Annotated in this window: 55 protein-coding genes and 1 tRNA gene (2 of these 56 running past the window's edge); 24 read left to right on the forward strand and 32 right to left on the reverse strand. The window is 65.0% G+C overall.

Going from position 1 to position 56621, the window contains the following annotated elements; genetic code table 11:
• The 21 genes from ASC45_RS07755 to ASC45_RS07855 all read right to left on the reverse strand — a co-directional run.
• Positions 1–99: the start of an adenylosuccinate synthase gene (locus ASC45_RS07755; protein WP_055450472.1), read on the reverse strand. Its footprint begins 1224 nt before the window's first position; only the first 99 of its 1323 coding nucleotides appear in the window; it begins with the start codon at positions 97–99; its stop codon lies beyond the left edge, outside the window.
• Positions 100–129: 30 nt separating this feature from the next.
• Positions 130–1296 (reverse strand): ATP phosphoribosyltransferase regulatory subunit, encoded by a 1167-nt coding sequence (locus tag ASC45_RS07760; protein ID WP_055450473.1) that lies wholly within the window; start codon positions 1294–1296, stop codon positions 130–132.
• A gap of 49 nt (positions 1297–1345) precedes the next feature.
• Positions 1346–1531 (reverse strand): DUF2065 domain-containing protein, encoded by a 186-nt coding sequence (locus tag ASC45_RS07765; RefSeq protein ID WP_055450474.1) that lies wholly within the window; start codon positions 1529–1531, stop codon positions 1346–1348.
• Positions 1532–1583: 52 nt separating this feature from the next.
• On the reverse strand, positions 1584–2474 hold the full coding sequence (hflC, locus tag ASC45_RS07770; protein WP_055450475.1) for a protease modulator HflC: 891 nt from the start codon (positions 2472–2474) through the stop codon (positions 1584–1586).
• A gap of 10 nt (positions 2475–2484) precedes the next feature.
• Entirely contained in the window at positions 2485–3804 is a 1320-nt protein-coding gene (hflK, locus tag ASC45_RS07775) for an FtsH protease activity modulator HflK (RefSeq protein WP_055450659.1), read from the reverse strand.
• 107 nt (positions 3805–3911) lie between these two features.
• A complete protein-coding gene (hflX, locus tag ASC45_RS07780) occupies positions 3912–5102 on the reverse strand; it encodes a GTPase HflX (protein WP_055450476.1) in 1191 nt (396 codons plus the stop codon).
• Positions 5077–5322: an RNA chaperone Hfq gene (gene hfq / locus ASC45_RS07785; protein WP_013123378.1), complete on the reverse strand. Its 246-nt coding sequence runs from the start codon at positions 5320–5322 to the stop codon at positions 5077–5079. Before hfq ends, hflX begins: the two co-directional genes overlap by 26 nt.
• 106 nt (positions 5323–5428) lie before the next feature.
• Positions 5429–6823 (reverse strand): ribosome biogenesis GTPase Der, encoded by a 1395-nt coding sequence (gene der, locus ASC45_RS07790; RefSeq protein ID WP_055450477.1) that lies wholly within the window; start codon positions 6821–6823, stop codon positions 5429–5431.
• Positions 6824–6994: 171 nt separating this feature from the next.
• Positions 6995–8167 carry an outer membrane protein assembly factor BamB gene (gene bamB / locus ASC45_RS07795; protein ID WP_055450478.1) on the reverse strand — a complete coding sequence of 391 codons (1173 nt, stop codon included), beginning with the start codon at positions 8165–8167 and terminating at the stop codon, positions 6995–6997.
• Positions 8164–8802, reverse strand: a complete 639-nt coding sequence (locus ASC45_RS07800) for a YfgM family protein (protein ID WP_055450479.1) — start codon at positions 8800–8802, stop codon at positions 8164–8166. Before ASC45_RS07800 ends, bamB begins: the two co-directional genes overlap by 4 nt.
• Positions 8803–8844: 42 nt before the next feature.
• Complete coding sequence (gene hisS / locus ASC45_RS07805; RefSeq protein ID WP_055450660.1) at positions 8845–10125, reverse strand: histidine--tRNA ligase; 1281 nt, start codon at positions 10123–10125, stop codon at positions 8845–8847.
• A gap of 5 nt (positions 10126–10130) precedes the next feature.
• The gene (ispG, locus tag ASC45_RS07810; protein ID WP_055450480.1) at positions 10131–11414 is read right to left on the reverse strand and encodes a flavodoxin-dependent (E)-4-hydroxy-3-methylbut-2-enyl-diphosphate synthase; all 1284 of its coding nucleotides are present in this window, start codon (positions 11412–11414) and stop codon (positions 10131–10133) included.
• A gap of 10 nt (positions 11415–11424) precedes the next feature.
• Complete coding sequence (locus tag ASC45_RS07815) at positions 11425–12345, reverse strand: RodZ domain-containing protein (RefSeq protein WP_055450481.1); 921 nt, start codon at positions 12343–12345, stop codon at positions 11425–11427.
• Positions 12346–12351: 6 nt separating this feature from the next.
• Positions 12352–13203 carry a type IV pilus biogenesis/stability protein PilW gene (pilW, locus tag ASC45_RS07820; RefSeq protein WP_055450482.1) on the reverse strand — a complete coding sequence of 284 codons (852 nt, stop codon included), beginning with the start codon at positions 13201–13203 and terminating at the stop codon, positions 12352–12354.
• A 14-nt stretch (positions 13204–13217) separates the two neighbouring features.
• Positions 13218–14357 (reverse strand): dual-specificity RNA methyltransferase RlmN, encoded by a 1140-nt coding sequence (rlmN, locus tag ASC45_RS07825; protein ID WP_055450483.1) that lies wholly within the window; start codon positions 14355–14357, stop codon positions 13218–13220.
• Positions 14358–14383: 26 nt separating this feature from the next.
• Positions 14384–14809: a nucleoside-diphosphate kinase gene (gene ndk / locus ASC45_RS07830; RefSeq protein ID WP_055450484.1), complete on the reverse strand. Its 426-nt coding sequence runs from the start codon at positions 14807–14809 to the stop codon at positions 14384–14386.
• Positions 14810–14896: 87 nt separating this feature from the next.
• Entirely contained in the window at positions 14897–16555 is a 1659-nt protein-coding gene (rluB, locus tag ASC45_RS07835) for a 23S rRNA pseudouridine(2605) synthase RluB (RefSeq protein ID WP_055450485.1), read from the reverse strand.
• Positions 16552–17274, reverse strand: coding sequence for an SMC-Scp complex subunit ScpB (scpB, locus tag ASC45_RS07840; protein ID WP_055450486.1), 723 nt, complete (start codon positions 17272–17274; stop codon positions 16552–16554). Before scpB ends, rluB begins: the two co-directional genes overlap by 4 nt.
• A 148-nt stretch (positions 17275–17422) precedes the next feature.
• Positions 17423–18484, reverse strand: a complete 1062-nt coding sequence (locus ASC45_RS07845; protein ID WP_055450487.1) for a 2Fe-2S iron-sulfur cluster binding domain-containing protein — start codon at positions 18482–18484, stop codon at positions 17423–17425.
• A 30-nt stretch (positions 18485–18514) separates the two neighbouring features.
• A complete protein-coding gene (locus tag ASC45_RS07850) occupies positions 18515–18853 on the reverse strand; it encodes a P-II family nitrogen regulator (RefSeq protein WP_055450488.1) in 339 nt (112 codons plus the stop codon).
• A 64-nt stretch (positions 18854–18917) separates the two neighbouring features.
• The gene (locus tag ASC45_RS07855) at positions 18918–20600 is read right to left on the reverse strand and encodes an NAD+ synthase (protein WP_055450489.1); all 1683 of its coding nucleotides are present in this window, start codon (positions 20598–20600) and stop codon (positions 18918–18920) included.
• Here ASC45_RS07855 and ASC45_RS07860 point away from each other — a divergent pair.
• Positions 20599–21771 carry a GNAT family N-acetyltransferase gene (locus ASC45_RS07860; protein ID WP_055450490.1) on the forward strand — a complete coding sequence of 391 codons (1173 nt, stop codon included), beginning with the start codon at positions 20599–20601 and terminating at the stop codon, positions 21769–21771. The two genes, ASC45_RS07855 and ASC45_RS07860, sit on opposite strands and share 2 nt — an antisense overlap.
• Positions 21772–21778: 7 nt before the next feature.
• Here the strand turns inward: ASC45_RS07860 and ASC45_RS07865 are convergent, their stop codons facing one another.
• A complete protein-coding gene (locus tag ASC45_RS07865) occupies positions 21779–22267 on the reverse strand; it encodes a low molecular weight protein-tyrosine-phosphatase (protein WP_055450491.1) in 489 nt (162 codons plus the stop codon).
• Positions 22268–22293: 26 nt separating this feature from the next.
• Here ASC45_RS07865 and ASC45_RS16055 point away from each other — a divergent pair, with 26 nt between their 5' ends.
• The 8 genes from ASC45_RS16055 to ASC45_RS07905 all read left to right on the forward strand — a co-directional run bounded on the left by ASC45_RS16055 (position 22294) and on the right by ASC45_RS07905 (position 31884).
• Positions 22294–22635 carry a hypothetical protein gene (locus ASC45_RS16055; RefSeq protein WP_245610003.1) on the forward strand — a complete coding sequence of 114 codons (342 nt, stop codon included), beginning with the start codon at positions 22294–22296 and terminating at the stop codon, positions 22633–22635.
• A 211-nt stretch (positions 22636–22846) separates the two neighbouring features.
• Positions 22847–23404 (forward strand): nucleotide exchange factor GrpE, encoded by a 558-nt coding sequence (gene grpE, locus ASC45_RS07875; RefSeq protein ID WP_055450493.1) that lies wholly within the window; start codon positions 22847–22849, stop codon positions 23402–23404.
• Positions 23405–23503: 99 nt separating this feature from the next.
• A complete protein-coding gene (gene dnaK / locus ASC45_RS07880) occupies positions 23504–25450 on the forward strand; it encodes a molecular chaperone DnaK (RefSeq protein WP_055450494.1) in 1947 nt (648 codons plus the stop codon).
• A 96-nt stretch (positions 25451–25546) separates the two neighbouring features.
• Positions 25547–26677, forward strand: a complete 1131-nt coding sequence (dnaJ, locus tag ASC45_RS07885; protein ID WP_055450495.1) for a molecular chaperone DnaJ — start codon at positions 25547–25549, stop codon at positions 26675–26677.
• A gap of 221 nt (positions 26678–26898) precedes the next feature.
• A protein-coding gene (gene prfB / locus ASC45_RS07890) for a peptide chain release factor 2 (protein WP_141655758.1) occupies positions 26899–28003 on the forward strand; the annotation gives its coding sequence in 2 pieces (ribosomal slippage) (positions 26899–26979 and positions 26981–28003; 1104 coding nt in all).
• Positions 28004–28034: 31 nt separating this feature from the next.
• Entirely contained in the window at positions 28035–30707 is a 2673-nt protein-coding gene (gene pepN / locus ASC45_RS07895; protein ID WP_055450497.1) for an aminopeptidase N, read from the forward strand.
• A 35-nt stretch (positions 30708–30742) separates the two neighbouring features.
• Positions 30743–31765 carry a class 1 fructose-bisphosphatase gene (locus ASC45_RS07900; protein WP_055450498.1) on the forward strand — a complete coding sequence of 341 codons (1023 nt, stop codon included), beginning with the start codon at positions 30743–30745 and terminating at the stop codon, positions 31763–31765.
• Positions 31766–31808: 43 nt separating this feature from the next.
• A tRNA-Thr gene (locus ASC45_RS07905) sits at positions 31809–31884 on the forward strand.
• Positions 31885–31950: 66 nt separating this feature from the next.
• Here the strand turns inward: ASC45_RS07905 and ASC45_RS07910 are convergent.
• Positions 31951–34266 carry a UvrD-helicase domain-containing protein gene (locus tag ASC45_RS07910; RefSeq protein ID WP_055450499.1) on the reverse strand — a complete coding sequence of 772 codons (2316 nt, stop codon included), beginning with the start codon at positions 34264–34266 and terminating at the stop codon, positions 31951–31953.
• 311 nt (positions 34267–34577) lie between these two features.
• Between ASC45_RS07910 and ASC45_RS07915 the strand changes: the two genes are divergently transcribed.
• The 3 genes from ASC45_RS07915 to ASC45_RS07925 all read left to right on the forward strand — a co-directional run bounded on the left by ASC45_RS07915 (position 34578) and on the right by ASC45_RS07925 (position 38064).
• Positions 34578–35555 (forward strand): GMP reductase, encoded by a 978-nt coding sequence (locus ASC45_RS07915; protein WP_055450500.1) that lies wholly within the window; start codon positions 34578–34580, stop codon positions 35553–35555.
• A 49-nt stretch (positions 35556–35604) separates the two neighbouring features.
• Positions 35605–36807: a YbfB/YjiJ family MFS transporter gene (locus ASC45_RS07920; protein WP_055450501.1), complete on the forward strand. Its 1203-nt coding sequence runs from the start codon at positions 35605–35607 to the stop codon at positions 36805–36807.
• A gap of 108 nt (positions 36808–36915) precedes the next feature.
• Positions 36916–38064 (forward strand): sigma factor-like helix-turn-helix DNA-binding protein, encoded by a 1149-nt coding sequence (locus ASC45_RS07925; RefSeq protein WP_055450502.1) that lies wholly within the window; start codon positions 36916–36918, stop codon positions 38062–38064.
• Here ASC45_RS07925 and rfaD read toward each other — a convergent pair.
• The 4 genes from rfaD to ASC45_RS07945 are packed head-to-tail and all read right to left on the reverse strand — an operon-like array spanning position 38039 to position 41475.
• Positions 38039–39070: an ADP-glyceromanno-heptose 6-epimerase gene (rfaD, locus tag ASC45_RS07930; protein WP_055450503.1), complete on the reverse strand. Its 1032-nt coding sequence runs from the start codon at positions 39068–39070 to the stop codon at positions 38039–38041. The two genes, ASC45_RS07925 and rfaD, sit on opposite strands and share 26 nt — an antisense overlap.
• Positions 39067–39996 (reverse strand): D-glycero-beta-D-manno-heptose-7-phosphate kinase, encoded by a 930-nt coding sequence (gene rfaE1, locus ASC45_RS07935; RefSeq protein ID WP_055450504.1) that lies wholly within the window; start codon positions 39994–39996, stop codon positions 39067–39069. The genes rfaD and rfaE1 overlap by 4 nt, the downstream gene beginning before the upstream one ends.
• Positions 39993–41165 carry a lipopolysaccharide assembly protein LapB gene (gene lapB / locus ASC45_RS07940; RefSeq protein ID WP_055450505.1) on the reverse strand — a complete coding sequence of 391 codons (1173 nt, stop codon included), beginning with the start codon at positions 41163–41165 and terminating at the stop codon, positions 39993–39995. The genes rfaE1 and lapB overlap by 4 nt, the downstream gene beginning before the upstream one ends.
• Positions 41155–41475, reverse strand: coding sequence for a LapA family protein (locus tag ASC45_RS07945; RefSeq protein WP_055450506.1), 321 nt, complete (start codon positions 41473–41475; stop codon positions 41155–41157). Before ASC45_RS07945 ends, lapB begins: the two co-directional genes overlap by 11 nt.
• A gap of 119 nt (positions 41476–41594) precedes the next feature.
• Between ASC45_RS07945 and ASC45_RS07950 the strand changes: the two genes are divergently transcribed.
• Positions 41595–43112, forward strand: a complete 1518-nt coding sequence (locus tag ASC45_RS07950) for an AMP nucleosidase (RefSeq protein WP_055450507.1) — start codon at positions 41595–41597, stop codon at positions 43110–43112.
• A 13-nt stretch (positions 43113–43125) separates the two neighbouring features.
• Here the strand turns inward: ASC45_RS07950 and purM are convergent, their stop codons facing one another.
• Positions 43126–44169: a phosphoribosylformylglycinamidine cyclo-ligase gene (gene purM, locus ASC45_RS07955; protein ID WP_055450661.1), complete on the reverse strand. Its 1044-nt coding sequence runs from the start codon at positions 44167–44169 to the stop codon at positions 43126–43128.
• A 223-nt stretch (positions 44170–44392) separates the two neighbouring features.
• Between purM and ASC45_RS07960 the strand changes: the two genes are divergently transcribed.
• Genes ASC45_RS07960 through folK form a run of 5 tightly spaced genes read left to right on the forward strand, consistent with a single transcriptional unit; the run spans position 44393 to position 48895 of the window.
• Positions 44393–45451: an AI-2E family transporter gene (locus ASC45_RS07960; RefSeq protein WP_055450508.1), complete on the forward strand. Its 1059-nt coding sequence runs from the start codon at positions 44393–44395 to the stop codon at positions 45449–45451.
• Between the two features lie 3 nt (positions 45452–45454).
• Positions 45455–46243: a DnaA regulatory inactivator Hda gene (gene hda, locus ASC45_RS07965; protein WP_055450509.1), complete on the forward strand. Its 789-nt coding sequence runs from the start codon at positions 45455–45457 to the stop codon at positions 46241–46243.
• Between the two features lie 28 nt (positions 46244–46271).
• On the forward strand, positions 46272–46943 hold the full coding sequence (locus ASC45_RS07970) for a histidinol-phosphatase (protein WP_055450510.1): 672 nt from the start codon (positions 46272–46274) through the stop codon (positions 46941–46943).
• Positions 46940–48382: a polynucleotide adenylyltransferase PcnB gene (gene pcnB, locus ASC45_RS07975; protein WP_055450511.1), complete on the forward strand. Its 1443-nt coding sequence runs from the start codon at positions 46940–46942 to the stop codon at positions 48380–48382. Before ASC45_RS07970 ends, pcnB begins: the two co-directional genes overlap by 4 nt.
• 6 nt (positions 48383–48388) lie before the next feature.
• The gene (gene folK / locus ASC45_RS07980; protein ID WP_055450512.1) at positions 48389–48895 is read left to right on the forward strand and encodes a 2-amino-4-hydroxy-6-hydroxymethyldihydropteridine diphosphokinase; all 507 of its coding nucleotides are present in this window, start codon (positions 48389–48391) and stop codon (positions 48893–48895) included.
• Between the two features lie 6 nt (positions 48896–48901).
• Here folK and ASC45_RS07985 read toward each other — a convergent pair whose 3' ends face one another.
• Positions 48902–49330: a TM2 domain-containing protein gene (locus tag ASC45_RS07985; protein WP_055450662.1), complete on the reverse strand. Its 429-nt coding sequence runs from the start codon at positions 49328–49330 to the stop codon at positions 48902–48904.
• Between the two features lie 9 nt (positions 49331–49339).
• Positions 49340–49867, reverse strand: a complete 528-nt coding sequence (locus tag ASC45_RS07990) for a GNAT family N-acetyltransferase (RefSeq protein WP_055450513.1) — start codon at positions 49865–49867, stop codon at positions 49340–49342.
• Positions 49868–50115: 248 nt separating this feature from the next.
• Between ASC45_RS07990 and rpsP the strand changes: the two genes are divergently transcribed.
• From rpsP to ASC45_RS08020, 6 genes are all read left to right on the forward strand, one after another.
• Positions 50116–50376, forward strand: a complete 261-nt coding sequence (rpsP, locus tag ASC45_RS07995) for a 30S ribosomal protein S16 (RefSeq protein ID WP_055450514.1) — start codon at positions 50116–50118, stop codon at positions 50374–50376.
• A gap of 100 nt (positions 50377–50476) precedes the next feature.
• Positions 50477–51016 (forward strand): ribosome maturation factor RimM, encoded by a 540-nt coding sequence (gene rimM / locus ASC45_RS08000; protein WP_055450515.1) that lies wholly within the window; start codon positions 50477–50479, stop codon positions 51014–51016.
• Between the two features lie 5 nt (positions 51017–51021).
• The gene (trmD, locus tag ASC45_RS08005) at positions 51022–51789 is read left to right on the forward strand and encodes a tRNA (guanosine(37)-N1)-methyltransferase TrmD (RefSeq protein ID WP_174514710.1); all 768 of its coding nucleotides are present in this window, start codon (positions 51022–51024) and stop codon (positions 51787–51789) included.
• A 103-nt stretch (positions 51790–51892) separates the two neighbouring features.
• Complete coding sequence (gene rplS, locus ASC45_RS08010) at positions 51893–52297, forward strand: 50S ribosomal protein L19 (RefSeq protein WP_055450516.1); 405 nt, start codon at positions 51893–51895, stop codon at positions 52295–52297.
• Positions 52298–52384: 87 nt separating this feature from the next.
• A complete protein-coding gene (locus ASC45_RS08015) occupies positions 52385–53107 on the forward strand; it encodes an NUDIX hydrolase (protein WP_055450517.1) in 723 nt (240 codons plus the stop codon).
• 9 nt (positions 53108–53116) lie between these two features.
• The gene (locus tag ASC45_RS08020) at positions 53117–54082 is read left to right on the forward strand and encodes a CobD/CbiB family protein (protein ID WP_055450518.1); all 966 of its coding nucleotides are present in this window, start codon (positions 53117–53119) and stop codon (positions 54080–54082) included.
• A gap of 24 nt (positions 54083–54106) precedes the next feature.
• Here ASC45_RS08020 and htpG read toward each other — a convergent pair whose 3' ends face one another.
• On the reverse strand, positions 54107–56068 hold the full coding sequence (htpG, locus tag ASC45_RS08025) for a molecular chaperone HtpG (RefSeq protein WP_055450519.1): 1962 nt from the start codon (positions 56066–56068) through the stop codon (positions 54107–54109).
• Between the two features lie 58 nt (positions 56069–56126).
• Positions 56127–56621, reverse strand: the 3' portion of a protein-coding gene (locus ASC45_RS08030; RefSeq protein WP_055450664.1) for a TatD family hydrolase. It continues 369 nt past the right edge of the window; only the last 495 of its 864 coding nucleotides appear in the window; its start codon lies off the right edge, out of view — the gene reads right to left on this strand; the stop codon is at positions 56127–56129.

The raw sequence follows: 56621 nt of genomic DNA on the forward strand, positions 1-56621 counted from the left end.
CACGCCCTGGGCATGGTCGGTCAGCCAGTCGACGACCTTGCCCTTGCCCTCGTCACCCCATTGGGTGCCCACTACGACCACATGACGACCAGTATTCACGCGTGTGTTCTTTCAGAAATCAGTCCGTACTTAAACCTGTGAAGATCCGCTGCGGTCTTCCACCTGCCACCTACCTGCCCGCAGAACCAGTTGCCGCGGGAACGTCCGCACATCGTGGGCTTGACCCGATGGCAATTGCACCACGGTTTCACCACGCTGCCGCAAATCGGCAACGGCGTCGGCCAGACCCGGCGCCGTCGTCCACTCGGCCACGATGGGCGAACCGGGCTGAGGCGCCGTGGCAAAACCCGCCACCTCGCGCAGATCCATCGAAAAACCCGTCGCCGCGCGAGGTCTGCCAAAGCTGGCGCCGACCTCGTCATAGCGCCCGCCTCGCGCGACGGCGTTCGCGTAGCCTCGGGCATAGACGCTGAAAATCACGCCGCTGTGATAGCGGTAGCCGCGCATGTCCGCGAGGTCGATCTGCACCTGCGAACCTTGTTGCCGGTGATGGGCGGCCAGCGCCGAAAGATCATCCAGGGCCTGGAGGATGAGGGCGTGCTGAGGCAATGTGCGCCGAGCTTCATGGAGCACGTCGGCATCGCCGTAGAGTTCGGGCAGCGCGAGGATGGCGGCGCGCTGCGCGGCGGTACAGTCGCGCGTCAGAAGGCGCAACTCGCCTGCATCCTTGTTGGCCAGCGCATCCAGAATGGCCACCATGTCCTCCGGGCCGAGGAGCATACCGGAGAGCACGCCCCGCACGATGCGATTGTCGGCCAGATCGAGCGCGGCCTGCTGCACACCGGCCAATCGCAGGCAATCCAGCGCCAGGCATTGCACTTCGAGATCGGCCTCGAGACCGGCATGGCCGTACAGCTCCGCGCCGAACTGCTGGATCTCCCGGCTGGCGTGCACGCCTTCCGGGTGGGTGCGAACCGCGCTGCCGCAGTAACACACCCGGGTCACGCCTTCCTGGTTCAGCAAATGCGAATCGATGCGTGCTGCCTGAGGCGTCATGTCGGCACGCAGCCCCAGCGTGCGTCCCGAGAGTTGATCGACCAGCTTGAAGGTCTGCAAGTCGAGATCCTGCCCGGTGCCCGACAGCAGTGAGTCGACGAACTCAAGAAGCGGCGGCATGACCAGCGCGTAGCCGTAGCCCTTGGCTGTGTCGAGGCAGGCTCGGCGCAGGTGTTCGATGACGGCCGCCTCGCGCGGCAGCACATCGGAAAAATACTCAGGAAGACGCCAATTGCTCATGAAACATGCTGGAAAGTTGGGGCACGATCACGCGTGCCAACCCATCAGCTTACTTGAGGACGGCCACCAGGAGAAGGCCGACGACGACCGAGAGCAGTCCGATGAAGCGCAGTTGACCATCGGTCAGCAGCATGATCTGCTGAAACAACTGACGCCATTGCCTTGGAAACAGCAAAGGCATCAGCCCCTCGATGATCAAAACCAGAGCGAGAGCGAGAAACAAAGTGCCTTGCACGCTGTCTCCTGCGCGAGACAGCCTCGGGCGAGGGCTGTCTCACGCAAGCCGATCATTTCGCAGGTTTTGCCGAACTGCCACCCGGCCCGCGGAAGAACTGGAAGAACTGGCTGCTCGGATCGAGCACCACCACATCGGACTTGTTGTTGAAGCTGGCGCGATAAGCCTCCAGACTGCGATAGAACTCGGCGAACTGCGGGTTCTGTCCGAACGACTTGGCGTAGATCGACGACGCTTCGGCATCGCCCTGGCCCTTGATGGTCTGGGCCTTGCTGTAGGCTTGGGAGATCACGATCTCGCGCTGCTTGTCCGCTTCGGCGCGTATGGTCTCGGCCTCGGCATAGCCCGTCGAGCGCAGTTCGTTGGCGACGCGCTGCCGCTCCGCTTCCATGCGCCGGTAGACCGACTGGGTAATGGAAGCGACGAAATCCACCCGGGTCAGGCGCATGTCGACGATCTGGATCCCCGTGCCCTGAATGTCCTTGGCGATGTTCGATTGCACATCTTTCATGACCTGATCACGTTGCGAGGCCAGCACCTGCCGCACCGTGCGCTTGGTGATCTGCTCGTTCAGCGCCGCCTTGACGATCTGCGACAGCCTGTCGCCGGCACGACGCTGGTCGCCGCCATAGCTGCGGATGAATTCGGTGGGATTGGTGATGCGCCACTTCAGATACCAGTCCACCACCACATTTTTTTTCTCGGCGGTGATGAAGCGGTCGATATCGGGACTCTGCAGAGTCAGGATGCGCTTGTCGAGAAACACCACGTTCTCGAACGGCGCCGGAATCTTGAAGTACAGACCCGGCGTGCTGATGACCCGTTTGATCTGACCCAAACCGAACACCGCTGCGAACTGCCGCTGATCGACGACGAAAAGACTGGAAGACAGCACCAGAATGGCCACGACCACGGCCACGAGAGCAAGAATGACTTTGTTCATCGTTCAGCCCTCACTGGAAGTTGCGCTCGCGCAGGGTGTCACGCGAGGTTCTTGAGCTGGAGGATGACGACACGCCGGACGCGGAAGCCGAGCTGTCCGGTGCCGCGGGCGCGGCCCCCGTCGATGCGGCGGGCAGCGCGGGCACGGCAGTGGGCGCGGCGGGCGCAACGGTGGCCGACGGGGTCTTGGCGGCCGACTGCTGCAGCAGCTTGTCTAGCGGCAGATAGAGCAGGTTATTGTTGTTGCGCGAATCCACCATGACCTTGGAAACGTTGGAAAGGATGTCTTGCATGGTTTGGAGATACATGCGCTCGCGGGTGACCTGCGGCGCCTTTTCGTACTGTTGCAGGATCAGATCAAAGCGCGAGGTATCACCCTGCGCCTGCGCCACCACCTGGGCCTTGTAGGCTTCGGCATCCTGGATCAGGCGCGAGGCCGTGCCTTGCGCACGCGGAATCACGTTGTTGGCATACGCCTGCGCTTCATTTTTCAGACGCTCGCGATCCTGGCCGGCCTTGATGGCGTCGTCGAAAGCCGCCTGAACCTGCTCGGGTGGCTGCACGTTCTGCAGCGTGACCGTGGTGATGACGATGCCGGTCTTGTAGCGGTCGAGGATTTTCTGCGTCAGCGCCTGCACGTCGCTGGCGACCTGTTCGCGTCCTTCGTAAAGCACATAGTCGAGGGTCTTGTTGCCCACGACTTCGCGCACAGCGGTTTCCGCGGCCTGGGAGACGGCGTCATCCGGGCTGCGGTTGTTGTAGAGGTAGTCCACCACATTGTCGATGCGGTACTGAACGGCGAACCGGACATCGACGATGTTTTCGTCCTCGGTCAGCATGGCCGACTCGGGCAGACCCGTCGCCCTGACCTCACCTCCGCGCCCGACCTCGACCGAGCGCACCTGAGACACGTTGACGATCTCGTCAGCCTCGAAGGGATAGGGAAGCCGCCAGTGAAAACCGGCATCCGTGATGTAGGCCAGCTTGCCGAAGCGCGTAACCGCCGCCTGCTGACCTTCCTGCACGATGAAAAAGCCAGATCCAAGCCAGCCCAGAACGCCGATTAGGATGAGAACGATGAAACCCACGCCCATGCCCTTGGCCGAAGGGTACAGATCGGGGCGCTGCGGTGGCATGCCACCTCCGTTTCCGCCGCCGCGCTTCTTGCCGAACAAACCGTTGAGCTTGCGGTTGAAATCGCGCCAGAGTTCGTCGAGATCGGGCGGGCCGCCTTGGTTGCCCGGGCGACGGTTGGGGTCGGGATTGTTGTTGCTTTGCTGGCCACCGGCGCCTTCATCCTTGCCCCAACGCGGATCGTTGAGATTGAACAGGCGCGAAGGGCGCCAGCCGAGAGACCGTACACGCTGCCACGAGAGACGAAGAAGACGAGCACGCGGAGCCTGTGTGGAAGGCGAGGCACGCAAGAAACGTGAGGGAGTCATGCGGAAATGTGAGTAGGGTCCGACAAGGCTGAAGCAGAAGACTGAAAGCGCGGATCGGCCAAGACCGCTTCCAGCAACGCACTTTTGAGGGAGGCCACACCGGCGCCGGTCAAGGCGCTGACGGCAAACCGAGGCATGCTAGCACGCACCTCGATGCCCTCGACTTCATTGTGTCCATTTGTAACCGATAGGTTCATGGGCAGCAGGTCAGACTTGTTGTAGATCAAGAATTGCGGAATGTCATCCGCACCGATCTCACGCAGCACAGCGCGCACTTCGTCCATTTGTTCGCCCAGATGCGGTGAACTCGCGTCCACCACGTGCAGAAGCAGATCGGCCTGCAAGGTATCTTCGAGCGTGGCCTTGAACGCCTCGATCAGCGTGTGCGGCAGATCGCGGATGAAACCCACCGTGTCCGACAGGGTGACATTCACCTGCGGGGCCAGATAGAGTTTGCGCGTCGTGGTGTCGAGCGTGGCGAAAAGCTGGTCGGCCGCATAGATTTTCGACTTGGTCAGCGCGTTGAACAGGGTGCTCTTGCCTGCGTTGGTGTAGCCGACCAGGGCCACGCGAAAAGCCCCGGTGCGCCCGCGCGCACGGCGCTGGGTCATGCGCTGGCGACCGAGTTTGCCCAAACGGGTGCGGAGCATCTTGATCTTGTCGTCGAGCATGCGGCGATCGAGTTCGATCTGCTTTTCACCTGGGCCACCTCGCACCCCGATGCCGCCGGTCTGCCGTTCGAGGTGAGTCCAGCCTCGCACGAGTCGGGTGGCCAGATGTTCGAGCCGGGCGAGCTCGACCTGCATCTTGCCCTCGGCACTCTGCGCGCGGCGGGCGAAGATTTCGAGAATCAGGCCGGTGCGGTCGATCACGGGCTTGCCCAGCGCCTTCTCGAGATTGCGCTGCTGGATCGGACTGAGCGCGTTGTCGAAAATGATGGTGTCCGCAGACGTGGCACTGACCAGCTCGTTCAGTTCATCCACCTTGCCAGAGCCGATATAGGTCGCGGCGTCCGGGCGGGCCCGCACGCACGACAACTCGCCCGCCAGGGCATAGCCTGCGGATGAGCTGAGCAGCTCGAGCTCAGCCAGGGCGTCATCGGACGAAGGGCGGCGCTGTTGCACGCTGACCAGGGCAGCGCGTTCAGGTCCTTTGGGCCCCTCAGGCTGCGGGTGCTTCTTGCTCACCGATTTGGAACGAGACCGGACGGGCGGGAACGACGGTGGAAATGGCGTGCTTGTAGACCATCTGGGTCACGGTATTGCGCAACAGCACGACGTATTGATCGAACGATTCGATATGTCCTTGCAACTTGATGCCATTGACCAGGTAAATCGACACCTGAACGTGCTCCTTGCGCAGCAGGTTCAGGAAGGGGTCTTGTAGCAACTGCCCTTTGTTACTCATCTTATTCTCCATTGTCGTGAGGAAAGCTTAAATGGCATTCATGGTCTGGAATGCAAGAGGCTGCAAAATAACATAGTGGCGAGAGCCGCCGCAGCGGAGCCGGGTTTCAGGCGTCTTTGGCGTAAGGATTCGCGCTGCTGCGGTATTCCACCCGCAAAGGCGTGCCCGTAAGGTCGAATTTTTCACGCAACTGCCCCTCCAGATAGCGGGTGTAGGTTGCGGGCACGCGATCAAGCGCGCTGCCGTGAATGACGATGATGGGCGGATTGGTGCCACCCTGGTGGGCGTAGCGCAGCTTGGGGCGCACCGGGCCCGAGCGCGGCGGCTGCTGCTGCGCCACGGCCTCGATGATGGCGCGGGTGAGCTTGGGCGTGGGCAGCTTGCGGTAGGCGGCGGCGTGGGCGGCGATGACCGATTTCATCAGCCCGTTCAGCCCCGCGCCGGTACGCGCGGAAATACTGTGAAACTTCGCAAAGCCGACGAAGGGAAGGCGCTGGCGGATCGCCACCATCAGCCGCTCGCGACCATAGGCATCCACCGCATCCCACTTGTTGGCCGCCAGCACCAGCGCTCTGCCCGCCTCGACGGCAAAGCTGGCGATATGCGCGTCCTGGTCGGAAACGCCCTCGGTGGCGTCGAGCAGAAGCACGACGACATTGGCCTGCTCGATCGCCTGCAGTGTCTTGATGACCGAGAACTTCTCCACCGCCTCGAAAACCTTGCCCTTGCGGCGCAGACCTGCGGTATCGATGAGGGTGAACTTGCGACCATCGCGCTCGAACGGCACCTCGATCGCATCGCGCGTCGTGCCCGGCATGTCGAACGCAATCACCCGCTCCTCGCCGACCAGAGCATTGACCAGCGTGGATTTACCCACATTCGGCCGCCCGGCAATGGCCAGTCGCAGGCTGTGAACGCGAGGCGCAGCACCTGCCGCTGCCGCGTCAGTCGCCGCGTCGGGCAGGCTCTTCGCTTCCTGACTCTCCGGCAAGTCCGCCGACGGGTCGGTCGGCAAAGCCTTCAATATGCGTTCCAGCAGATCGGGCACCGAGTCGCCATGGGCGGCGCTGATGGAGAAGGGCTCGCCCAGGCCCAGTTCGTGGAATTCGGCCAGCGCCGGGTGGCCGTGGCGCCCTTCGGCCTTGTTCACCGCCAGGAGAATGGGCTTGCCGGTCTTGCGCAGTTCGGCGGCGATGTGCAGGTCTTGCGGGCTCAACCCGGTGCGAAGGTCCACCAGAAACACCACCAAGTCGGACTCGGCGATGGCCTGCCGGGTCTGCCGTGCCATTTGATGCACGATGCCCGTATCGACCACGGGCTCGAAGCCGCCGGTATCGACCACGATGACCGGCCGCTGCGCCATGCGCAACATGCCGTAATGGCGGTCGCGGGTGAGGCCGGGCATGTCGGCGACGATGGCATCGCGCGACCGGGTCAGCCGGTTGAACAGGGTGGACTTGCCGACGTTCGGTCGGCCCACCAGGGAAACGATGGGGGTCATGCCAGCCGATCAGAGCTTGTGAATTTTTCGGCCGTGGCCGAAAGGCGCGTCAAAACGCCCCCGGTCGAGGCGCAAAGCACAGCCATAGCCCGAGCTATGGCGAGTATTTGCAACGAAGAACGGGGGCGTTTTGGCGTGCAAGGCGGACATGGCTGAAAGGTTCACAAGCTCTCAGTCAGGCACGAAGGCGTAGATGCCGCCCTTGGCCGTGACGACCACCATGGTCTTGCCCACCACCACGGGCGTGGCCTGAATGGCGCTGCCGTCGGTGGCGACGCGGCCGACGATGCTGCCGTCCTTGGCCGAGAGAAAGCTGATGTAGCCCTGGTAATCGCCCACCGCCACCGTGCGTCCGACCAGCAGGGGTGCGCTGAGGTCACGGTATTTCAGCTGCGAGTTGGTCCAGCTGGGCACACCGTCGGTGGCCGAGTAGGCCTGCACGTCGCCATTGGCCTGCGTGCCGACGACCTCCTGATCGTTCATGCTCAAGGCCGTATAGCCGTTGGCATCTCGGAACCAGAGCATGCGGCCGGTGTCGGCGTCCACGCAGCCCACGGCGGATTGGTAGGCGCGCGCGCAGACCGTGGAGCCCAGAATCGCCGGCTGGCCGGTGATGCCCACCACGCGCTCGACTTCGGTGACGCCGCGGGGGCGCGCCAGCGTGACCTGCCAGCGCGGCAGGCCGTCGCTGAGGGCATAGGCGTCGACACGACCGAGCGCGGTGCCGATCATCACCACACCGTCGCGCGACACGATGCCTCCGGCCTGCTGCACCAGCAGCGAGGCCGCGCGGCTGTCGGCTTGCCACAGTCGCTTGCCACTGGCGGCATCAAAGGCGAAAACGCGCTGATCCGCCGCCTGCACGATGATGCGGCCACCGATCACATACGGCGGGGTGAGCACCGTGGCGGGCAACTGATAGCGCCACAGCAGTTGTCCCTTCGGACCGATCGAGACGAGGCCGTTGTTCTTGTCCACCACGGCGGTGAACGTGCCGTCGCTGCCTGTGCCTGCGCTGATGCCCGCAGCCACCTTGGCCGACCACACGATTTGCCCGGTGGCACTGTTCAGGCGCTCGACATGGCCATCCGCCGAGGCGACGACGACCCCATCGGGCAGCACTGCCGTCTGGAACCAGGCGGGAACCTCGCCGATGCGCTGCGTCCAGACCTGCTTGACGGTGAGGATGTTGGCCACCGGCGTCAGCGGCGTCGGCTCGGGCGGCTTGGAGCCCGAGGCGCAACCGGCCAGCAGAGCCACCAGCATGAGCGGCAGGGCTACGCGGCCTCGGCTCAAGAGGAGTCGACGCTTCCTGCTTGCGGTGTGTTGTTGCATCGCGCTCATGCTGCGCTCCCTCCAACCGATTGGAGCCGCCGTTGAATGGCATCTCGCTCCGGGGCGTCTGCGGGAAGTGCCTTGAGCGCGGCCTCATAGGCGGAACGGGCCGCGTCGCGCTGGCCCTGCAGCATCGCCAGGTCGCCGCGGCGCATGTCAAACAATGCGGCGAAGGACGCCTCGGGCACGTCGGCCAGGGTCTTGCTCGCTTCGGCGTACTGCTTGGCGTCGATCTGCAGGGCCGACAGATTCAGGCGGGCCACGGCGCGCTCGCTCGGACCCGATGCATGTTCGGCGGCCCACTTGAGCGCGTCGATCGCCTGGGCGTTCTTGCCCGAATCGTGCAGCGATTTGGCCACGGCCAGCGCCGCCATGCCTGCGTAAGCGCTACCCGGCGCCTTGCTCTGCATCACGGCCCAAGCCTGCTCGATCTTGTCGGGGCTGTTGCTCTGAATCGCAGCCTGCACCTGCTCGAACACCACCGCAGCCTTGGCGCCTTCGCTGCGCTGCCACCACTGCCAGCCATAATACCCGGCAAAGCCCAGTGCAACCGCCAGCACCGCAGCCGAGATCAGGGTGCCCCAACGCTCCCAGAAATGGCGCATCTGGGCAATCTGTTCTTGTTCTTCGAAGTTGTAGCTCATGGGAGGATCGGTGAGGGAAAGCGGCTATGTTAGTTGGACCGCTCAGAGCAGAGCGGAGACCAGACCCTCGATCGGCACCAGCGGAACCAGGCGCTGCTGCTGCTGCCCGTCCTGCACCCCGCGCAGATCCTTGATGCCGACCTGCCCCGACAGCATTTCTTGCTCGCCGAACACAAGGGCCCAGCGGGCGCCGCTGGCGTCGGCCTTTTTCATCTGCGATTTCATGCTGCCGCCGCCCATGTGCAACTGCACCCGCACCCCGGCCGCACGCAGCGCTTCGCACAGCGGCATGGCGCGGGACATCAGTTCGGGCTGGGTGAGCACGGCATAGGCATGCGGAGCGCTGACAGGGGGCTGCTGACCCGCCTCGCCCAGCAGTTCGAGCACCCGCTCCATGCCCAGCCCCCAGCCACAGGCCGGCGTGGGCTTGCCGCCGATCTGTTCGATCAGGCCGTCGTAGCGGCCACCGGCGCAGACCGTGGCCTGCGCGCCCAGACGATCGGTCACCCATTCGAACACGGTGAGGTTGTAGTAATCGAGGCCGCGCACCAGCCGCAGGTTGAGGGTGAACGACTGACCTGCGGCGCGCAGCAAGGCCTGCACACCCTCGAAATGGGCCAGAGACGCTTCGCCGAGATAGTCGATGAGTTTGGGCGCGCCCTCGACCAGCGCCTGCATCGCCGGGTTCTTGGTGTCGAGCACGCGCAATGGATTGCTGTGCATGCGCCGCTTCGCATCCTCGTCGAGTTGATCGACATGGGCTTCGAGATACTCGATCAGCGCCACGCGATGACGCGCCCGCTCGTCGGCCTGGCCAAGGCAGTTGATTTCGAGGCTGACCAACTCGCTCAGACCAAGACGCTTCCAGAGCTGGCGCGCCATCAGGATGAGCTCGGCATCGACGTCCGGCCCGGCAAAGCCCAGCGCCTCAGCACCGACTTGATGGAACTGGCGATAACGTCCGCGCTGCGGCCGCTCATGGCGGAACATCGGCCCGGTGTACCAGAGCCGCTTGCCGCCGTCGTACAGCAGGGAATGCTCGATGCACGCGCGCACCACGGCGGCAGTGCCTTCGGGCCGCAGGGTGAGCGGCTCGCCGTTGAGGGCGTCGATGAAGCTGTACATCTCCTTCTCGACGATGTCGGTCACTTCGCCGATGCCGCGCACGAACAGCGGTGTGTATTCCAGGATGGGGGTACGCAGGTTCTGATAGCCGTAGCTGCCCATGAGCGCGCGCACCTGCTCCTCGAACCATTCCCAGGCCGCCGATTTGGGCGGCACGATGTCATTCATGCCTTTGACGGCACTGAGTTTGTCTGCCATGAAATTCAAGCCGCCTGTTCAGGCTGGCGATGAGACGCGCCGTAGCGCTGTTGAACGTACTGTTCGACGATGGTCTGGAATTCGGCAGCGATGTTGTCGCCACGCAGGGTCATGCGCTTTTCGCCGTCGATGAACACCGGCGCCGCGGGTGCTTCGCCGGTACCCGGCAGGCTGATGCCGATGTCGGCATGTTTGCTCTCGCCCGGGCCGTTGACGATACAGCCCATCACCGCCACCCGCATCTGCTCCACACCGGGGTAGCGGCTGCGCCAGACGGGCATCTGCGCTCGCAGAAAACCGTCGATGCTCTGGGTCAGTTCCTGAAAGAAGGTACTCGTGGTGCGGCCGCAGCCGGGGCAGGCGGTCACGCTGGGGGTGAAGGCGCGCAGGCCCATGGCCTGCAGGATTTCCAGCGCGACCACCACCTCCTGGGTTCGCGGCGCGTTGGGCTCGGGGGTGAGGGAGACGCGAATGGTGTCGCCGATGCCCTCCTGCAACAGCACCGCCAGCGCCGCCGTCGAGGCCACGGCACCGCGCGTGCCCATGCCCGCCTCGGTCAAGCCAAGATGCAGCGGATAGTCGCAGCGCGCGGCCAGGGCGCGGTACACGGTGATGAGATCCTGCACATTGGAGACCTTGCAGGACAACAGAATCTGCTCGGGCCTCATGCCCAGTTCCCGAGCGCGCTCGGCCGATTCCAGCGCCGACAGCACCAGCGCCTGCGCCATGATCTGTCGCGCCTCGTAGGGCTGGGCGCGCTTGGCGTTGGCGTCCATCAGGTCGGCGAGCAGTTCCTGATCGAGACTGCCCCAGTTCACCCCGATGCGCACGGGTTTGTCGTGCAGCATGGCGATGTCGATCATCTGCCCGAACTGCCGGTCTCTTTTCTCGCCCTTGCCGACATTGCCCGGGTTGATGCGGTATTTGGACAGCGCCCGGGCGCAGTCGGGAAACTCGCTCAGCAGACGATGGCCGTTGTAATGAAAATCGCCGATGAGCGGCACCGAGATGCCCATGCGGTCGAGATGCTCGCGTATGGCCGGCACGGCGGCAGCGGCTTCTGGCGTGTTGACCGTGATGCGTACCAGTTCCGACCCCGCGGCGGCGAGCTCCTTGACCTGAATCGCCGTGGCGATGGCGTCGGCCGTATCGGTATTGGTCATGGACTGCACGCGCACCGGCGCGTCGCCCCCGACGGTCACGACATGATCGCCCCAGGCCACGCGCGCCTGACGCGTGCGGTGGCGCGAAGGCAGGGCTTCGGGAATCGGAGGGTCGAGCAGTTCCATGCGCAAACCTTCAGTTCAGCGTGAACCGGGCGACGTTGGCCCGCGTGTCCGGAGCGAGATCGACCGGCTTGCCCGCATAGGTCACGGTGGTCTGCGGGGCGTTGCCCACCACGACGGACAACGGCGCACTTCCCGCAGGTACCTGCACGCTCTGCGAGGCACCCGCCTGCAGCAATTGTGAAAAGATCACCTTGCCGTCACGGGCGGTAACCTGTACCCAGCTCGGAGCAGTCGCAGCGAATTGCAACAATGCCCCCGCTGCAGCTCCCGCGGCAGACGCTGAAGATGCCGGTCGCGCCGGGGCCGACGCCGCAACCGCCGACGTCGAGATCGATGGCGAAGCCTGCAGTCCCAGCGAGGATGTTTCGGCATGAACGGGCTGCGAACTCGCCGACATCGAGGGCTGCGCCCCCGTCGGCACCACATGTTCCACCACGCCCGACTTTTGGGTCTCGGGCTGCGCCGAGCCCGGCATGGCGGATTCGGTCAGGCCGCGCAAGGCAGGCCAGAAATACACCAGCGCCGCGATCACCACGATCAAGATGGCCAGCCAGAGCAAACCACGCGAACGGTGCCCCCCCGAGGCAGCCCGAGGCAAGGGCCGCTCGGGAACGCGCGCGGAGAGATCGGCAGCGCCGCTCTCAATCACTGGCGCCGGACTGTGTAGCACCGGCGCGCCGGGCAGAGAATCGAGCAGAGGCTGTGCGTCGACTCTCAGCACCTTGCAGCAACTGCGCAGCAGCGCCCGGCCAAAGGTGTCATCGGGTAATGCGGACCAGTCGCCGGCCTCCAGCGCTTCAATCTTGGCAGGAGCCACCTTGAGCTGCGCCGCCAGCTCTTCGAGGTTGCGTCCGGCTGCCAGACGGGCATCGCGCAAGGCTGCGCCCGCCTTGACGCGGCTGGCGATGAGTTCCGCAGAGGGTTCTGTCATGGCGGATCAGTAGTTCAGCAAGGCGGAATCATCGAACCGCCCCTGTTGCGCGGCGATGGCTTCGCGCGAGTCAGGAAAACGCTGCTCAAGCTGGTTGGTCCAAAGCGCCACATTCGCCGCATTGCCTGCCTTGCGGGCTATCAGAATGCCGACCCAGAGCGACTGGGCGCTCGCATATTGACCACTGTTGACCCGCGCGATGTAGAACAAGGCCTCCTTGTCCTTGCCCAGGCGGTCGAGCACCACGGCCAGATTGGTGGACAAGGCCGGATTGCCCGGGTCGAGTGCAAAGCCCTTCTTGAGCGTGCCTTCCGATGCGGCCCAGTCGCCCGCGCGGTACTGGCATACGCCCAAGGCCAGGTAGGTGCGCACCGGGTAGCGGTAGTTCTGAATCGACAAGGCCTTGTTGAACTGAGCGAACGAATCCGGATACCGACGCTGCTGGCAGAGAAACCAGCCATAGTTGTGCAGCGCATCGGGATTGTCGGGCGACAGACGCAGCGCCTCGCGGTAATTGGCTTCGGCCTTCGCGCTGTCGTTCAGCGCGGTGTAGATCAGCGCTCGCATGGTGTAGGCGGGCACATAGTCCGACTTGTCCGCCAAGGCCTTGTCGACCTCTTCAAGCGCGACCTGAAACTGGCCTCGCTGGTAGTAGCCCTCGGCGAGTTCGAGTCGCAATTGCACGCGCTTGAGCACATCGCTCTGCTGCGGCGACAGTACCGCGCCCGAGCCCATGTCTGTGGCGCGCTGCGTCTGCGAGGCACAACCGCCCAGCAGCAATGCGCCTGCCATCAGCAAGCCCATGAGGGCCACGCGCCCATGCGAAAAACTGGGTCGCGCACGAAGACGTGAGAACATGGGCAGACTCTCCCTCAATGACCCAGCCGCACCACAGACGATGTCGCGGCTGCCCGCTGCATGCGGATGACTCGACGGGTGCGATCCTGCACCTCGCCCGCCAGTTGACCACAGGCGGCATCGATATCGTCGCCACGGGTCTTGCGCACAGTGGTGACCAGACCCGCGTCTAACAGCACCTGGGCAAAGGCCGCAACGCGCGCCGCCGAAGAACGGTGCAGACCCGACTCGGGGAACGGGTTGAACGGAATCAGATTGAACTTGCAGTTGACCTGCGCCGAACGCACCAGCCTGACCAGTTCCTGCGCCAGAGCCGGGGTGTCGTTCACACCGTCGAGCATGCAGTATTCGAAGGTGATGAAGTCGCGCGGCGCGAACTCGAGATAGCGCTTGCAGGCCGCCAGCAATTCGTGCAGCGGATACTTGCGGTTGAGCGGCACCAACTCGTCGCGCAGCGCATCGACGGGCGCGTGCAGCGAAACCGCCAGCGCCACCGGGCAGTCCTGCGACAGGCGGTCGATCATGGGCACCACGCCAGAGGTGGACACCGTCACCCGGCGCCGCGACAGGCCGTAGCCGTCGTCGTCGAGCATGACACGCAGCGCCGGAAGCAGCGCGCCGTAGTTCTGCAGCGGCTCGCCCATGCCCATCATCACCACATTGGAGATGGCGCGTTCGCTGGCAGGAAGACCGAGTTCACGGCGCATGGTGAATTCGGCATGCCAGAGCTGGGCGAGAATTTCCCAGGTCTGCAGATTGCGGCTGAAGCCCTGGTGGCCCGTCGAGCAGAACTTGCAGTTCACCGCGCAACCGGCCTGCGACGACACACACAGAGTGTTGCGCTGGGCTTCGGGAATGAACACGGCCTCGACGGCGTTGCCCTGGCCCACATCGAACAGCCACTTCACCGTGCCATCTGCCGAACGCGACTCGGTGAGCACGGGCAAGGGCGCGACCTGCGCATGGTCACGCAGAAACTGCCGCAGCGGCTTGGCCAGATTGCTCATGGCCTCGAAATCGGCCACGCCTTTCTGGTGCACCCAGCGGAACACCTGTCGCGCACGAAAGGCCGCGTGGCCATGGCGCCCGAACCAGTCCACCAATCCGTCGCGATCGAACTGGAGCAGGTTGGTGGAGTTTGGTTCGCCTGGCATGGCTGCGATGTTGCGTGCGCCGGTTTTTAGCGCGAATAGATCGCCATTTGCGGGAAAAAGAAAGCGATTTCCTGCGCTGCGGTCTCAGCCGCGTCGGAGCCGTGAACCGCATTGGCGTCGATGCTGTCGGCAAAGTCGGCGCGGATGGTGCCGGGCGCAGCCTTCTTCGGGTCGGTCGCGCCCATCAGGTCGCGGTTCTTGAGAATGGCGCCTTCGCCTTCGAGCACCTGGATCATCACTGGGCCGGAGATCATGAACGTCACCAGATCGTTGAAGAACGGACGCGCCTTGTGCACGGCGTAGAACGCCTCGGCCTCGGCACGCGACAGATGGGCCATGCGCGCGGCCACGATCTTGAGGCCGGCCGACTCGAAACGGCTGTAGATCTGCCCGATCACGTTCTTGGCGACGGCATCGGGTTTAATGATGGAGAGCGTGCGCTCAATGGTCATACTTTGCTCCTGAAATCAAAGGGTTAATTCATCATTGTAGACAGCCCATGATGGATGCTGCACTGCGTGGGCCCGCAACGCCACGGATCAGCGTCCGCCGCGATTGCCGCCGCCTCCACCGCCGCGACGGCGCCCGCCAGAGGGGCCGCCACCGCCACCCGACCGATGCGGTCCGGCGTCTTTGTGGATGTAGCCGAAGCTGGTTTTCATCGGATCCGGCTGCGAACTGCCCTGCTTGCCACCCGATTTGCGGCGTGATTGCCCGCCGGGCTTGTTCCCTGTGGAGAAATGACCTTCGCCGCCCCAGGAGCCACCGCCGCTGCGCACGACCGGGCTCTTGCCGAACAGGGCCTCGACCGTGGTGCGGGCATAGCTGTCCGGCCCGGGTTGCTGCTGGCCGCCGCCCTGCCCCTTGCCGCGTCCCCCGCGGCCGCCGCCACGACTGTCCTGACGGCGACCACCCTGGCCTTGCCCCTTCTGGCCACGCACGGAGCGATCGCCTGCCGCAGCAGGCGCCTGCCCACTGCGCCCCTGCAAGGCCTGCACCACCGCCTTGTCGAGTTCGACGAAGTCGCCACGGCGCAATCCGGCAGGCAGCACCACGCTGGCGTAGCGGACCCGGATGAGCCGGCTCACCGTCAGCCCGACGGCCTCGAACATGCGCCGCACCTCCCGGTTGCGTCCTTCGGCAATGACCACCCGCCACCAGCGATTGGCGCCCTCGCCGCCCGCCTCCTCGAGGCTGAGAAAGCGAGCCGGGCCGTCGCCGAGCTGCACGCCCTGGAGCAGTTCGTCGCGGGCGGATGCATCGAGCTCGCCCAGCACCCGCACCGCGTATTCGCGCTCGGCGCCATAACTCGGATGCATCAGCCGATTGGCCAGATCGCCCGAGGTGGTGAAGAGCAGCAGGCCTTCGGTATTGATGTCCAGGCGCCCGACCGCCGTCCACTTCGCGCCCTGAAGCTTGGGCAGATGCTGAAAGACCGTGGGACGACCTTCGGGGTCCTTGAACGAGACGACTTCGCCCGTCGGCTTGTGATAGGCCAGCACGCGCGCCTGCGCCGGACGCAGACGACGTTTGATGATCTTGCCGTTGACGCGAATCTGGTCGGTGGGCAGGATGCGTTGCCCTAGATGCGCGGGCTCGCCGTTGACCGAGACCCGACCGGCCAGGATCAGGTCTTCCATCTCGCGGCGCGAACCCACGCCGCTCTGTGCCAGCACCTTGTGCAGCTTGGGCGCGTCTTCGGCCGGGGCCAGCACGCGACGCACGATCTCGGCGCTTTCCGCAGCCTGATCGTAGGTGCCCGAAATCACGTCCTGAATCTGTACGCCCACCATGGGCGGTTTTGCCACAGCCGCGGGCGCCGCCGCGGCTGCGGCTTGCTCCTCACCGTCCTGCGGCGCTGCCTCGGCGACGGCACGGCGGGCCTTGGGCGGACGCGGCTTGCGCTGGGGCTGCGTCGACACCACCTCGGAGAGCGGCGCGTCAACCGAAGTCGCCGCATCGGCCTGGCTGTTCACGATGGCCTCGGCCTGATGCGCGTCGACCGGCGCAGAAGGAGGCAGCGCGGCAGCCGACTCCGCCTCGGCTTCGGCCAGGGCTGCGGCTTGCGCTGCGGTCTTGCGCGGGGCTCGCCGCGACGGCGCCCGCGGCTTGCGCGCAACAGGCGCCTCCGCCGTGGCGTCCACGGCTTCGAGGGGGGCGCCGGTGTCGGGTGAATCAGACGGGTCGGATGGGCTCATGGTGCATTCGTGGTGGGGTCCGTCAAAGGCAGTTCGCCCTCAGCAGGGTTGCCGGGCGTGGGGGATGCCTGCAGGCCGTCGGTTGTTTCCGGCGGGCGATGAGGGTCGAGGTCGGCGGCTGCCGTTTCCGCCTCGGCGTCGGTTTCGTCAGAGCGCTCGATGTCGGGCAAGCGTTGCTGCAGGCCGTCGAATGGGGACAAGGCCTCGCCGCGCTCCCCCAACGGGGGCAGCGCGTCGAGGGTTTTCAGGCCCAGATCGTCGAGAAATTGCTGGGTGGTCGCCAGCAGCGCTGGGCGTCCCGGCGCCTCCCGGTGGCCGATGGTCTCGACCCAGCCCCGGTCTTCGAGCTGACGAATGATCTGAGCGTTGACCACGACGCCGCGGATCTCTTCGATGTCGCCTCGGGTGACCGGTTGACGATAGGCGATGATTGCCAGGGTTTCCAGCACAGCGCGCGAATATTTCTGCGGCTTCTCGGGATAGAGCCGATCGAGAAAAGGTTGCATCTCTGCCCGGCTCTGGAAACGCCAGCCCTGCGCCAGTTGCACCAGTTCGATGCCGCGTCCCTGCCAGTCGCTGCGCAATTCGTCGAGCAACGCGCGCACGGTGTCTGCGGCGATCGTGTCGTCGAACAGGCGCCGCAGCTCGGCGACGGACAAGGCTTGGGAAGCACAGATCAGCGCGGTCTCGAGGACGCGCTTGGCCTCTAGCGTGTTCATAGATACCCGGTAAATGGCGGCATCAGCCGGATTTCATCCGCTGTGCAGCGGGGGCCCGAAGGCAGGCGCGTGGTGTCGATGTCGGTGCGCCGCAGGAGATTGCGCAAAGATTTTAATACGTCGATCTGCCCAGGCCGATCTTCCGCACTCAATCGCAGGCGGCCAGCTCCGCGGGCACAGGCGGATAGAACGCGTCGGCGTGCAGATCGCCTTCAGGCAATCCGCGCTCGCGCAATTGGGCGCTGATGGCTTCGACCATGCCGGGCGGCCCCGCCAGATAGACCTTGGCGCCCGCAAAATCGTTGACCTGGTCGAACAAGTGTGCAGCCAGCGGGCGATGCACCGCCCGCGGTGGGTCGCCGGGCCCTGCCTCGTCGAGCGCAAGGTGATAGCTGAAATGGCGGTAGTCCCGGCGCATCTGCTCCATGCGATCCAGACCATAGACATCGGCCTGGTTGCGAAAGCCGGCGAACAGCACCACCGGTTCGAGCTTGCCGTTGTCCAGCGCGGTCTGCACCACGCTCAGCATGGGCGCAAGACCCGTGCCGCCACCGACGGCATACAACGGCCCCTCGTGGCGGGGACGGAAGTAGCTCGTTCCCATCGGCCCTCGCACCAGGAGTTGCGCGCCTGGACGTATCACCGTGCCCAACAGGCTGCTCAGGGCGCCCGTGGGGGTGCGGCGGATGTGGAACTCCAGCATGTCGTCATATTCGGCGTCCACCGGCGTGCTGGCCATGGAAAAGTCGCGGGCGATTTCGTGTCCGTCCACGTCCACCACGATCTGCGCGTATTGTCCGGCCGAGAAGGTGAACGGGATGCCGCCCAAGTCGGCGAACTCGATGTGCAACCTGAGGGCGAAGATGTCCTGTGTCAGCGGCTCCAGCGCCACGACGCGGCACAGCAGCTTGCGTTCAGGGTGGGCGATCAGATCGTCGCTATCGGTGAGCCGGATGGTGATGTCTTCGGTCAGCAGCGCGCGGCAGGCCAGAATGACGCCACTGTCTCGTTGCGCATTGGGCAGGGCCTTGGGGTCGTACTTTTTCAGCTTGACCTGCCCCGATTCGAGCACGCACTTGCAGGAGCCGCATTCCCCGGACTTGCAGGAATAGCGTATGGGCACCTGATGCCGCCGCAAGAGTTTGAGCAGGTTCTCGTCGGGATCGGCGAGAAGGTCGGTTTCCGAAGGGAGGATGTGAACGCGGGGCATGGATTCAAACAGGCGTGGTCGGTCAGGTTGTCAGACAGCGACCTCGCCCGTCTCGCCCGTGCGAATGCGCACAACCTGCTCGATGCTGGTGACGAAAATCTTGCCGTCGCCGATCTTGCCGGTGCGGGCGGACTTCAAAATGGCTTCGATGGCACGTTCCACCTGATCGCCCTTGACCACGGCCTCGACCTTCACCTTGGGCAGAAAATCCACCACATACTCGGCCCCACGGTACAGCTCGGTATGGCCCTTCTGGCGCCCGAATCCCTTGACCTCGGTCACCGTCAGTCCGGTGACCCCGATCTCGGCCAACGCCTCACGCACCTCGTCGAGCTTGAACGGTTTGATGATGGCGGTGATGAGTTTCATGTCAGGGCTCCTCGGTGTTGAATGGAAAGTGGAATTTAACTGGCTGCAACCATTTCGGCAGAAATCAGAACGATTCCCGGAATTTGGACGTGATCGGATAGCGCCAATCGCGGCCAAAGGCGCGGTGGGTGATGCGTATGCCCGGCGGGGCCTGGCGGCGCTTGTATTCGGCGAGCTTGAGCAGGTGCACCACGCGCTCGACGTCGGCCCGCGCGTAGCCCGCGGCGATCACGGCGTCGGCACTCTGGTCCTGCTCCATGTAGCGCTGCAGAATGCCGTCGAGCACATCATAAGGCGGCAGACTGTCCTGGTCGGTCTGGTCGGGCCGCAGCTCGGCGCTGGGCGCGCGGGTGATGATGCGCTGCGGGATGACCTCGGCCTCCCCCAGCGCGGCCGCCTGCGCATTGCGCCAGCGCGCTAGTTCCCAGACCAGGGTCTTGGTCACGTCCTTGATGACCGCGAACCCTCCGGCCATGTCGCCATACAGCGTGGCGTAGCCCATGGCCATCTCGCTCTTGTTGCCGGTGGTCAGCACGATGCGCCCGCTATTGTTCGACAGGCCCATCAGCAGGGTGCCGCGAATGCGGGCCTGGATGTTCTCCAGCGTGGTGTCGCCCGGGCGGGCCTGCAGCAGCGGCGCCAGCGTGGCGCGAAACGCGTCGAACAGCGGCGTGATCGGCAGCACGTCGTACTGCACGCCCAGACGCCTGGCCATCTCGGCCGCATCGTCAAGCGACATCTGGGCGGTGAATTCGGACGGCATCATCACCGCCCGCACCTTGTCCGCGCCGAGGGCATCCACGGCGATGGCGAGCACCAGCGCCGAATCCGCGCCGCCCGACAGGCCGATGAGTGCTCCGGGAAAGCCGTTCTTGCCCAGGTAATCGCGCACCCCCAGTGTCAGCGCGGCATAAACCTCGGCATGATCGGTCTTGAGCGGGGCGACGTGCGCCGGCGCTTGTCTGAGGACTTCGCCTCCCGCCACATCGACCATCAAAAGGTCTTCGGTGAACTGCGGTGCCCGCGCCACCAGATCACCGCTGCGGTCGAGCACAAAGGAGGCGCCGTCGAACACGATCTCGTCCTGCCCGCCCACCATCTGCGAGGCAACCAGGGCCATGCCGTTTTCCAGACAGCGCTGGCGCATCACCTGCTCGCGCTCGGCCGTCTTGCCACGGTGATAGGGCGAGGCGTTGAGCACCAGCAGCACCTGGGCCCCGGCCGCACGCGCCTTGCGCGGCGCGTGTGGAAACCAGGCGTCTTCGCAGATATTGATGCCGAAATGCGTCCCCCCGGCCTCAAACACCACGGCCTGGTCTCCGGGCGCAAAGTAACGCCGCTCGTCAAAAACCTGGTAATTGGGCAGTTCATGCTTGCAGTAGGTTGCCTCGATCACACCGCCTCGCAGCAGCGAGGCCGCATTGCAGGCCACCGCCTGCTGAGTCGAAGCCAGACGCGGGGCGTCGGCGCCCGACAGCGCAACCGGATGGCCGACGACCAGCGCCAAATCCGGCAAGTCAGACAGGTCAAGCGCGAGCTGCTTCAATGCATCTGCACTGGCTCGAAGAAAGGCCGGCCGCAGCAACAGATCCTCCGGCGGATAGCCGGTGAGCGCCAGCTCGGGAGTGAGCACCACGCGAGCACCCTGGGCGTAGGCGCGCTGGGCCAGATGCGCGATCTGGGCGGCATTGGCCTTCAAGTCCCCCACGGTGGGGTTGCATTGCACAACAGCGATTCGGAGCGTCATGGCTGAGGATTTTCGCACTGAGTTGGCAGAGTCGGTGAGCACCGTGCCCGCCGAGGTCTGGGGCGAACTGGTCCGCACCACGCCGGGCACCACGCCGTTCCAGCGGCATGCCTGGCTGAGCGCACTGGAGCGCGCCGGCTGCGTCGGGGCGCAGACCGGCTGGCAGCCCGTCGTCGTCAGCCTCAAAGATCGCGCCGGTGGGCTCGCCGCCGCCTGCGTGCTGTATGTGAAGTCGCATTCCTACGGCGAGTATGTGTTCGACTGGGCCTGGGCACGCGCCTACTCCGAACACGGCCTGCCCTATTACCCCAAGCTCCTGCTCGCGGTGCCGTTCACCCCCGTCGGCGGTGCCAAGCTGCTCGGGCGCGACGACCAGGCGCGCCAGGCACTGCTGCAAGAGGTTCTGGCCTTGGCTAGGCGCAGCGGCCTGAGCTCCTTGCACGCCCTGTTCCTCGATCCGCAAGAGGCTCAGTGGTGCGCCGAACTCGGGCTGCTGGAGCGCACCACGTTGCAGTTCCACTGGCGTAACCCGCCCGCCGAGGGCGAGCCGCCGTGGCCCGACTATGCCGCCTTTCTCTCCAGTCTGCGGCATGACAAACGCAAAAAAATCAAACAGGAGCAACGCCAGGTCCGTGACGCCGGGGTCGCGTTTCGAGCCCTTCAGGGCCTGGAAATCACCGAACGCGACTGGGCCTATTTCAGCCGCTGCTACGAGACGACCTATGCCCTTCACGGCTCGACGCCCTATCTCAACGCCGAATTCTTCCGCACCGTGGGCCGCGACATGCCCGAGCATTGCCTGCTGTTCATCGCCGAACGCGAAGGGAAGCCCGTCGCCAGCTCACTCATTCTTCTCGACCCAAGCAGCCGCATCGCCTACGGCCGCTACTGGGGCGCCACCGTGGCGATTCCAGCCCTGCACTTCGATGCCTGCTACTACCAGCCCATCGCCTGGTGCCTCGCCCACGGCTACACCACTTTCGAAGGCGGCGCCCAGGGCGAACACAAGATGGCGCGCGGCCTGCAACCCGTGGCGACCCGCTCGGCCCACTGGCTCGCCCACCCCCGGTTTGCCCAGGCCGTGGAGGACTATCTGGAACGGGAGTCCGCCGATCTGGCGGCCCATCAAGAGCAGTTGCAGCAGCGACTGCCGTTTCGAGAGGTTCAGTAGGGTCGGTTCAACCGCGCAAGGCGAGCTGTTTTTCGACGAAGGCGAGCAAACCCGTGCTCGCCTCCTCCACGAGGTCGAGCACCCGCTCGAAATCGCGCTCCGTGCCGTAATACGGGTCGGGTACCGCCGCCACCGGCGCCTGCGGCGCAAAGCTCAGAAACAGGCGACAGCGTGAGGCAAATTGCGGGGGTGCCTGCTGCTCCAACAACGCAAGATTGTCCCAATCCATCGCCAGCAGCAGGTCGAAACGCGAGAAGTCGGCCTCCTCCACGGCGCGGGCGCGCAGCCCCGAGAGGTCGTAGCCCCGCTGCAGCGCGTAGCGTTGACTGCGCCGATCGGGCGCCGAACCCACATGGAAGGCGTGGGTGCCGGCCGAGTCGATGTGAACGCGCTTTTCCAGACCAGCGTCCCTCACCTTGGCACGAAACACGCCTTCGGCCGTGGGCGAACGGCAGATATTGCCCATGCAGACGAAAAGGATCGAAAAATCGGACATGACAGATTGCGAAAAAGGAATATCGGATGGTTCAGGACTCAAATTATCGTGATCGCCTTCAAAAATCTTTGCGCGGCATGTCAACGGATTCGACGCGTGCCCCATTAAGGCTTCGATCCGGCTTGGATCTCTTCCACTCAAATTTGAAAGTTCATCCCATGAAGAAGATTGTTGCCACTCTGTTCGCCTCCCTGTTCGCCACCGTTGCCATGGCGCAAACCCCCGCTCCGGCTGCTCCCGAGGCCGCCAAGCCCGAAGCGCACAAGGAAATGAAGAAAGAGCACCACAAAGTCGAACACAAGAAGGCCGAACACCACAAAAAGGCCGAGCACAAGGAAATGAAGAAAGAAGAGAAGAAGGCTCAGTAAGAGCGCCTTGAGCCCAGAGTCTCGGGCTCAGAGCCGACGGCCCTACGCCGAATTCGGCCCCAAAATCCCCCACAGTCCGCTGCGGGGGATTTTTTTCGTCCGCTCGAATGCCCCACACCCAGGCGCGCGGGCGCTGCTGCATCGACAGCCCTTGAAGTTCGCGCGAACACCCCCATAACACCAAGGTCAATTTTCAGCCGCATCGCGAACCATGCAGACTTCCCCCGAGACTCCGTCTTCGTCCGATTCCCACACCACGCCGTCGGCCGATCCGCGGGCTGCCGCCGACGCGTCGCCTCACGACCTGATTCCCGAGCCCGCGGTCGCCGATGAACTGGCGCAGGCGCAGGAAGAGATCACCAAGCTCAACGACCAGTTGCTGCGCGCCCGTGCCGAGGTCGAAAACATCCGCCGTCGTGCCGAGGAGGAAACCGCCAAGGCTCGCAAATTCGCGGTAGAGAGCTTCGCGGAAGCGCTGCTGCCGGTGAAGGACAGCCTCGAAGCAGCGCTGGCCGACACCAGCGGCAAGCCCGAGGTGCTCAAGCAAGGCGTGGAACTGACCCTGAACCAGATGAAATCGGCTTTCGAGCGCAACCGCCTGCAGGAGATTGCGCCAGCGCCGGGCGACAAGTTCGATCCCGCGCTGCACCAAGCCATTTCCGTGCAGCCCGCAGAACTGCCCTCGGGCTCGGTGGCTTCGGTCTTGCAAAAAGGCTATCGCATCGCCGAGCGCACCCTTCGCCCGGCCTTGGTCACGGTGGCGCAGTGATCGCGCGGCGGCCCGGGGCTTGAATTGGTGACGGGCCACCTCATTTAATCAGTAGTCAAAAATCAGCGCCACTCGGCGCGGCACATTCGGAGAGTTTCCATGGCAAAAATCATCGGCATCGACCTGGGCACCACCAACTCCTGCGTGGCGGTCATGGAGGGCAATACGCCCAAGGTCATCGAAAACAGCGAAGGCGCGCGCACCACGCCCTCGATCGTCGCCTATATGGAAGACGGCGAGATTCTGGTGGGCGCTTCGGCCAAGCGGCAGTCGGTCACCAACCCCAAGAACACGCTTTACGCCGTCAAGCGCCTGATCGGCCGCAAGTTCACCGAAAAGGAAGTGCAGAAAGACATCGACCTGATGCCCTACAGCATCGTCAAGGCCGACAACGGCGACGCCTGGGTGGAGGTGCGCGGCAAGAAGCTCGCGCCGCCCCAGATCAGCGCCGAAGTGCTGCGCAAGATGAAAAAGACCGCGGAAGACTACCTCGGTGAAACCGTGACCGAGGCGGTGATCACCGTGCCCGCCTATTTCAACGACAGCCAGCGCCAGGCCACCAAGGACGCGGGCCGCATCGCCGGTCTGGACGTCAAGCGCATCATCAACGAGCCCACCGCTGCGGCCCTGGCCTTCGGTCTGGACAAGCACGGCAAGGGCGACCGCAAGATCGCGGTGTATGACCTCGGAGGCGGCACGTTCGACATCTCCATCATCGAAATCGCCGATGTCGAGGGTGAGAAGCAGTTCGAAGTGCTGTCGACCAATGGCGACACCTTCCTCGGCGGCGAAGACTTCGACCAGCGCATCATCGACTACATCATCGCCGAATTCAAGAAGGAACAGGGCGTCGATCTGAGCAAGGACGTGCTCGCGCTGCAGCGCCTGAAAGACGCGGCCGAGAAAGCCAAGATCGAGCTCTCCAGCTCGACGCAGACCGAAATCAACCTGCCTTACGTCACCGCAGACGCTTCCGGTCCGAAGCACCTCAACCTCAAGCTCACCCGCGCCAAGCTCGAGAGCCTGGTGGAAGAACTCATCGAGCGCACCATCGCCCCTTGCCGCACCGCCATCACCGATGCTGGCGTGAAGGTGGGCGACATCGACGACGTCATCCTGGTCGGCGGCATGACCCGCATGCCCAAGGTGCAGGACAAGGTCAAGGAATTCTTCGGCAAGGAGCCGCGCAAGGACGTGAACCCCGACGAGGCCGTGGCCGTGGGCGCTGCCATCCAGGGCTCGGTGCTGGCGGGTGACCGCAAGGACGTGCTGCTGCTCGACGTGACCCCGCTGTCTCTGGGCATCGAGACCATGGGCGGCGTGATGACCAAGATGATCACCAAGAACACCACCGTGCCGACCAAGCATGCGCAGGTCTATTCGACCGCGGATGACAACCAGCCCGCGGTGACCATCAAGGTGTACCAGGGCGAGCGCGAGATGGCCGCCGGCAACAAGCTGCTGGGCGAGTTCAACCTCGAAGGCATTCCGCCGGCCCCGCGCGGCGTGCCTCAGATCGAGGTGACCTTCGACATCGACGCCAACGGCATTCTGCACGTCAGCGCCAAAGACAAAGGCACCGGCAAGGAGAACAAGATCACCATCAAGGCCAACTCCGGGCTGAGCGAAGAGGAAGTGCAGCGCATGGTGCGTGACGCCGAGGCCAATGCGGAAGAAGACCACAAGAAGCGCGAACTGGTCGACGCCCGCAACCAAGCCGACGCCGCCGTGCATTCGGTGCGCAAGTCGCTGGGCGAGTACGGCGACAAGATCGATGCCGGCGAAAAGACCGCCATCGAGGATGCGCTGAAAGCCGCCGAAGAGGCGATCAAGTCGGAAGACAAGGCCGACATCGAAGCCAAGACCAGCGCCCTGCTCGCCGCCAGCCAGAAGCTGGGCGAGAAGATGTACGCCAGCCAGGCCGGCGAACAGGCCGCCGGGGGCGCGTCTGGGGGTGGCTCCTCAGCCGGTGCGGGTGCGCAGGCCGCGGGCGACGACACCGTGGTCGATGCCGAGTTCAAGGAAGTGAAGGACGGCAAGGCCTGATCGCCGCGACGTTGATGTCCCCTGACGGGAGGGCCGCTGATTGCGCGGCCCTCCCGTTTGTCCATTGTTGTTGAACCGATTCGCAAGGCATAACCCGTGGCAAAACGCGATTACTACGAAGTCCTGGGCGTGAGCAAGAACGCCTCGGAAGACGAGATCAAGAAGGCCTACCGCAAGCTGGCCATGAAGCATCACCCTGACCGCAATCAGGGCAACAAAGAGTCTGAAGAGCAGTTCAAGATCGTCAAGGAAGCCTACGAGTGCCTGTGCGACTCGCAGAAGCGCGCGGCCTACGACCAATACGGCCACGCCGGAGTCGATCCGTCGGCTGGCGGGTTTGGAGGATTCGGTGGCGGTGCGGGCGGATTTGGCGACTTCGGCAACATCTTCGACGAAATCTTCGGCGGCGGGCGCCGCGGGGGCGGCGGGCCGCAGGTCTATCGAGGCAACGATCTGAGCTACTCGCTGGAGATCACCCTCGAGGACGCGGCGCACGGCGTGAGCAAGAACCTGCGCATTCCCGGCTGGGAAGAATGCGGCACCTGCCACGGCAGTGGCGCCAAGCCCGGCACCAAACCCATCACCTGCACCACCTGCCACGGCAGCGGCCAGGTGGCGCAGCGCATGGGGCCGTTCGCCATGCAGCAGACCTGCCCGACCTGCCACGGCACGGGCAAGCTCATCCCCGAGCCCTGCACCGCCTGTCATGGGCGCGGCCGCGTCCAGAAGCAGAAAACCCTGGAGGTGCAGATCCCCGCGGGCATCGACTCGGGCATGCGCATTCGCTCCACGGGCAACGGCGAACCCGGCATCAACGGCGGGCCGCCCGGCGACCTGTACGTGGAAATCCACATCAAGCAGCACCCGGTCTTCGAGCGCGACGGCGACGACCTGCACTGTCATGTCCCGGTGAGCATGGCCACGGCTGCTCTTGGTGGCAGCATTGACGTGCCCACGCTGGGCGGCAAGGCCGAGATCGACCTGCCCGAGGGCACGCAGACCGGCAAGACCTTCCGTCTGCGTGGCAAGGGCATCAAGGGCCTGCGTTCGAGCTACCCCGGCGATCTGTACTGCCACATCACCGTGGAAACGCCGGTCAAGCTCAACGAAGAACAGAAGCGCCTTCTGCGCGAACTCGACGAGTCGCTCAAAAAAGGTGGCGACCGCCATTCGCCGCAAGCCAAGTCGTGGTTCGACAAGGCCAAGGAGTTCTTCAAGCCGCTTTGAGCACGCGAAGCGCCAAGAGTCTGCCGGGCTTGAGGATCGCGGGCTGCAAAATGACCCTGCGGCGCCTTGCGGCAGCGGCTTTTTGCCCCATAGCTGCGGCTATGGGGCTGCAAACCCGCCGCCACATGGCATCCACAGGCCCATTTTTCGCTTTCCACGCCCCAAACCCGACAGACTCCTTAGGATGCGAAAATGGCACCCTTTTTCATTTCAGAAGCATCATGGAAGCCGAACGTCTCAACGCCATCTCCAACCGCATCGCCGACCTGCAACAGCGCGTTCAAGCGCTAAGGGGGTATCTTTGACTTCGATGCCAAGTCGGCGCGGCTGATGGAAGTGGCGGGGGCGCTCGAAGACCCGCAGGTCTGGAACGACCCCAAGCGCGCGCAGGAACTGGGGCGCGAGCGCAAGTCGCTCGAAGTCGTGGTGCTCGGGCTGCAGAAGCTCACCGCCGCGCTGGCCGATCACAACGAGCTGTTCGAAATGTCGCGCGAAGAGGGCGATGACGCCACCTGCGAGGCCATTGAAGCCGATATCGAGCAGTCGGCCGCCGAGGTCGAGGCGCTGGAGTTCCGCCGCATGTTCTCCAACCCGCTCGATCCGAGCAACTGCTTCATCGACATCCAGGCCGGCGCCGGCGGCACCGAGGCGCAGGACTGGGCGAGCATGCTGCTGCGCCAGTACCTGCGCTACTGCGAGCGCAAGGGCTTCAAGGTCGAGGTGATGGAAGAGACCGAGGGCGATGTAGCCGGTATCCGCAGCGCCACCATCAAGGTCGAGGGCGACTACGCCTACGGCCAGCTCCGCACCGAAACCGGAGTGCACCGCCTGGTGCGCAAGAGCCCGTTCGATTCATCCGGCGGGCGCCACACCAGCTTCGCCAGCGTGTTCGTCTATCCCGAGGTAGACGACTCGATCGAGATCGACATCAACCCCGCCGACGTGCGTACCGACACCTTCCGTGCCAGCGGCGCCGGTGGGCAGCACATCAACAAGACCGACTCGGCGGTGCGGCTCACGCACATTCCCACGGGCATCGTGGTGCAGTGCCAGAACGACCGCAGCCAGCATCGCAACCGCGACGAGGCCTGGCAGATGCTGCGCTCGCGGCTATACGAGCACGAGATGCGCAAGCGCATGGCCGAGCAGCAGAAACTCGAATCGAGCAAGAGCGATGTCGGCTGGGGCCACCAGATCCGCAGCTATGTGCTCGACCAGAGCCGCATCAAGGATCTGCGCACCAACGTCGAAATCTCCAACACCCAGAAGGTGCTCGACGGCGATCTCGACGAATTCATCACCGCCAGCCTGAAATCCGGCCTCTGATCCTTATCGCTCGCTAAAACGTCGCACCGCCATGACCGCCAAACCCGACACGCCCGCCCGCATCACCCGCCTGACAGACTACACCCCACCGGCTTACGCCATCGACAGCGTGCATCTGCGCTTCGACCTCGACCCCGCCAAGACCCGCGTGCACAGCCGCATGGCCGTGCGCCGCGTCGCGGGCGCCGCAGAGTCGGCAGCTCTCGTGCTCGACGGTGAGGACATCACCCTGCTGACCCTGAAGGTCAACGGCGAATTCGTCGCCTTCCGCCAGGAAACCGACAAACTCGTGCTCGACAAGCTGCCCGAGGCTTTCACGCTGGAGATCGAAACCCTCAACGTCCCCCAGGCCAATACCCAGTTGGCGGGGCTCTACATGTCGGGCGGCGCGTTTTTCACCCAGTGCGAGGCCGAGGGCTTTCGCCGCATCACCTACTGGCCCGACCGCCCGGATGTGATGAGCCGCTTTCACGTCACGCTGCGGGCCGACAAGGCCGCTTACCCCGTGCTGCTGTCCAACGGCAATCTGGTGTCGCATACTGACCTGGACGGCGGCCGCCACGAGGCGGTCTGGGACGACCCGTTTCCCAAGCCCTGCTACCTGTTCGCGCTGGTGGCCGGCAATCTGGTGTGCCGCGAGCAGACGGTGCGCGCCGCCTCGGGCAAGACGCATCTGCTGCAGGTCTATGTGCGCGCGGGCGATCTCGACAAGACCGAGCATGCGATGGAGTCGCTCATCAAGTCGATCGCGTGGGACGAACAGCGCTTCGGCCTAAGCCTCGACCTCGACCGCTTCATGATCGTCGCGGTGAGCGACTTCAACATGGGCGCGATGGAGAACAAGGGTCTCAACATTTTCAACACCAAGTACGTTCTGGCCAACCCCGCCACCGCCACCGATGCCGACTACGACGGCATCGAAAGCGTGGTCGGCCACGAATATTTTCACAACTGGACGGGCAATCGCATCACCTGCCGCGACTGGTTCCAGCTCAGTCTCAAGGAAGGCCTCACCGTCTTCCGCGACCAGGAGTTCAGCCAGGATCTGGCCGCCGCGGCGGGCGGCGAATCGGCGCGCGCGGTCAAGCGCATCGAAGACGTGCGCGTTTTGCGCACCGCGCAGTTCTCCGAAGACGCCGGGCCGATGGCGCACCCGGTGCGCCCGGAGCAGTACCAGGCCATCGACAACTTCTACACCGCCACCGTCTACGAAAAAGGCGCCGAGGTGGTGCGCATGATGCAGACCCTGGTGGGCCGAGCCGGTTTCCGCAAGGGTATGGACCTGTACTTCCAGCGCTTCGACGGCCAGGCCGTGACCTGCGACGACTTCGCCCAGGCCATGGCCGACGCCAATCCGCAATCGCCGCTGGCGCAACATCTCGTCGCCTTCAAGCGCTGGTACAGCCAGGCCGGCACACCGCACCTGCATGCCAGCGGATCGCTCGACCCGGCCTCGCGCACCTACACCCTCACCCTGCGCCAAACCCTGCCCGATACCCCGGGCCAGAGCGACAAACAGCCCCAGGTCATCCCCGTCGCCATGGGGCTGCTGGGGCCCGATGGCGCCGCCCTGCCGCTTTGGCTGGATGGGCAGGACAAAGGCTCCGACACCGTGCTGGTGCTCACCGAGACCGAGCAGACCTTCACCTTCGGCAACATCGACGCTGCCGCCGTCACCCCTTCGCTGCTGCGCCGTTTCTCGGCACCGGTCATCCTCGACTACGCCTACCCCGACGCCGACCTGCTCCACCTGCTGGCTCACGACGCAGACCCTTTCAACCGCTGGGAAGCGGCGCAGCGGCTGACCCTGGCACGCGTGCTGGCAGCCGTGCGTGGCGATGAGCTGCAACTCGATCCGGCCTATCTCGACGCGCTGCGCGCCGTGCTGCGCGACCCGAAGCTCGACCCCGCCTTCAAAGAGCTGCTGCTCACCCCGCCGGGCGAGAGCTATATCGCCGAACAGCTCGACGAGGTCGATCCGCCCCGCATCCACCGCGCCCGCCAGGCGCTGCGCACCGCACTCGCGCATGAACTCGCCGATGACTGGCAAGCCCTCTGGGACAGCCTCACACCCCAAGGCGGCTACAGCCCCGATTTCGCCAGCGCCGGCCGCCGTGCGCTGCGCAATCTGGCGCAGGCGCATCTGTGCGAGCTGGGACAGACGAGCTGGCTGGGACGGGTCTATCAGCGCGTGAAAGACGCCGACAACATGACCGACCGCTTTGCCGCCCTGGCGGCGCTGGTGCAGGTCGGTGCCGAACTGGCCAAACCGGCGCTGGAGCGTTTCGCCGCTCAATTCGCCGGCGAAGCGCTGGTCATGGACAAATGGTTCGCGCTGCAGGCAAGTAGCCCCGACCATGACGGTCGGCAACTCGATCGGGTGCGCGCGCTCATGCAGCACCCGGCCTTCTCGCTGCAAAACCCCAACCGCGCTCGCAGCGTGCTGTTCGCCTACTGCCAGGCCAACCCCGGCGCCTTCCACCGCGCCGATGGAGCTGGCTATGCATTCTGGGCCGAGCAAGTGCAGGCGCTCGATGCCATCAACCCGCAGGTCGCGGCCCGACTGGCGCGCGCCCTCGACCGCTGGCGCAAACTCGCGCCCGTTTATCGCGACGCCGCGCAGCAGGCGCTGCGCTCCGTGGCAGACAGCGCCATGCTGTCTTCCGACACCCGAGAAATCATCGAACGCGCCTTGGCCAACTGATCTCAGCGCGCCCCTTTCCTTCCAGAGACTTCCCCATGACCCAATCCGTCAACCTCACCCGCTACCTCGTCGAACAGGAGCGCGAGCACGGCATCATCACCCCGCAACTGCGTCTGCTCGTCGAGGTGGTCGCGCGCGCCTGCAAGCGCATCAGCATCGCCGTGAACAAAGGCGCCCTGGGCGATGTGCTTGGCTCCGCCGGAACCGGCAATGTGCAGGGTGAAGTGCAGAAAAAGCTCGACGTCATCGCCAACGACGTGCTGATTCATGCCAACGAATGGGGCGGGCACCTCGCGGCCATGGCCTCGGAAGAAATGGACACCGTCTTTCCCGTATCCGAGAACTACCCGCGTGGCGAGTATCTGCTGCTGTTCGACCCGCTCGACGGCTCGTCCAACATCGACGTCGACGTCACCATCGGCACCATCTTTTCGGTTCTGCAACTGCCAGCCAACGCCGGCGAGGTGCGCGAAGAACACTTCCTTCAGGCCGGCGCAAAGCAGGTCGCCGCGGGCTATTGCGTGTATGGCCCGCAGACCCAGCTCGTGCTCACCGTGGGGCGCGGCGTGGCGGTGTTCACCCTCGATCGCGAACAGGGCAGTTTCGTCCTCACCCAGAGCGATCTGCAGATTCCCGCCCGCACCAGCGAGTTTTCCGTCAACATGTCGAACCTGCGCCACTGGGCGCCCCCGGTGAAGCGCTACATCGACGAATGCCTGCAAGGCAAGGAGGGCCCGCGCGGGCGCGACTTCAATATGCGCTGGGTGGGCAGCATGGTGGCCGACGTGCACCGCATCCTCATGCGCGGCGGCGTGTTCCTGTACCCGTGGGACAAGCGCGAACCCAACAAGCCCGGCAAGCTGCGCCTGCTGTACGAAGCCAACCCCATGAGCTTCCTCGTGGAACAGGCCGGCGGCGCAGCCACGAACGGCCAGCAACGCATCCTCGACATTGCGCCCACCTCCTTGCACGAGCGTTGCAGCGTGATGCTGGGCTCGCGCGAAGAAGTCGAACTGCTGCAGCGCTACCACGCCGAAGCCGCTTCCCAAACCGCCTGAACTACCGGTCTTGCCACACCGCTGGTATAGAATGGCGGGCTTCGCCGGTGTAGCTCAGTTGGTAGAGCAGCGCATTCGTAATGCGAAGGTCGGGGGTTCGACTCCTCTCACCGGCACCAGACAAAACAACCCGCCCGATGGCGGGTTTTGTTTTTCTCGTCTTGCGCCCCCCGGGCAGGGCGTGGCTAATTCACCGGCGTGAGCTTGGCGATGTTCAGCGCCAGCCACTTGGTGCCGTGGCGGTTGAACCTGACCTGGGCGCGGGCCTCGTCGCCACTGCCTTCCAGGCTCAGCACCACGCCTTCACCGAACTTGTTGTGAAACACGCCCTGCCCTACCCGCAGGCCGTGGCTGGTCTTGGGCGGGGGCGGCGTGAAAGTGGAAGGGTCAAAGCCACCTGAAACAGCCTTGGAAGGCGCGTTCCATCCGCGCTGCTCGTCTCGGTCGAAGCTGCTTGCGAGCACCTGACTGAAACCGGGCTGCTTCGCGCTGAGCCATTTGAGCGCCTGGGGAGGGAGTTCGTCGAAGAAGCGGCTGCGCAGGTTGTAGCGCGTCTGTCCGTGGAGCATGCGGGTCTGGGCCAGGCTGAGGTAGAGGCGCTTGCGCGCGCGGGTGATGGCCACATACATCAGGCGGCGCTCTTCTTCCACGCCGTCGGCTTCGCTCAGGGCGTTTTCATGCGGGAACAGGCCTTCTTCGAGGCCGGTGATGAAGACCGCGTCGAACTCCAGGCCCTTGGCCGCGTGGACGGTCATCATCTGGATGGCGTCCTGTCCGTTCTGCGCCTGGTTGTCGCCGGCTTCGAGCGCGGCGTGGGTGAGGAAGGCGGTCAATGGCGAGAGGGTTTCGCCGGTGGCGGGGTCGATGGCCTCGATGGCCGCTGGACTGTCGGCAGCGTCGGATGCCGTGCCGAGCGCCTGGCGCTGCTGCGCCGTCGCGTTCAGACCGAAGCCTTCCTGGGTGACGAAAGCCGCGGCGGCGTTGACCAGTTCCTCCAGGTTTTCCAGCCGTTCCTGACCCTCGCGTTCCTCCCGATAGTGGGCGTTGAGGCCGCTGGCTTCAAGGACGTGCCGAACCAGATCGGGCAGGCTCATCGCCGCGGTCTGAAAGCGCATCTGCGCCACCAGATCGAGAAAGGCCTGGAGGCTGGCCGCACCACGTCCGCCGAGAGCGTCGACGGCTTCGCTCAGCGGCGTGGCGCGCAGGCGGGCGGCGTCCTGCAACTGCTCCAGGGTACGGGCGCCGATGCCGCGCGCCGGGAAGTTGACCACGCGCAGGAAGGCGGTGTCGTCCTGCGGGTTGTCGAGCAGGCGCAGGTAGGCCAGCGCATGCTTGACCTCGGCACGCTCGAAAAACCGCAGACCGCCATACACGCGATAAGGCAGGCCCGCATTGAAGAGCGCGCCCTCGATCACCCGCGACAGCGCGTTGGCGCGGTAGAGCACGGCGATCTCGCTGTGCGGCAGCCCTTCGCGCAGCAGTTGTCGCACTTCGTCGATCAGCCACTGCGCTTCGGCATAGTCGCTCGGCGCCTCGAACACCCGCACCGGCTCGCCCGCGCCGGCCTCGGTGCGCAGGTTTTTGCCCAGGCGGCGCGCGTTATTGGCGATCAGGGTGTTGGCCGAATCGAGGATGTGACCATGCGAGCGGTAGTTGCGCTCCAGCTTGATGAGGTGGCGCACATGAAACTCGCGCTGGTAATCGTCCATATTGCCAGCGTGCGCGCCCCGGAAGGCGTAGATGCTCTGGTCGTCGTCACCGACGGCGAACACGCAGGCGCCCTGTGCGTCTTCCGGCCCGGCCAGCAGCTTGAGCCATTGGTACTGCAAGCGGTTGGTGTCCTGGAACTCGTCCACCAGGATGTGGCGAAAGCGCTGGCGGTAATGCGCGCGGATGGCGGGGTTGTCGCGCAGGATTTCATACGAGCGCAGCAGCAGCTCGGCAAAGTCGGCCACGCCGTCGCGGGTGCATTGCGCCTCATAAGCCAGGTAGATCTCGACCAGTTGGCGGCTTTGCTGGTCGCGCGCCTCGACATCGCCCGGGCGCAGACCCTGTTCCTTGGCGCCGTTGATGAACCATTGCACCTGCTTGGGCGGATGGCGCTGCTCGTCCACGTTCAGCGCTTTGAGCAGGCGCTTGATGTTGGCGAGCTGATCCTGAACGTCGAGAATCTGAAAAGTCTGGGGCAGACCCGCCTCACGCCAATGCGCCCGCAGAAAGCGGTTGCACAGACCATGGAAGGTGCCGATCCACATGCCCCTGACCGAAATGGGGAGCTGGGCAGACAGGCGCGCCATCATTTCCTTGGCCGCCTTGTTGGTGAAGGTCACGGCCAGAATGCCAGCCGGGCTGACCTGCCCGGTGGAAATCAGCCAAGCGATGCGAGTGGTGAGCACTCGCGTTTTTCCGCTTCCAGCGCCAGCGAGGATCAGGGCATTCTCAGCGGGCAAGGTGACAGCGGCGTGCTGCTCGGGATTGAGTTGTTGGATGAGGGCAGACATGGACGGATTTTAGGGCGCCAGGGTCGAATGTCCTCTGCCTCGGTTCGATCTTCCCCCGGGCCTAGGAGTCTGTCGGACTTGAGGATCGCGGGCTGCAAAATGGGACAGCAAAGCCCTGCGGCAGCGGCTTTTTGCCCCATAGCTCGGGCTATGGGCCTGCAAATCCGCCTCCACATGGCATCCACAGGCCCATTTTTCGCCATCCGCGCCCCAAGCCCAACAGACTCCTAGAATGAATCACCGGGCCGCAAAAGTCTTGCCGCCCGGTTTTTTGTGTGCGCAGCAAACGTGCACTCTTTCTGGAGACCGTGATGGACATCTTCGACTACGACAACATTCTGCTGTTGCCGCGCAAGTGCCGGGTGGAGAGTCGCAGTCAATGCGATCCGTCCACCGAGTTCGGCGGGCGGCGGTTTCGCCTGCCGGTGGTGCCGGCCAATATGAAGACCGTGGTGGACGCCAACGTCTGCCGCTGGCTGGCGGCCAACGGCTACTTCTATGTAATGCACCGTTTCGATGTCGACGTCGCGGCCTTTGCCCGCCAGATGCGCGATGCCGATCTGTTCGTTTCCATTTCCCTGGGCGTCAAGGAGGATGACAGGGCGATCATCGACCAGCTCGCCGCCGAGGGCACGGGGGCCGATTACGTCACCATCGACATCGCCCACGGCCATGCCGACAGCGTGCAGCGCATGATCGCGCACATCAAGCACAAGCTGCCGCAGACCTTCGTCGTCGCCGGCAACATCGGCACGCCCGAAGCGGTGATCGACCTCGAAGCCTGGGGCGCCGACGCCACCAAGGTGGGCATAGGCCCGGGCAAGGTCTGCATCACCCGCATGAAAACCGGCTTCGGTACGGGCGGGTGGCAACTCTCGGCGCTGAAGTGGTGCGCCCGTGTGGCGACCAAGCCCATCATCGCCGACGGCGGCATCCGCGAACACGGCGACATCGCCAAGAGCGTGCGCTTCGGCGCCAGCATGGTGATGATCGGCTCCATGCTCGCCGGACACGAGGAATCTCCGGGGCAGAAAGTGGAGGTCGACGGGCGCATGTACAAGGAGTATTTCGGCAGCGCCTCCGAGTTCAACAAGGGCGCCTACCGCAACGTCGAGGGCAAGCGCATTCTGGAGCCGCTCAAGGGCCGTCTGGCCGATACCCTGCGCGAAATGGAAGAAGACCTGCAAAGCTCCATTTCCTACGCCGGCGGCACGCGGCTGGCCGACATCCGCAAGGTCAACTACATCATCCTCGGGCAGAACAACGCGGGCGAGCATGTGCTGATGTAAGGCAGGCGCAGGGCCTGCGCCCTACGATGCCTGCATTTGCCGTTGCCTCATGCCAGCCTCCCCCGCTCCCGCCGTCAGTGACGCGCAGCGCCTGCGCGTGCTGTTTGCCGGGATCTGCGCCCTGGTCCTCACCGTGGGACTGGCGCGTTTCGCCTACACCCCGATGCTGCCGGTGATGCACCGCGAGGCTGGTCTCACCGACTTGGCCGCGGGCTGGCTGGCCACTTTCAACTACGCGGGCTACATCACCGGAGCGATGATCGCCGCCTCGGTGGGCAACCCGCAGCAGAAGTTCGTGATGTACCGCGTCGGGCTGGTGCTGGCCGTGGTGACGACCGCCGCGCTGGGCCTTACCGACAACACCACGCTCTGGGCCGTGCTGCGCTTCGTCTCGGGCCTGTCGAGCACGGCGGGTCTGCTGCTGGCTTCGGGGCTGGCGCTGAACTGGCTGATGCGCAACGGTTTCCGCCCCGAGCTGGGGCTGCATTTCACCGGCCTGGGGCTGGGCATCGTGGTGTCGGGGCTGGCCGTGGCGGCCATGTCCGGCTGGCTGAACTGGGCGCAGCAATGGTTCGGCCTGGGGCTGCTGGGGCTGGTGTTCTTCGTTCCGGCCTGGCTGTGGCTGCCGCGGCCCGCACCGGCAGCGCCGCTGCGCGCGGCGGGAGCACATGCCCAAGCGGCAACGCCTGACAGGCGCTGGCTGTGGCTGATGGTGGCGATGTATTTCTGCGCCGGGTTCGGCTATGTGATCAGCGCCACCTTCATCGTGGCCATTCTGGTCAAGCTGCCGCTGCTGGCCGACCACGGCGGCTGGGTCTGGGTGATCGTGGGGGCGGCGGCGGTGCCTTCGAGCTTCGCCTGGGACCGCATCGCCCGCGCCCGGGGCGAGATCGCCGCGCTGCTGCTGGCCTTTGCGCTGCAGACGGTGTCCATCCTGCTGCCTGCGCTGACGACGAACGCGGCGCTGAATCTGCTCGGCGCCGTGCTGTATGGCAGCACCTTCGTGGGCATCGTCAGCCTGACGCTGACCCTCATCGGCCGACACTTTCCCGACAATCCGGCCAAGGCCATGGCACGACTGACGCTGAGCTACGGCGTATCGCAGATGGCGGCACCGGCGATGGCGGGGTTCATCGCCGCGCGCACCGGCAGTTATCACGGCGCGCTTTACGTCACTGCGGCGGTGATGCTGGCGGGAATAGCGCTGCTCGGGGTCATGCAACTCGACACCATTCGTGACAGGCGGCGCTGAAACGCTTTGCCTGATGTGCGTCGATTGCACGGTTGAAAATCGTCATTCGCAACCCAATTGTTCAACAGGCTGAAAGCATGGCCGTATAAGAAACCAAGGAGCCTCTCGATGATCATCAAACCGCATTTCGAAGGATTGTCCACAAGCGACACGAGCACATGGCAGGCCACCGTGGACGACTATGCCTCCAGGCAATTGCGCCCGATGCTGCAGGCGCACGGCGTCGGCAACGGCGTGCTGCACGCCACCCTGCGCAGGCTGTCGAAGCGACAACACACATTCGAAGCCGAGCTTTACATGCATCTGCCCGGGAAAAAAATCATCACCGCCACGGCACGCGGCGAGCAGGTGCCTGCGGTCACTGAACGCGCAGTGGATCGCCTGTTTCGCGAGGCAAAGCGACATTTCGCGCAATTGCACGGTCAGGGCCGCGATCGCCGCACCCTGCGCAAGCAGCGCCTGGACGAGATCGAACAGCGCTTGGCCGCGCTGCCTGCGCCGGTAGCCGAGCAGTCCCGGCAGGGCATTGAGACCTTGCTGCAGCAACTCACGCCGGTAGCAACTCGCGAACTCGCTTACCTGCGCGCAAACGGCGATCTACCTGCGGGCTATCCAACCGTGACTGACGTGGTCGATGAAGCTGCAGCCCAGACCCGTGCCGCCTGGAAAGCAGAGTACGACGCATCCAAGGTGTACCAGCAATTGCTCAAGCACCTGTTCAAGGCCATTGACCACGAGGTGGCTGCGGTCAGGCCTTATGCTGAGGCCGAATCGATCGATGCCGAAGTTGCACCGGACGCTGAGGATCAGGCCGAAGCGATGGTGCAAGAGGAGGTCTATGAGTATTACCAGCCAGACGACAGCCTGAGCTTGGCCGATGTGCTGCCAGCAGCCGATACGCAAGCCGAAGAATCGGCTCCTGAAAAGGAAGGAGAAGACACACAGGCTGAAGAACTGGCCATTGCGCAATCAGAGGATGAGCAGCCCGATGGCCCTCGGCGCAGCGAACAGGCTTATGCGCTGAATGTGGTCAAGGCACTGCCGATCGTTTGGCGGCGGGCGCTTTTGCTGCGGGCATTTGACGACCTGAGCAACGCCGACATCGCCTCGGTGCTGGAAGTGGAAGAGGCCGCGGTGAACGGCTGGATCGACCAATCGTGCAGCTTCGTCCAGGCCCGGCTGACCGACGCCGGTGTGCCGCTGCCCACCGGTCATGCACGCGAGGTGGTTCTCACGCTATTGCAAACCCGGCGTTGACCGACTGCTGCGGCGCCTGCGCCGCAGCCAGCGCGCGGACATACGCTGCAGTGCCCTCTTCCACCGTGGCGAAATGGTGGGTGCAGCCGACAGCGCGCAGATGGCTCAGGTCGGCCTGGGTGTGACACTGGTACCTGCCCACCAGGGCATCGGGGAAGGGGATGTAGGCGATTTCTCCGGCTGCCACCAGATCGGCCAGCGGCAACGCCGGTTGACCGCGCAACTGTCGCATGGTGTTGACCACAGTGCTTGCCACATCGTTGAACGGCTGGGCGCGCCCTGAACCCAGATTGAAAATGCCGGTCTTGCCGGGATGGTCGAAAAACCAGAGGTTGACGGCCACGACGTCGTCGATCCAAACGAAGTCGCGCTCCTGAAGGCCAGGGCCATAACCGCCGTACTCGCCGAACAGTTTGACCTGGCCTTGTTCGCGGTACTGGTTGAAGTGGTGAAAGGCCACCGAAGCCATGCGCTCCTTGTGCTGTTCGCGCGGGCCATAGACGTTGAAATAGCGAAAGCCCGCGATCTGCGCCGTGGCGTGCGGCAGCACCCGGCGCACCACCTGATCGAACAACAGCTTGCTATAGCCGTAAACATTGAGCGGGCGCTCGAACGCGGGGTCTTCGCGGAAGGTGCTGCTGGCGCCGTAGGTGGCTGCGCTCGACGCATAGAGCAGGCGCACGCCCTGCTGCTGAGCCGCGTCGAGCAGGGTTCTGCTGGCGCGGTAGTTGTTGTCGAGCATGTAGCGGCCGTCGTGCTCCATGGTGTCGGAGCAGGCGCCCTCGTGAAACACGGCCTCGACCTTGCCGTAATGCCCGCTGGCAAAGTGCTGGAAGAAAACCGTCTTGTCGATGTAGTCGCAGATCTGCAGGTCCACCAGATTGCGGAACTTGTCGCCCCGGGTCAGGTTGTCCACCGCGATCACTTCGGTGATGCCGCGGGCGTTCAGGCCCTTGACGATATTGCTGCCAATGAATCCGGCCGCGCCGGTGACGATGACTCTCATGCCTGCCCCCAGAGTTCCTTGGGTGTGACGCTGGCCGTGCCCAGCTTGCCCACCACGATGCCCGCGGCGCGGTTGGCGGTGCGCACCGCGTCTTCCATCGACATGCCGGCGCCGAGCATCACGGCGGTGGTGGCGATGACCGTGTCTCCGGCTCCGGAGACGTCATACACCTCTTTCGCCTCGGTGGGAATATGCAATTCACCCTCCTCGGTGTAGAGGCTCATGCCCTCTTCCGAGCGCGTGAGCAAAAGCGCCTTGAGGCCGAGCTTTTTGCGCAGGCCTTGCGCGCGCGCGGTGAGATCGGCTTCGCTGCTCCAGTCGCCCACCACTTGCGCGAGTTCGGCGCGGTTGGGCGTGAGCAGGGTGGCGCCGGCGTAGCGGCTGTAGTCGCGTCCCTTGGGGTCGACCAGAATGGTCTTGCCCTGGGTGCGGGCCAGATTCATCATCTGATCGAGGTGTTCCAGGCCGCCCTTGCCGTAGTCGGATAGCAGCACCACGTCGTGGAAGGCCAACTCCTGTTCGTAGCGTTCCATCATCGCCGCGAGCACTTCATGGTCGGGCTTCTGCTCGAAGTCGAGGCGGATGAGTTGCTGCTGGCGGGACACCACCCGCAGCTTGACCGTGGTCTTGAGCGTAGGGTCCTGCCGCATGGCGTTGCGGATGGGCGTATCGACCAGCAGGGTGACGAGCTTGCGACCGGGTTCATCGGCCCCCACCACCGACAGCAGCGTGGCCTGCGCCCCCAGCACCGCGGCATTGAGCGCCACGTTGGCGGCGCCGCCCACGCGGTCTTCATCGCGCTGCACGCGCACCACAGGCACAGGCGCTTCCGGAGAAATGCGATCGACGGCGCCGAACCAGTACCGGTCGAGCATGACGTCGCCCACGATGAGGACGCGGGATTGAGCGAGTTGTTCAGCGTTCATGATCCAAGAAGGGAGAGTTCTTCCAGGCGGCGGGGCGGGTAAGTCTCCCAGCCCTGACAGCCTGGACAGTGCCAGAAGTATTGCCGCGCCTCGAAGCCGCAAGCCGCGCAGCGGTAGCGCTGACGGCTGCGCAGCGCATTGTCCACCGCGCCCTGCATAGCCGTGGCCACCTCGGGCACCACGGCACCGGGCGCGGGATGTTCGAGCACGCGCTTGAGCGCCAGCAGGCTGCGATGCGATTGCAGATAGCCCTGCGCACAGCGCGCCCGCGAGGCCGGATCGGGGTCGAGCAGCAGCACGGCGTCGAGCAGGTCGATGGCCGGAGTCTGCTCCAGCCGCTGACGCAGCCAAGCCAGCCCCTCCTGCACCTGTCCGAGTTGCTGACGAAGCTGCGCGATCTGCACCGCGGCCAGTGCAAGGAATTCGGGCTGGACCAAGTCGATGGACTCCAGGCTCTGCAGGGCCAGCGCCAGATCGCCCCGTTGCTGCGCCCACTGCGCCCGCAACATCCTGGGGCGAACCCCCTGGGGCGACGCCTGCAGGGCCGCATCCAGCGCCTGCTGGGCTTCGGCTTCACGCCCGGCCGCCTGATGCTGCGCCGCCAGCTCGCACCAGTACTGCGCGATCTGGCGCTGATAGGTGCCGGTGGCGCGCAGCTCGAGTTCGGCGGCACGGGCGATCGCCTTGTGCCAGTCCTGCGTGCGCTCGCTGATCTGCAGCAGCGACGTCAGCGCCTGCGAGGCATAGGCGCTGCGTCGCAGGTCTTCATAGGCGGTCTCGGCGCGGTCGAGCAGACCGGCCTTGAAAAAGTCCTGTGCCAGCGCGAGCTGGGCGCGCTCGCGCGCCTCGCGCGGCAGATCGGCGCGCGAAAGCAGGTTCTGATGCACCCGCACCGCCCGCTCGTATTCGCCGCGGCGGCGAAACAGATTGCCCAGCGCGAAATGCAGATCGACGGTGTCGGGGTCGGCCGTCATGGCTTCGATGAAGGCGTCGATCGCCTTGTCCTGTTGTTCGTTGAGCAGGTGGTTGAGGCCGCGGTAGTAGGCCTGGGGGGCATCACGCCGCAAGGCGCGCTCCTTGCCCACCTGCCTCAGATCCACCCGCGAAGCCAGCCACCCCAGCGCGAACATCAAGGGCAGAACGAGCAGCCACCAGAGGTCAAACTCCATCGATGGGCCTGTCGATCGGATGCTGCGGGAAGTCGGTCTGCGCTGCCGGCGTGGCGACTGCGGCCGTCTGCGCAGTTTCGCCTCCGCGTGCCACCTTGCCGCGCTTGCGATGCCGCATCCACGACGGCAGCAGCGCCAGCACTCCAAGCACCGCGCCCAGGGCGAACACCACCAGCAGGAGCACGATCATGGGCGTGCGCCACTCGGTGCCGAACAGCAGATGCAGCGTGACCGGCTCCAGATTGTTCAGCGCCAGGCCAAATAGGAGCAGAAAGACGATCAGCCGCAGGAACCAGCTCAGGATGCGCATGAAAACCGAATTCGAAACGGGTAATCCGGCAAGCATATTGCATTCCCCCCGCCGGGCATCGCGGTCATGCAAAACGCCGGGTGGACAATAGGGCGCATCGTTCCACCAAAATCAGGATCATGTCCCACCGTCCCCAAGCCCTGCATTGCCCTGCCCCCGTCGCCGACGCCGTTTTCAGCGATCCGCAAGCCGCGCTGGATCAGGTCCAGGCCATTTACGCCGCCGGCATCGCTCATCTGCGCGGCAAGCTGTCCGAGTTCATCGCGGGCACCCTGCCCCCGGGGCGGGTGCGCGCCTGCTATCCCGTGGTGCGGGTGAGGATAGACAGCGTGGTGCGCCCCGATTCCCGGCTTGCCTACGGCTTCGTTGCCGCCCCCGGCGTTTACGAGACCTCGCTCACCCGGCCTGAACTGTTTGCCGACTACCTCCGGGCGCAGTTTCAACTGCTGCTCGACAACCACGGCGTTGCGCTGGAAATCGGCGTGGGCGAACAGCCGATTCCGCTGCATTTCAGCTTCGCGGGCAAGGCCCACGTCGAAGGACATCTCAGCCTGGAACAGCGCCAGCAGTTGCGCGACATCTTCGACCTGCCCGATCTGGCCGCGATGGACGACGGCATTGCCAACGGCACGCACGAAACCCCGGACGGCCAGCCCATGCCGCTGGCCCTGTTCACCGCGCCGCGCATCGACTACTCGCTGCATCGCCTGCAGCACTACACCGGCACCGCGCCCGAACATTTCCAGAACTTCGTGCTGTTCACCAACTACCAGTTCTACGTCGACGAGTTCGTTCGCATGGCCCATGCGCTGATGAACCAGGCCGCAACCACGGGAACCGACGACGACGCGGCCTACACCGCCTTCGTCGAACCCGGCAACTTCGTCACCCACAGGGCAACCGCGCACAGCCCTGCCCGCACCGAGGGACACGCCTCCACCCGGCTGCCGCAGATGCCGGCCTATCACCTCACCATGCCCAACCACGGCGGCATCACCCTGGTCAACATCGGCGTCGGCCCGGCCAATGCCAAGAACATCACCGATCACATCGCCGTGCTGCGCCCGCATGCCTGGATCATGCTCGGCCACTGTGCCGGACTGCGAAATTCACAAAGGCTTGGCGACTACGTACTGGCGCACGGCTATGTGCGCGAAGACCATGTGCTCGACGAGGAACTGCCGCTGTGGGTGCCGATTCCGCCTCTGGCCGAGGTGCAACAGGCCCTCGAAGGCGCCGTGGCCGACATCACCCAGTTGCATGGCTACGAGCTCAAGCGCGTGCTGCGCACCGGCACGGTGGCCAGCACCGACAACCGCAACTGGGAATTGCTGCCCTACCCCGGGCCGGACCGGCGCTTCAGCCAGAGCCGCGCCATCGCACTCGACATGGAAAGCGCCACCGTGGCCGCCAATGGCTTTCGCTTCCGCGTGCCCTACGGCACGCTGCTGTGCGTGAGCGACAAGCCGCTGCACGGCGAGCTCAAGCTGCCGGGCATGGCCGATCAGTTCTATCGCCAGCAGGTCGAGCAGCACCTGCGCATCGGCCTGCGCGCCATCGCCCGCTTGCGCCAGCAGACCATGGGAAGGCTGCACAGCCGCAAGCTGCGCAGCTTCGACGAAGTGGCGTTTCAGTGAGTCGGGCGCGGCTTCAGGCGGTGTAGCGCACCTGATGTGCCTCAGCACTGGGGCGCGATTCGATCTGGCCGATGACCCAGCCCGTCTCGCCCTCGGCGCGCAGGGTGGCGAGCACGGCTTCGGCCTCGTCTGCGCCGACGATCAGCACGAAACCCACGCCGCAATTGAACGTGCGGCGCATTTCCTCGTCGCTCACTCCGCCCTCGCGCTGCAGCCAGGCGAACAGCTCGGTCTGCCCCCAGGTGGAGGGATCGAGCACGCACTGCACGTTCTCGGGCAGCACGCGCGGAATGTTCTCGCTCAGGCCCCCGCCGGTGATGTGGGCCATGCCCTTGATCGTGTGTTGCGCCAAGGCCTTGAGCACGGGTTTGCAGTAGATGCGCGTCGGCGCCATCACCGCGCTGCGGAAGTCCTGACCATCGAGGGTCGTCGGCAGTTCACCCGGGCCGCTGCGGGCGATGATCTTGCGCACCAGCGAATAGCCGTTGGAATGCGCCCCGCTCGACGCCAGGCCGATGACCCGGTCGCCTGCGGCGATGCTGCGGCCGTCGATGATGCCGGCTTTCTCGACGGCGCCGACGGCAAAACCCGCCAGGTCATATTCGCCCGCCGGGTACATACCCGGCATCTCCGCAGTTTCGCCACCGATGAGCGCGCAGCCCGCCTGCTCGCACCCCTTGGCCACGCCCCCGATGACCTGGGTCGCGGTCTGCACCGCCAGCTTGCCGCAGGCGAAATAGTCGAGAAAGAACAGCGGCTCGGCGCCCTGCACCAGCACGTCGTTGACGCTCATGGCCACCAGATCGATGCCGACCGTGTCGTGCCGGTCCCACTCGAACGCGAGCTTGAGCTTGGTGCCCACGCCATCGGTCCCCGACACCAGCACCGGCTCGCGGTAGCGTTTGGGCACCTCGAACAGCGCCCCGAAACCGCCGATGCCCGCCAGCACGCCGTCGCGCAGGGTGCGCCGGGCCAGGGGCTTGATCGCATCGACCAGCGCATCACCTGCATCGATGTCCACGCCGGCGTCGCGATAGGTCAGGGGAGTTTTTTGCATGATGGGCGGCAGAGTGAGGAAGGGAAAGCGCGGGGACTTCGCACCCCGGCGCCAACAAAGGGCGGCACGGCACGGTGCCGCAGCACCCACCGCATAAAATGACAAGGCCGCGATTTTATCGAGTGCCACCTGCGCTTTCCGCATCCCAACAGACTGGCGCCACGGCACAAGCCTGTTCTCCGACCTTCCGACCTTCCGACCTTCCGACCTTCCGACCGCCCCCATGCTCCTGGCTCCGTCCGTCAAGAATGCCCTCATCTGGCTCGGCATCGGCTTGGTCGCGCTGTGGCTGATTTGGTTGCTCGGCAGCATTCTGATGCCCTTTCTCGTGGGGATGACGCTGGCGTATGTGCTGCACCCTCTCGTGGAGCGTCTGAAGCAAAGGCGCGTTCCGCGGGCGCTGGGTGCCGCCATGGCGCTCATCGTGGCCATTGGCCTGTTCGTCGGCCTGTTTCTGCTGCTCGTGCCCGTGGTCACCCAGCTGGTGCCGTTGATCCGCGAGAAGTTTCCCTTGCTGCTTCAGGCCATCATCAACTGGGGCACCCCGCTGCTGGCGCGCTTCGACATTCACGTGCAGTTCGATATCAGCAGCATGCAGCAGACCTTGGCGAAGTATCTCACCACCCATGGCGAAGACTGGGCGGCGCTGTTGCTGCGCTCGGCCAGCACCGGCGGCATGGGGCTGCTTGTGCTGCTGGGCAACCTGACGCTCATTCCGGTGGTCGCCTTCTACCTGCTGCTCGACTGGGAGCCCACGCTGGCGCGGGCGCGCAGCCTGATCCCCCCCAAACACCGCGACGCCGTGCTGAGCTTTTTCCACGACTGTGACGTCATCCTCGGGCAGTACCTGCGCGGGCAGCTGCTGGTGATGCTGATCCTGGCGTTCTATTACTCTCTGGGCCTGGTGATCGCCGGATTCAACCTCGCCCTGCCCGTGGGCATCTTCACGGGCCTGGCGGTGTTTGTGCCCTATGTGGGTTTCGGCCTGGGACTGCTGCTGGCCTTGCTGGCGGGTGCACTGCAATTCCTGAGCTGGTACGGGGTGATCGCCGTGGCCATCGTCTATGGCATCGGGCAGCTCATCGAAAGCATGTACATCACGCCGAAGTTCGTCGGCGAGAGCATAGGCCTGCATCCCCTGCTGGTCATTTTCATTTTGCTCGCGTTCGGCACCCTGTTCGGCTTCTGGGGCATTCTTCTGGCGCTGCCTGCGGGCGCGGTGCTGCTGGTGGTGGTGCGCCGCCTGCTGGCCTGGTACCGAGCAAGCGCGCTGTTCGTCTGACCCATGACCTCGACACAGCGCTCATCGTCCACCTCAGCCATCCGGTCGATCGCTCAACAGCAGATTCTCCCCCTCGACTGGGAGGATGAGCGCAGCCTCGACAATTTCGACACCGGCGGCCAGACCGACAACGCGCTGGTGCTGCAAGCCGTGCAGGATCTGCTGCTGCAGCGCCGCCATGCCGCGCTCTACCTCTGGGGCGACAGCGGCAGTGGCAAAAGCCATCTGCTCTGGGCCGCCTGCAACGCGGTGCGCAAGCAAGGTGCCTGGGCCCTGCTGCTGACGCCTCAAACGCCGACCTCCGCCTGGCCCGACGTCAACGACCTGCTCGCCCGGCCGCCCGGCGGGATTCTGGCCGTGGACGACGCGCACGCCCTTGCCGACTGGCAGCAGGACTGGGTGTTCGGGCTCTACAACGCCGCCCGCACGGCCGATCAGGCCTTTCTATCCAGCGGTCATGCCGCCCCTGCGGCGTTGCCGCTGCGCGCCGATCTGCGCACCCGTCTGAGCTGGGGACTGGCCTTGCGCCTGAGCCCGCCGGACGACGAGGTACGCGCCCGGGTGCTGCAGCGGCTGGCCCACGACCGGGGCTACAGCCTCAGTCCCGAGCTGCTGCACTACATGCAGACCCACCTCAGCCGCGACCTTTCGCAACTGGCCCGGCTGATGGCCGCGTTCGACCGCTATGCTCTGGCTGCTCAGCGCCCGGCCACGGTGCCTCTGCTCAAATCGCTCCTTGCCGAACAGCCGCAGCTGCTGCACACCGCAGCGCCCGAACCGGTCTCCGGTTGAGCCTTTCTGACTCCGACTCTCTTTTTCCATGCGCAAGCTCGCCCTGTTTGATCTTGACAACACCCTGATTCCCTTCGACTCCGATCATGCCTTCGGGCAATACGTGGCCGAGCTGGGCTGGGTCGATGCGCAGCAGCACCGCGAGCAGAACGAGGCCTTCTACCGCCAATACAAGGCCGGCACACTCGACCTTGCCGCCTATCTGCGCTTTGCCCTGCAGCCGATCGCCGGACGCGATCTCGACACCCTGCATGCGGCCCACGCCGCCTTCATGCGCGATGTCGTGATGCCGCAGATCCAGCCTGCGGCCCGGCAACTCGTCGAGCGCCACAAGGAGGCGGGTGATCTTTGCTGCATCGTCACCGCCACCAATACCTTCGTCACCCGTCCGATCGCCGATGTCTTCGGTGTCGAACACCTCATCGGCGTCGAACTGGAGCGCGATGGCCAGGGCCGCTACACCGGCAACTGGGTCGGCACGCCGTCGTTTCGCGAGGGCAAGATCGTTCGCACGGAGCAGTGGCTGGGTGAGCAAGGCTTGAGCTGGAAGGATTTCGACCAGATCTGGTTCTACAGCGACTCCATCAACGATCGCCCCCTGCTCGAACACGCGACCCATCCCGTGGTCGTGCATCCCGACCCCTTGCTGGCCGCCATCGCCCAGGAAAAAGGCTGGCCCACTCTCGATTTGTCGACATGATCCGTAAATTCATCAGCCGCCTGTTCACACCGAATAAGAACGAAGACGGCCCGCAACGGCGCGGCTCGCGCCGCGATCTGCCCAGAGCACAACACCAGATCGACGCCAACCGCATCTCGCCCAACGCCCGCAACACCGTGCAGACGCTGCAGCAGGCCGGGTTCGAAGCCTACATCGTCGGCGGCGCGGTGCGCGATCTGCTGCTGGGCCTCAAGCCCAAGGACTTCGACGTCGCCACCAATGCCACGCCCGAGCAGGTCAAGCCGCTGTTCAAGCGCGCGTTCATCATCGGCCGACGCTTTCGCATCGTGCATGTCGTGTACGGCCGCGACATCATCGAAGTCTCCACCTACCGCGCCCTGCACGATGCGCAGGCCGCCGAGTCGGTCGACGGCAACGAGCGCACCTCGCGCCGCGCCCTGGCCGACAAGACCCTGGCCGTCGACAGCAGCGGCCGCGTGCTGCGCGACAACGTCTGGGGCACCCTCGACGACGATGCCGAGCGCCGCGACTTCACCGTCAACGCCCTCTATTACGACCCGATCCGCGATGTCGTCGTCGACTATCACCAGGGCATGAAAGACCTCAAGGAGCGCCGTCTGCGCATGATCGGCGACCCCGCCGCCCGCTACCGCGAAGACCCGGTGCGGATGCTGCGCATTGCACGCTTCGCCGCCAAGCTCGGCTTCGACATCGACCCCGCCACGCTGGCGCCCATCGCCTCCAGCGCCGATCTGCTGGCCAACGTCCCCGCCGCCCGGCTGTTCGACGAAACCATCAAGCTGCTGCAGACCGGCCACGCGGTCGCCTCGCTGCAGCAACTGCGGCGCCTGGGCCTGCACCACGGACTGCTGCCTCTGCTCGATCCGGTGCTGGAGAAGCCCGAGGGCGAGCGTTTCATCATGAACGCCCTGCAAGACACCGATGCCCGCATCGGCCAGGGCAAGACCGCCAGCCCGAGCTTTCTCTTCGCCTGCCTGCTCTGGCACGATGTGGAACAGCGGTGGAACGCGCTGCGTACCGAAGGCACCGCCCCGCTGATGGCGCTCGACCAGGCTGCCGACGAGGTGCTGGCCGCGCAGGCCGAGCGACTGGCCATCCAGCGCCGCATCGCCACCGACATGCGCGAAATCTGGTCGCTGCAATCGCGCTTCGAACGCCGCACGCCCCGTTACGCCAACAGCCTGATCGCGCATCCGCGCTTTCGCGCCGCCTACGATTTCCTCAGTCTGCGCGCCCGCAGCGGCCAGGCCGAGCCGGAACTGGCGTCATGGTGGGAAGCCTTCCAGTTCGCCGATGCCGAAGGCCGCGCCGAGATGCTCGCCACCGCCCCGCAACCCAGTGCCGCGAGCAAACCCAAACGGCGACGCCGCCGCAAAAAGCCCGCCGACGGCAGCAACACCGACGACGCTCCGGCGCAGGCTTCCGACTCAGAGTAAGCACCGATGTCCTGCGCCGATGATGTCGAAGCCTTCATCGCCCTCGGCGCCAATCTGGGCGATGGTCCGGCCTCCTTGCGTGCGGCGGTGCAGGCCATTGATGCCTTGCCCCTGACCCGGGTGAGCGCGCGCTCCAGCCTTTACCTCACCGCACCACAGCAGGCCACAGGCCCAGATTACTGGAACGCCGTCGTGCAGGTGCGCACCGCGCAGTCGCCCGACGCCCTGCTCGACGCCCTGCTCGACATCGAAGCGCGCATGGGTCGCCTACGGCCCGCTGGCGAAATCAACGCCCCGCGCATCCTCGATCTCGACCTGCTGCTCTACGGCAGCCTGCAACGCCACGGCGAACGGCTGACCCTGCCGCACCCGCGCATGACCGAGCGCGCGTTCGTGCTGGCTCCGCTTGCCGAGATCTGGCCCGAAGGCCGCATCGCTGGCTCATCCGTGGCCGAACTGGCCCAGCGCTGCGTGGCCGAGGGTCAGCGCATCCAGCGGCTCGAACTGCTTTGAATCGACTCAAGCGCCACCGAAAAAACGCTGCAGCACATACGCGAGTCCGCCCGTGAGCGAACCCACGCTCATGAACAGCGCGAAGATCACGATCAGCACCGGCCCCCAGCCGTTGGCACTGCGGCGGGCGCTGCCCTGATTCCAGCGCGCGTCCCAGCGTTCATCGGATGTCAACCCAATCACCAGGGTCTGCACGACCACGGCGATGACCACTGCGACGAACACCCCGAGCAGCACCCAGGTGAGCGCGTCGTCCCTGTGCTGGGGCACGAAACGCCACACCCCCAGCAAGCCGACGATGAACAGCGGGCCGTGCAGCCAGGCCCACCGGTCTTTCCATCCGTGCAGATAAAAGCGATGCCCACCGACGACACCGGTCACCAGCGCCAGCAAGGCCGCGAGGAATTTGCTTTTGAAAGCGGTTTGTGCGGTCATCATCGGTTTTCAGACGGGATCGGTTGTGGCGCCAGAGCCCAGCGCGCGTTGCATCAGCACCACGTCCAGCCAGCGATCGAATTTCCAGCCGACCGCGGGCATGCGCCCCGTCTCGGCAAAGCCTCGCGACCGATGCACGCCCATAGAGCCCGCATTCGCCGAATCGCCGATGACTGCGAGCATCTGCCGCGCTCCGCCGCGGGTGCATGCCTCGATCAAGGCATCGAGCAGTCGACCGCCCACCCCCTGGCCTTGGGTCTGCGGGGAGATGTAGATGGAATCCTCGACGGTGAAGCGATAGGCCTCCCGGGCCCGGAACCAGTTGGCATAGGCAAACCCAACGACGCCCTGACCGCCCACCGCGACCAGCCAGGGCAACTTGCGCGCCTGCACTTCCTCCCACCTGCGCCCCATCTCGGCCTCGTCGGGCGCCAGGGTTTCGAAAGTGCCCGTGCCGTGCAGCACATGGTGGCGGTAAATGGCGGTGATGGAGGGCAAATCCAGCGGCGCGGCGGCTCGAATGGTGATTTCAGACATGAAGTGCGATATCGATGAGGGTCGTGGTTATAATGAACAGTTTATTCGAGCGCTGCAAAATGGCCGCCCAGGCATGCCCATGAGGCTCTCACCCGGATTTGATCCTGGTCTTGGCGTCTTTGCAGCAGTCGCGCGACGCATGGCTCGAAGCCCCTGATGCGAGCCTGCATGATGGTCGGCCTCAGGTGCGACACCCGACATACCGCCTGCGATTCGTCGTCGGCCCTCATTTTTGACAAGGAAGCAAAATGGTTGTGATCCGTCTGACCCGTGCCGGCGCCAAGGCACGTCCCTTCTACCACATCGTGGCCACCGATTCGCGCAGCCGTCGTGACGGCCGCTACATCGAGCGCCTGGGCTACTACAACCCGGTGGCTCGTGGTGCCGAGGTGCCTTTGCACATCGCCACGGAGCGTCTGAACCACTGGACCAGCGTGGGCGCGCAGGTTTCGCCCACCGTGCAGCGTCTGGTCAAAGGCGCGCAGAAATCCGGTCAGGCTGCGGCCTGACCCAGGTTTGCGACCGACCGCGACCTGACCGTACCCTGCGGGTCGGCTGAATAGAGTTCTATTCGGTCGGCCCGCGGTTTTTTCTGTTGCCGCCCAGCCCATGAGCCTTCCAGACGACCTGTTTCTCGTCGGCCATGTCCTCGATGCCTGGGGTGTGCGAGGCTGGGTGAAGGTCGCCCCCGATGCGCCGGATGCCGCAGCCCTGCTCAAGGCCAAGACCTGGTGGCTGAGCCGCCCGGGCTTCGAAGACGCAGCACCGTTCCCTGTGCGCCTGGCCAGACGCCACGGCAGCGCTCTGGTGGCCCTGTTTGAAGGCATGAACGACCGTAACGCCGCCGAGGCCCTTCGCGGTCGGCAGATTGCGGTACGACGCGCCGATTTCCCCCCACCGGGCGACGACGAGTTCTACTGGGCCGATCTGATCGGCTGTCGGGTCCGCACCCCCGAAGGCGCCGATCTCGGCGAGGTGACGGGTCTGATGGAGAGCGCGGCTCACGCCATTCTCCGCGTGCAGATCCCGCAGCCCGGCACCGACGCTAAACCGCGGGAGCGCCTGATTCCGTTCGTCGATGCCTACATCGTCTCGGTCGATCTGCCGAGCAAGACGATCGTCGCCTCCTGGGACGCCAGCTACGACTGACCCCCATGCTGCGCGTCGATGTCGTCAGCCTGTTTCCCGAATACTTCGAGCCGCTGAAGCATCACGGCGTCTCGCGGCGCGCTTTCGACTCGGGCCAGCTCCGCCTGCGATGCTGGAATCCACGCGATTTCACCTCGGACCCGCATCGCACCATCGACGACCGCCCCTACGGCGGCGGCCCTGGCATGGTCATGCTGGCCGCACCTCTGGAGCAGACGCTGGACGCGATCGCCGCCGACCGGCAACGCGCGGGCGGCGCTGATGCGCCGGTCTGGCTGTTCTCGCCCACAGGACGCCGCATCGATCAGCGCCTCGTCGAAGACCTGGCGCGATCCGAGGGTGTGACCCTGATATGCGCCCGTTACGAAGGCGTCGATCAGCGCCTCATCGACCACCGCGTGGACCTCGAGGTGAGCCTCGGCGACTTTGTGCTCTCGGGCGGCGAGATACCGGCACTGGCGCTGCTCGACGCGGCCTGTCGGCTCTTGCCGGGTGTGCTCGGAAGCGCCGATTCGGCCCAGCAGGACAGCTTTGCCAACGGCTTGCTCGACTGCCCGCACTACACCCGACCCGAGAACCATCGCGGTCACCTCGTGCCGGAAGCGCTGCTCAGCGGCGATCACGCACGCATCGCGCAGTGGCGCAGGGAACAGTCCTTGCGCCTCACGCTGCAACGGCGTCCCGATCTGATCGCGCGGTTGCATCAATCGGGCCAGCTCAGCCAGAAAGATCTGCGAGTCCTTTCGGCCTTGGGTTATACTCCACAGGTTTGATCCTCTGCTGGCCCGCCTGCGTGGCGCGCACTGAAGTGCCGAAACCCACGCGACAACCAAAACCCTTCCTACTTCGGTCGGCAAGATCATTGGAGAGCTTGAAATGAATTTGATCGCCACCTTGGAACAGGAAGAAATCGCCCGCGTCAGCGCAGGCAAGTCCTTTCCCCAGTTCAACCCCGGCGACACGGTCATCGTGTCCGTCAAAGTGGTTGAAGGCAACCGCAAACGTAACCAAGCCTATGAGGGCGTGGTCATCGCCAAGCGCAACCGTGGGCTGAATTCCAGCTTCATCGTGCGCAAGATCTCTGCTGGTGAAGGGGTGGAGCGCACCTTCCAGCTCTATTCGCCGCAGATCGCGTCGATCGAGGTGAAGCGCCGTGGCGACGTGCGCCGCGCCAAGCTGTACTACCTGCGCGATCGTTCGGGCAAGTCCGCTCGCATCAAGGAAAAGCTGGTGCTCAAGTCTGCCGCCGCTGCGCAGGCCAGCGCGTCTGCCGAGGCCTGATCCGCAAGGTCTTGCCGGTCGTTGAGGCCGGATCGCACCCCGAAGCCGACCTGCCCTGCAAGTCGGCTTTTTTGTTTTCGGCCCACCGTGTCTTCAAACCGATTCGCGACCATCGCCCCCGAAAGCGCCCGACTTATCGGGCGCGACGATGCGCTGCCCGCCGTCGGGGAGGAACTGCTGGCCCCGGATCGCCTTCGCCAGCGCTTCGCGTCGCAGCCATCCTGGACGCCGGAACTCTTCGAGGACTCCCTGCGCCTGCATGCCCAGCCGCTCCGCGGCGCTGCCGTGCTCATCGCCCTGGTGCAGCGCCCTCAGGGCTTGCAGGTGCTCCTCACCCGCCGCAATCTCCATCTGCATGAGCATGCGGGGCAGATCAGCTTTCCAGGTGGACGCTGCGACCGTCAGGACCTGCACCCGGCGGTGACGGCCCTGCGCGAGGCTCACGAGGAGATCGGCCTGCGGCCAGCCGGCGCCGAAATCCTCGGCACCCTGCCGCTTTACTGCACCGCCTCGCGCTATGCCGTCACGCCGGTCGTCGCGCTGATTTCCAGCACTGAGGGGCTGCATCCCCATCCCGATGAAGTGAGTGAGCTGTTCGAAGTTCCCCTGGCGTTTCTCATGGATCCGCGGCACCACGAACACCGGGAGTGGACTGTGCCGAGCAACTCGGTGGAGCAAACGATGCTCAATCCGATCCCATCGCGCCGCCGGTTTCTGGTCATGCCCTACGTCGTCGGCGATCGCAGTTACATCATCTGGGGTGCCACGGCAGCCATGCTGCGCAATCTCTACCGACTGCTGATTGCGTAGGATAGACGCATGGCTTTTCTCTCCGTTCTCATTGCCCTGCTTGTCGAGCAACTCAAACCCCTGGGCCGCGGCAGTGCCGTCTACCGCTTGCGCCAGAGCCTGGCCGATCTGGCCTCGCGCAACTTCGACGCTGGGCAATCGCAGCATGGCGTGGCCGCCTGGTTCATCGCCGTGCTGCTGCCGGCGCTGGTGACGCTGGCCATCTACCTGCTCGCGCTGCATTACAGCCTTTTGCTGGCGCTGGCGTGGAATATCGTCGTGCTCTATTTCACCCTGGGCTTTCGTCAGTTCAGCCACTACTTCACCGACATTCAGGACGCGCTCAACCACCAGGATGCCGAGACGGCGCGCAGCCTGCTTCGCCAGTGGAAAGCGCTCGACACCGTGGACATGAGCCCGAGCGACGTCACCCAACAGACCATCGAACATGCCCTGGTGTCGGTGCAGCGTTATGTACTGGGGGTGTTTTTCTGGTTCATCCTCCCCATCGGACCTGCTGGCGCGGTGCTCTATCGCCTGAGCGACTATGTCGCAGGCAAATGGAACAGTGCCGACAGCGAGGCGAGCGCGGCGCTGCGCGTGTTCGCGCAGCGGGCCTTTGACCTTCTCGACTGGGTGCCGTCGCGGTTGACAGCCATCGGTTATGCCATCGTGGGCAATTTCGAGGACGCCGTCGACATCTGGCGGGGCTATTCGCAGCTCTGGCCGAACCGCAATACCGGCGTCATGCTGGCTTCGGCGGCGGGCGCCGTGGGCATTCGCCTGGGGGCGACCGCCGGGGCGCCTCCCGCCGCGCCCACCGAACCGGGCTGGACGCAGGAGAGCGAAGGCCAGCCACCCGGCGCGTCCACGGCGATGCCCGGCGCCATTCCTCAACCGGCCCACTTGCGCAGCGTGGTGGGCCTGGTCTGGCGTTCGGTGCTGCTGTGGATGTTGCTGCTGGCCATGCTCAGCGTGGTCAGCTGGGTGAGCTGACCACGGGCCACACCCCCTTGCTCGTCAGTGAGCGAGCAGAGCATTCACCCGGCGCACATACGCCGCCGGATCGTCGAGCTGACCGCCTTCGGCGAGCAGCGCCTGATCAAACACCACCTGCGCCAGATCGTCGGCATGCGCCGCGTCGGCCACCACGCGCTTGATCAGCACATGCTCGGGGTTGATTTCAAGCACCGGTTTTGACGCGGGCATCTCGTCGCGTCCGGCCTGCTTGAGCAGGCGGGCCAGATGCGTGCTCATGCCGTCGTCGGTGGCAACCAGACAGGCCGGGGAATCGACCAGACGCTCGGAGATCCTCACGTCCTGCACACGTTCGCCCAGAGCCGCCTTGAAGCGCTCGATCAAGGCCTTGTGGTCTTCGGATTGGGCCGCCTCGTCCTTCTTCTCGGCCTCATCCTCGGCGCCCTTCACCTCGCTGAGGTCAACCGCGCCACGCGCCACCGATTGCAGCGGCTTGCCGTCGAATTCGTGGAGGAAGCCCAGCATCCATTCGTCCACCCGATCCGTCAGCAGCAGCACTTCGATGCCCTTCTTGCGGAAGATTTCGAGCTGAGGGCTGGAGCGAGCGATCTTGGGCGTCTCGGCGGTGATGTAGTAGATGGCCTTTTGCCCCTCTTTCATGCGGCTGACGTAGTCGGCCAGAGACACATTCGGCGTGTCGCTCTCGCTGTGGGTCGAAACCGCGCGCAGCAGCTTGGCCAGGCGCTCGCGGTTGGCGAAGTCTTCGCCGAAGCCTTCCTTGAGCACCGCGCCGAACTCGCCCCAGAACGCGGCGTACTTGTCGCGCTCGGCCTGATCGTCGCTGCCCGCCATGTCTTCGAGCATGGACAGCACGCGCTTGACCGAGCCCTCGCGGATGGCGCGCACGTCACGGCTTTCCTGCAGCATTTCACGCGAGACGTTCAGCGGCAGATCGGCGCTGTCGATCACTCCGCGCACGAAGCGCAGGTAGGTGGGCATCAGGCTCTCGGCGTCGTCGGTGATGAACACGCGCTTCACATACAGCTTGACCCCGGCCTTCTGCTGCCTGTCCCACAGATCCATCGGCGCCTTGGCGGGGATGTAGAGCAACTGGGTGTATTCGCTGCGCCCTTCCACCCGGTTGTGCGTCCAGCGCAGCGGCGGGTTGCCGTCTCCGCTGAGCTGTTTGTAGAACTCGAGATACTGTTCCTCGGTGATGTCGGACTTGCTGCGCGTCCACAGGGCTGCAGCGCTGTTGATCTGCTCCCATTCGTCGGTGGCGACGTATTTGCTCTGCTCGGCATCCCAGCGCTCCTTGCGCATTTCGATGGGCAGGGAGATATGGTCGGAGTATTTGCCGATGAGGTCCTTGAGCGTCCAGACTCGCAGGTATTTGTCGATCTTGTCCTCGTGCGGGGTGTCGTCGGCGTCGGCGCGCAGATGCAGGATGACGTCGGTGCCGCGCTTGGCCCGTGCGATCGTCTCCACGGTGAACTCGCCGGTGCCGTCCGACACCCAGCGCACGCCCTCGCCTTCGGCCATGCCGGCCTTGCGCGATTCGACGGTGATGCGGTCGGCCACCATGAAGCCGGAGTAAAAACCCACGCCGAACTGGCCGATGAGCGCGGCGTCGGGCTTTTGCTTGTCGCCCAGCTTCTGCATGAACTCGCGCGTGCCCGATTTGGCAATCGTGCCCAGATGCTCGACGGCGTCTTCCAGGCTCATGCCGATGCCGTTGTCGCTGATGGTGAGGGTGCGCTGCTCGGGATCGACGGCGATGCGGATGCGCAGATCGGCGTCGCCCTCCATCAGCGCCGGATCGTCGATCGCCTGAAAGCGCAGCTTGTCGCAGGCGTCGGACGCGTTGGAAATCAGCTCGCGCAGAAAGATGTCGCGGTTGGAGTACAGCGAGTGGGTGACCAGGTGCAGCAACTGACGGACTTCGGCCTGAAACGCATGCGTATGCGCCGCGGTCGGCGCTTGGGTGCTTTGTTCTGTGCTCATGGTGCCAAGAGTGGATGGAAAAAATCTGCGCCAGCAGTTGAGGCCTGGGCAAAAAAAATCAAGAGCCGCCAACGCTCCGAGCCTGAGCAACGGCCAACACCGCGGCAAGCCGGGGCAGCGCGCGCAGGGCGTTGGCCGTGGTCTGCGCCGCGGTGTGCGGCAGCGTCCAGCCGCGCAACTCCGCGAGCGTCTGCGCGATGCGCGCCACTTGCTGCGGCGTGTTCGGCTCGGCGGGGACGTCGGCATCCTGCTGCGCGGCACGCGGCCGGTAGAGCCAGACGGGCGGGATGTCGGGCGCATCGGTTTCGAGCACGGGCACCGTATCCGGCACGGTCGCGGCCAGACGGCGGATGTTGAGCGCGCGCTCGAAGGTCATGGCTCCGCCGAAACCCAGCGCGAACCCTAGGTCGATGAAACCCTGGGCCTGCTGCGCACTGCCGTTGAAGGCATGGGCGATACCGGCCGGACGACCGGCGGCAAAGCCGTGACGGCGCAACCCGGCGAGCAGCGCGTCCTGCGACTTGCGCACATGCAGGATGACGGGCAGATCGAA

Origin of the sequence: Thiomonas bhubaneswarensis, assembly GCF_001418255.1 — a bacterium.
Lineage (GTDB): Bacteria > Pseudomonadota > Gammaproteobacteria > Burkholderiales > Burkholderiaceae_C > Thiomonas > Thiomonas bhubaneswarensis.

Excerpts from the sequence above, each read along its gene's own strand:
- hfq (WP_013123378.1), bottom strand. The coding sequence starts at position 5,322 with ATGAGTAACAAAGGGCAGTTGCTACAAGACCCCTTCCTGAACCTGCTG.
- ASC45_RS07910 (WP_055450499.1), bottom strand. The coding sequence starts at position 34,266 with ATGTCTGCCCTCATCCAACAACTCAATCCCGAGCAGCACGCCGCTGTC.
- rfaE1 (WP_055450504.1), bottom strand. The coding sequence starts at position 39,996 with ATGAACGCTGAACAACTCGCTCAATCCCGCGTCCTCATCGTGGGCGAC.
- trmD (WP_174514710.1), top strand. The coding sequence starts at position 51,022 with ATGCTGCGCGTCGATGTCGTCAGCCTGTTTCCCGAATACTTCGAGCCG.
- ASC45_RS07925 (WP_055450502.1), top strand. The coding sequence starts at position 36,916 with ATGATCATCAAACCGCATTTCGAAGGATTGTCCACAAGCGACACGAGC.
- pepN (WP_055450497.1), top strand. The coding sequence starts at position 28,035 with ATGACCGCCAAACCCGACACGCCCGCCCGCATCACCCGCCTGACAGAC.
- ASC45_RS07990 (WP_055450513.1), bottom strand. The coding sequence starts at position 49,867 with ATGTCTGAAATCACCATTCGAGCCGCCGCGCCGCTGGATTTGCCCTCC.
- folK (WP_055450512.1), top strand. The coding sequence starts at position 48,389 with ATGTCCTGCGCCGATGATGTCGAAGCCTTCATCGCCCTCGGCGCCAAT.
- hisS (WP_055450660.1), bottom strand. The coding sequence starts at position 10,125 with ATGGCAGACAAACTCAGTGCCGTCAAAGGCATGAATGACATCGTGCCG.
- lapB (WP_055450505.1), bottom strand. The coding sequence starts at position 41,165 with ATGGAGTTTGACCTCTGGTGGCTGCTCGTTCTGCCCTTGATGTTCGCG.
- ASC45_RS07920 (WP_055450501.1), top strand. The coding sequence starts at position 35,605 with ATGCCAGCCTCCCCCGCTCCCGCCGTCAGTGACGCGCAGCGCCTGCGC.
- ASC45_RS07950 (WP_055450507.1), top strand. The coding sequence starts at position 41,595 with ATGTCCCACCGTCCCCAAGCCCTGCATTGCCCTGCCCCCGTCGCCGAC.
- ASC45_RS07900 (WP_055450498.1), top strand. The coding sequence starts at position 30,743 with ATGACCCAATCCGTCAACCTCACCCGCTACCTCGTCGAACAGGAGCGC.
- dnaK (WP_055450494.1), top strand. The coding sequence starts at position 23,504 with ATGGCAAAAATCATCGGCATCGACCTGGGCACCACCAACTCCTGCGTG.
- purM (WP_055450661.1), bottom strand. The coding sequence starts at position 44,169 with ATGCAAAAAACTCCCCTGACCTATCGCGACGCCGGCGTGGACATCGAT.
- ASC45_RS07815 (WP_055450481.1), bottom strand. The coding sequence starts at position 12,345 with ATGACAGAACCCTCTGCGGAACTCATCGCCAGCCGCGTCAAGGCGGGC.
- ASC45_RS08020 (WP_055450518.1), top strand. The coding sequence starts at position 53,117 with ATGGCTTTTCTCTCCGTTCTCATTGCCCTGCTTGTCGAGCAACTCAAA.
- scpB (WP_055450486.1), bottom strand. The coding sequence starts at position 17,274 with ATGAACACGCTAGAGGCCAAGCGCGTCCTCGAGACCGCGCTGATCTGT.
- ASC45_RS07915 (WP_055450500.1), top strand. The coding sequence starts at position 34,578 with ATGGACATCTTCGACTACGACAACATTCTGCTGTTGCCGCGCAAGTGC.
- ASC45_RS07845 (WP_055450487.1), bottom strand. The coding sequence starts at position 18,484 with ATGCCCCGCGTTCACATCCTCCCTTCGGAAACCGACCTTCTCGCCGAT.
- rlmN (WP_055450483.1), bottom strand. The coding sequence starts at position 14,357 with ATGCCAGGCGAACCAAACTCCACCAACCTGCTCCAGTTCGATCGCGAC.
- ASC45_RS07800 (WP_055450479.1), bottom strand. The coding sequence starts at position 8,802 with ATGAGCTACAACTTCGAAGAACAAGAACAGATTGCCCAGATGCGCCAT.
- ASC45_RS16055 (WP_245610003.1), top strand. The coding sequence starts at position 22,294 with ATGGTTCAGGACTCAAATTATCGTGATCGCCTTCAAAAATCTTTGCGC.
- ispG (WP_055450480.1), bottom strand. The coding sequence starts at position 11,414 with ATGGAACTGCTCGACCCTCCGATTCCCGAAGCCCTGCCTTCGCGCCAC.
- hflC (WP_055450475.1), bottom strand. The coding sequence starts at position 2,474 with ATGAACAAAGTCATTCTTGCTCTCGTGGCCGTGGTCGTGGCCATTCTG.
- pilW (WP_055450482.1), bottom strand. The coding sequence starts at position 13,203 with ATGTTCTCACGTCTTCGTGCGCGACCCAGTTTTTCGCATGGGCGCGTG.
- rluB (WP_055450485.1), bottom strand. The coding sequence starts at position 16,555 with ATGAGCCCATCCGACCCGTCTGATTCACCCGACACCGGCGCCCCCCTC.
- rpsP (WP_055450514.1), top strand. The coding sequence starts at position 50,116 with ATGGTTGTGATCCGTCTGACCCGTGCCGGCGCCAAGGCACGTCCCTTC.
- rimM (WP_055450515.1), top strand. The coding sequence starts at position 50,477 with ATGAGCCTTCCAGACGACCTGTTTCTCGTCGGCCATGTCCTCGATGCC.
- ndk (WP_055450484.1), bottom strand. The coding sequence starts at position 14,809 with ATGACCATTGAGCGCACGCTCTCCATCATTAAACCCGATGCCGTCGCC.
- pcnB (WP_055450511.1), top strand. The coding sequence starts at position 46,940 with ATGATCCGTAAATTCATCAGCCGCCTGTTCACACCGAATAAGAACGAA.
- ASC45_RS07855 (WP_055450489.1), bottom strand. The coding sequence starts at position 20,600 with ATGACGCTCCGAATCGCTGTTGTGCAATGCAACCCCACCGTGGGGGAC.
- bamB (WP_055450478.1), bottom strand. The coding sequence starts at position 8,167 with ATGAGCGCGATGCAACAACACACCGCAAGCAGGAAGCGTCGACTCCTC.
- grpE (WP_055450493.1), top strand. The coding sequence starts at position 22,847 with ATGCAGACTTCCCCCGAGACTCCGTCTTCGTCCGATTCCCACACCACG.
- rplS (WP_055450516.1), top strand. The coding sequence starts at position 51,893 with ATGAATTTGATCGCCACCTTGGAACAGGAAGAAATCGCCCGCGTCAGC.
- ASC45_RS07760 (WP_055450473.1), bottom strand. The coding sequence starts at position 1,296 with ATGAGCAATTGGCGTCTTCCTGAGTATTTTTCCGATGTGCTGCCGCGC.
- ASC45_RS07970 (WP_055450510.1), top strand. The coding sequence starts at position 46,272 with ATGCGCAAGCTCGCCCTGTTTGATCTTGACAACACCCTGATTCCCTTC.
- hda (WP_055450509.1), top strand. The coding sequence starts at position 45,455 with ATGACCTCGACACAGCGCTCATCGTCCACCTCAGCCATCCGGTCGATC.
- der (WP_055450477.1), bottom strand. The coding sequence starts at position 6,823 with ATGACCCCCATCGTTTCCCTGGTGGGCCGACCGAACGTCGGCAAGTCC.
- rfaD (WP_055450503.1), bottom strand. The coding sequence starts at position 39,070 with ATGAGAGTCATCGTCACCGGCGCGGCCGGATTCATTGGCAGCAATATC.
- ASC45_RS07865 (WP_055450491.1), bottom strand. The coding sequence starts at position 22,267 with ATGTCCGATTTTTCGATCCTTTTCGTCTGCATGGGCAATATCTGCCGT.
- htpG (WP_055450519.1), bottom strand. The coding sequence starts at position 56,068 with ATGAGCACAGAACAAAGCACCCAAGCGCCGACCGCGGCGCATACGCAT.
- ASC45_RS07960 (WP_055450508.1), top strand. The coding sequence starts at position 44,393 with ATGCTCCTGGCTCCGTCCGTCAAGAATGCCCTCATCTGGCTCGGCATC.
- ASC45_RS07945 (WP_055450506.1), bottom strand. The coding sequence starts at position 41,475 with ATGCGCATCCTGAGCTGGTTCCTGCGGCTGATCGTCTTTCTGCTCCTA.
- ASC45_RS07985 (WP_055450662.1), bottom strand. The coding sequence starts at position 49,330 with ATGACCGCACAAACCGCTTTCAAAAGCAAATTCCTCGCGGCCTTGCTG.
- ASC45_RS07850 (WP_055450488.1), bottom strand. The coding sequence starts at position 18,853 with ATGAAACTCATCACCGCCATCATCAAACCGTTCAAGCTCGACGAGGTG.
- ASC45_RS07860 (WP_055450490.1), top strand. The coding sequence starts at position 20,599 with ATGGCTGAGGATTTTCGCACTGAGTTGGCAGAGTCGGTGAGCACCGTG.